The following is a 57,671-nucleotide window of genomic DNA, read 5'->3' as shown; positions in this document are numbered from 1 at the left end:
GAGAAGAGCAAACAAGAAATGAGCCTGATCAATACCAACAACAAACTCAGATAGAGCCAAGAACTAATTCACAAAGCAATGGTCGTGAAAGACTCGAGGACTTTTTATCAGTAGTTTTAGCTGACACAGAAGATGTATGGAATGCAAAATTTGAAGAAATGAATGCAACATATACAGAACCTACCATGGTACCCTTTACTGGATCCACTCGTTCAGCTTGCGGAGTTGCTCAGTCAAACATGGGTCCTTTCTACTGCCCTCTTGATGAAAGTATCTATATAGATGCAGATTTTTATAATCAATTGGTCAATCAATTTGGAGCTGAAGGAGACTTCGCTCTAGCATATGTTCTAGCTCACGAAGTTGGCCACCATGTACAAAATCAGCTTGGTATATTAGAACAAACTAATAAACTAAGACAGACTTTATCTACCAAGGAATACAACAAATACTCTGTAGCCCAAGAGCTACAAGCCGACTATTTTGGCGGGTTATTTGCTTATTATGTGCAAGAAAAAGGATACTTAGAGCCTGGTGATATAGATGAAGCAATGAATGCAGCTGCAGCAATCGGTGATGACAAAATTCAAGAAATGTCTGGTAGAAATGTAAATGTGGATACCTTTACTCACGGATCATCTGCACAAAGAAAAGAAGCTTTTGATCTAGGATATCAAAATCACGATATTGAACATTCCATGGTATTTTTTGATAGAATCCAATAAGAAAAGACCTCATACGAGGTCTTTTCTTATTTGCAATTATGACATAGTCCCCTATAAACTATTTCTTCGGACCGAATGTCATAATTAGTTAGTTCATCAGGTAAATTATGGTCGATTACTTCAAAATCACTTATACTACCACATTTTTCACAGATAAAATGTCCATGAAATCTTTTCCTAAATTCATATCTTTTACTATTCATATTAAAGTCTAATTCTTTAATTATCTTTTTATTAGAAAAAAGATTAAGCGTATTATATACTGTAGCTTGTGATATAATTGGATCGATTTCTTTTAAATCCTTATAAATTTTCTCCGCTGTAGGATGGGTGTGATTTAAAACTAAATAATCAAGTATAAGAAGTCTTTGGTGAGATAATCTGATATCATTTGCTTCTAATAACTCTTTTAATTCGTTCATTCTATTTTCTGTATTGAGACTTTTCATCTCCTCAAGTTTAGTTTCCATAGCACCCCCTATGAATATTAATATACAATATTATCCAAGTAAATCAATATAATAAGTGTATAAAATATTGAATATCTGATATATATTAATAAAAAAATAACCACCTTTTAAAAGGCGGTTAACTCTATGACTTTCGCATTTAGTTTTTCAATTAATTTTTTATTATGAGTTATTAAAACCATACCCATATTATGTTCAAGTCTAAAATGATCAAGAACTTCAAATAATTGTACTTGAGTGATAGCATCTACCATTGTGGTTATTTCATCTAATACTAAATATTTAGTATCGTTTGACATTATTCTTGCTAGACATATTCTCTGAAGTTCTCCACCTGATAATTCTTGAGGATATTTTTCTAACCAATAATCCTTTATGCCAAATTTCTCAATGATATCTCTGTTTACATCCCATCCTTCATTTAATATTCTTCCAATTTTCCAACGCCTATTGATAGCTTTTTCTGGATGTTGGAAAGCCATTTGAACAGGTAAATATCCCTTGTAATTCTTAATATCTTTTCCATCTACAATAATTTCACCTTTATCTGGTTCTAAATATCCTGCAATTATTTTTCCAAGAGTAGATTTACCAAATCCAGATGGTGCAGTAATAATTACTAGTTCTCTGGGTGATAATGACAAATTTATATTCTTTAAAATTTCTTTTTTATCATATGAAAATGAAATATCTTTAACTTCTAACATAAATCACCTTCTTTAAGTGAATTAAATCCATTTTCAGGTAAAGCTCTAAATAAAGCTTTTGAATATGGATGTTTAAGTCCCCTGCCAGCTTCACTTAATTGATCAATATTTGCTACTTCAATAATAGTTCCATCATAGAAAAAAGCTATTCTATCTGCACACTGCATGGCCATTTCTATATCATGAGTAATTACTAACGCAGATTTGCCAGATTTTTTTACTGAATCAAAATAATTTATAATAGTTTCTGTACTTTTTGTATCCATGCCAGGAGTTGGTTCGTCTGCTATAACTAAATTTGCATCGGAAAGTATAGCATCAGAAACTAAAACTCTTCTTAACATACCACCAGATAGCTCGTGAGGATACAAATCCATAATATCTTTACCTAGTCCAAAATCCTTATATACTTTTTCTATATCACTTTTTTTAGCTGTATATTTACTTTGCTTGCCTACTTTTAGTAGTGGATTTAGCGAATTGACTGTTTGTGGTATAAAAGATATTTCCTTTCCATAAAGCTCATTTAATCTTTCTTTACTAAGAAATTCATCTTTGTACAAGATTTCTCCATTTACAATTGCATTATAAGGAAGAAGTCCTAGTATAGCATGCGCTAGTAAACTTTTACCAGATCCAGATGCTCCAAAAATCGCCATAATTTCTGAATCTTTAACTTCTAAATCTAGGTCATGAACAACATGAACAATTCTCTTTTTAAAAAAGCTAGTATATTGTTCAAATGATATATTTAATTTTTTTACTGATAGTAGCATAATATCACCTGTGAATTTCATTAGGATCTAGGAAACTTTTAAGATTTTCTCCAAGACTATTTATACATAATACAAGTAGAACTAACATCAATCCTGGTAGCAATGCTAGATAAACATGACCAGTACTTATATATTTCATACTTTCTTGAAGAATAATTCCTATAGCAGGAGTGGAAAGTGATAATCCAAATCCTAAAAATGTAATTCCCGCTTCATGAAGAATGGCATGTGGAAATAAAAGCATAAGCCCTACAACTATTTGTGGTAAAAGATGTGGTAGAATATGATTTTTAAAAATATAAAAATTACTTTTTCCCATAGCTTTTGATATATGAATATAATTTTCATCCATTAGTTCTAAAATTTCTGAACGCAGTATACGTGTTAGCCCAGTCCAATGAGTAAGTGCAAGTCCTATAATAACTCCTCTTATTCCCCTACCAACAGCTACTGATATTAAAATCAAAAACATCATATGTGGTACAGATAAAAATCCATCTATTAGGAAATTTACAACAAAATCTGTTTTTTCTTTACCAACAACTAGTAATACACAAAATATTATTGAAATTAAAAAACTTGAAATTGTTCCGATAAAACCTACTTTAAGTGATGTAGAAAGACCTTTTACAGTTCGAAGGTACATATCTCTTCCTGCATGGTCAGTTCCAAAAATATGAGAAATTGAAGGTCCCATTAGTTTTTCTCTAAAATTTGAAGACATGGATGCTTCATCTATAAGTGAACCATGGATATAGACATATAAAACAAATGACGCTGTTAAAATCATAATTATAACAGTCCATATTCTTTTTTTGCTAAGTTCATCTTTATATTCTACTTCTCTTTCATTTAGTAAACTTTCTCTAATCGTTTGCGAATTAATCTTCATATAGCTTCCTCGTCCTTGGATCTAAGATCAAATACATCAGATCACACAATCTATTTCCAACGTATACAAAAATCATACTAAATAAAACTAAACCTAGTAAAAGCGGAACATCTCCTCTTAGTCCAGCTTGGACTGTAAGATTTCCAAGTCCTGGATAGTTAAAAACACTTTCTGCAAGAACTGCTCCAGAAAAAAGTTCACTGAAATATGTAAATTGTATTGTAAGTCCTGGAAGAATCATATTTTTCAAAGCGTAGCTATTTACGATTCTATTTTTCTTTATACCTCTAGAATATGCATATAATACGTATTCAGAATTCATAACATCAATAGCCTTTTGTCTGGTATGTAAAGCTATATTTGAAATGCCAACAAGGGCAAGAGTTATACCAGGAAGAAGCATATGATGAATCTTATCAGCAAAGGATATATCTTTTTCAAGCATACCTATTGGGCTACCCATAGACGCCGGAAAAAGTCTAAGTTTTATAGCAAAAATAATTATCATAAGCATTCCTACCAAAAATTGTGGTGTAGATGCCATGGTTATTGCATATAACTTTATAGACTTATCTCTTATGCTACCTTCATTTGCTCCTGCAACAATACCTAAAAATAACCCGAATATTCCTTGTATAATCCAAGCAAAGCTCATTAACATAATAGAAGCTTTAAAACCTTTACTAATAATTTCTATTACTGGTCTAGCATATATATTTGAGATTCCAAGATCTCCTTTTACTAGATGACTTAACCAAATCCAATATCTCTGTATAAATGGAAGGTCAAGTCCCCATTCTTTTATTAACTTTGCTCTTTGATCAGGTGTAAGACCCACGCCTCTGCTTCTAACAAAAGCAGAGACAGGATCAATTGGGGAGATGTCCATCAAAAGAAAAGATATAAATGTTACAAAAATTAATAAACAAATAAAATAAATTAATTGTTTTAATACTTTTTTAGCCATCTTCCCCTCCTACTTATTCAGTCCATTTCCAATTTGAAATGGTATCTAGCATTGGCCAACCACCACCGTGTGGTTGTATTTTTTGTTTTCCTATCTCTAGTCCATCTCTTACTAAGTAAACATGATTTTCATTTACTAGCCATATCCATGGACAATCTCCTTTAGCAGAAAGTCCTGTTTCTCCATCCCATTGAGCTAGTTTAAAATTTTCGTTTAATTCTTCCACTGTATTTGACGATAAACCTTTTTTAAAGTATTCATCTACTTTTGGATTTGAGTAAAAGTTTGAATTATAATATTCTACTCCTTTATAATTTGTTGAGTAACTATAGAACATTTCAAGTGGATCATATCCTCCCCAACCAAAAAGTACTGCATCTGAGTACATATGTGGAGTAACAAAATCCCAATCACCGAAACATGGATTAATTTCTATTCCAATTTTTTTAGCTTGATCTACGAAGTAAACTGCGATATCTTCACGATCTTGATAAGCATAATATAAATCAAATTGAGCTTTTACCCCGTCTTTTTCTCTTATACCATCAGTTCCTTCAACCCATCCTGCATCATCCAAGATTTGTTTAGCTTTTTCAATATCACCATCATTTTTTTCTACGGTTTCTTCGTTAAACCATGGAAGACCATCAGCTATTGAATATGCTGGAGTTCCTTCTCCATCAAGTATAGTTTCAATCATTTCATCTCTATCCATGGCTACATCAAGTGCACGTCTAATACTTATATCAGATGTTACATTATTTCCAATTGGTGAACCTGGCGCTAATGAACTATCATCAGTTACTTTTCCATCGTTTGGAACTGTCGGGAGTGAAATACCTCTATTGTCTACTGTTTCAACAGATTCTATATGGAAGCCAGGAAAATCGGTATCTTTTGCACTAATTGGAATTCTAATTATATCACAGTCCCCAGCCTGAGCAGTTGCTAAAGCTTGATCTTGATCTTTGAAGAATAAAAATGTAACTTTCTTAAACGGAACTTTATCTCCTATATAATATTCATTTGGCTCAACAATTAGTTGTTGTCCTTGTTTCCATTCAACCAATTTAAAAGGACCTGAACCAATTGGATTTTTACCATAATCAGGGCCATAAGATTTTTCTGGAACTATTGCAAGGGAACACATTGATGAAGTAAATGAGATATCTGGTTCATTTAAATTAATTTCAACGTGTTTATCATCAGTTGCAACTGCATCCACAAGTCTTGTTAAGTTAACACCAGGAGTACCTTCTTCTTTGGCAAGATTGTAAGTAAAAGCAACATCGTTTGCAGTTAAATCAGATCCATCTGAAAATTTCAAACCATCTTTTAGCTCTACCTTTATAGTCTTCTTATCATCTGATAATTCATATGATTTAGCTAAATCTGGAACAATATTTAAATCCACATCTCTTTTTAAAAGAGCTGATTGAAAGATCGATGTTCCATAGTGACCAGAACCATGGATAGGGTCCCATCCCTTATCAGGTTCACTTCCAAAACCTAAAACAAGTTCATCCTTGTTTGCTATGCTTACTGTCTCTACATTAGCCTTTGTGTCTGAAGATTTATTCTTTGTTTCTTCATTTTTTCCACAAGCTGTAAGCACTAATGTAAAAAGTAAAAAAATAGATATTTTTTTTGATAACCTTTTCATAACATCCTCCTGCATAAAATATTAACATATTAAAATTATTTTTACAATATATTTCTAATATCTTTAAATTACAAGAAAATTTATGTCAAATTATAACAATATACTATTTATTTTAATTTTTGTAATTGTCTGAGTAAATATTATTAAGTTTCTAATAATAATAAAATTTATATGTAAGTTAGATCTATTAAACTTTTTTTATTACTTAAGAAAAAATACCAAGTATTAGAATTTTTTTAGTAAAAATATGTGTAGATTGGCTTTTATTTTATTGCAATAAAAAAAGCTCTATTAAGAGCTTTTTTAATATTATTTACATTTATGCAAGTTCTACTTCTGCACCAGCTTCTTCTAATTGAGATTTTAAAGCTTCTGCATCGTCTTTTGATAGTTTTTCTGCTACTGTTGCAGGTGCACCATCAACTAATGCTTTAGCTTCTTTAAGACCTAGACCAGCTGCATCTTTAACAACTTTGATTACGTTGATTTTAGCTTGTCCAGCTGATTTAAGAACTACATCAAATTCTGATTTTTCTTCTGCTGCTGCTTCTCCACCAGCTGCTGCTGCTCCTGGAGCTGCTGCAACTACTGCTGCTTGTGCTGTTACGTCAAATTCTTCTTCGATTGCGTGTACTAGGTCAGATAGTTCTAGTACTGTAAGATTTTTAATATCTTCTAATAATTGTGTTACTTTTTCGCTTGCCATTTTAATTCTCCTTTTATTTTTATTATTCAGCGTCGCTTTCTGCGTTTTCTTCTGTATTTTCTGCTTCTACTGCTTCAGCAGTAGCTTCTGTTTCTTCTACTTCTGTTGTTGGTTCACTAACTTCTTCTGCTACTTCACCATTTTCTTCTCTTTTAACACGTACTGCATCAAGAGCAAGAGCAATTTTAGCAACTGTATTATTAAGGTCTCCAGCAAGAGTGCTGATTGGTGATAATAATACATTTGCAAGCATTGAGTAAAGAACATCTTTGCTTGGTAATGATGCAATTGAAGTCATTTGTTCGCTAGTTTGAATCAATCCATCAACTAGACCTGCTTTAATAAGAAGTTTTTCTTTTGCTTCATCGCTTTCTTTTCTGTAATCAACAGCAACTTTTGGTCCTGATACTGAATCTTCGTTTGAGAAGATTAATGCATTAGCTCCTTTAAGTTCACCTGTTAAATCACTGTATCCAAGTTCTTCAAAAGCAAATCTCATCATTGTGTTTTTGTAAACTTTATATTCTGAGTTACCTTCTCTAAATTTTGTACGTAAGTCAGTGATTTCTTGTACATCCATTCTGTCGAATCCAACAAGAGTTACAGATTTAGAATTTTCGATTTTTTCTTTAATTTCATTAACAACTTCTTGTTTAGCTGCTATAGCTTTTTCGCTCACTTTTTCACCTCCTAAAGGCTTTTTGGTAGGTATTAAAAAACCCCCACTTAAAGTAAGCATATTTAATATGCTTACATCGGTGGGGATGTAAGTTTCATTTATCCCACCTATACGCAATTATTAAACATTACTGTCTGCGTAGTCTTTGGTAGCCTGTTTATTTGACTATGATATTATATCATATATTTTTATTTTTGCAAATTATTTTTCAACTAAATCCATTACTCTTTGTGGAGAAAGTTTTACACCAGGTCCCATAGTACTTGTTACAGTAACTGATCTGATATATCTACCTTTTGAAGATGCTGGTTTTGCTTTTACTACTGCTGTAAGTAGAGCGCGGATATTTTCAGCAAGTTTTTCTTGTCCAAATGAAATTTTTCCAGTTGGAACGTGGATTAAGTTTGCTTTATCTGTTCTGTATTCTACTTTACCTGCTTTGATTTCTTCGATAGCTTGTTTTACATCCATTGTAACTGTTCCAGTTTTTGGGTTTGGCATTAAACCTTGTGGGCCAAGGATTCTACCAATTTTACCAACTGTAGCCATCATATCTGGTGTTGCTATAACAACATCAAAGTCTAACCAGTTTTCGTTTTGAATTCTTTCTGCTAATTCATCTCCACCTGCAAAATCTGCACCTGCATCTAATGCTTCTTGGATACGATCTTCTTTAACGAAAGCAAGTATTTTTTGTTCTTTACCTGTTCCGTGTGGAAGAACTATAGTACCTCTAACTTGTTGATCAGCGTGACGGCTATCAACACCAAGTTTTAGGTGAAGTTCTACTGTTTCATCAAAGTTTGCTTTAGCTGATTTTTCTACTATTTCTAATGCGTCGTTTAATTCATATTCTTGTGTTGAGTTATATGAATTTTTAGATTCTAAATATTTTTTTCCTCTTTTTGCCATTTAATTCCTCCTTGTGGTCAGTCGAGTTTCCTCTCCCACTAATCTTCTACAGTAACTCCCATAGATCTTGCTGTTCCTGCTATCATGCTAACTGCAGCTTCTAAGCTTGCTGCGTTTAGGTCTTTCATTTTTGTTTGAGCTATTTCTTCTAGTTGGCTTCTTTTGATTGTTCCAACTTTATTTTTGTTTGGCTCACCTGATCCTTTATTTAGGTTGATAGCTTTTTTGATTAATACTGGTGCTGGTGGTGTTTTTGTTATAAATGTAAAGCTTCTATCCGTAAATACTGTTAGCTCTACCGGTATAATCATTCCAGCTTGATCTGCTGTTTGTGAATTAAATGCTTGTACAAAGTCCATAATATTAATTCCGTGTGGACCTAGTGCTGTACCTACTGGTGGTGCTGGTGATGCTGCTCCTGCTGGTACTTGTAATTTAACTACTGCTTGTACTTCTTTATCTGCCATAATTTACCTCCTTGTGGTTATATCGGGGGATTACCCTCCCACTTTCTAGCAGTTTTAAAACTAAATAGTTTCGATATCTGTAAATTCTAAGTCTATTGAAGTATCACGCCCAAATATATCTACAAATGCTTTTATAGATTGTTTTTCTTGATCTACTTCTGTTACTTTTCCTACAAAATCCTTAAATGGACCTGCAATAATATTGATATCATCTCCCACAGCTACATTTATATCTAGGATTGGTTTTTTCTCTTTTACACCAAATTTTCTGACTTCAGCTGGTGTAAGTGGTACAGGTTTTCTATCTGGTCCCACAAAACCGGTTACCCCTTGGGTGTTTCTGATGATGTACCATGATTTGTTGGTTACATTCATCTTTACCATAACATAGCCTGGGAAAAGTTTTCTAGTTTTTACTTTTTTCTGATCGTTTTTTACTTCTACGTATTCTTCTGTTGGCACTGTAACATCGATTATGTCTGGGTTTTGCTCGTTATCAATCATTGATCGAATTTTATCGCAAACTCTGTTTTCATAACCTGTGTAGGTATGAACTACATACCATTTTGCTTTTTCAGAAGCTTCGCTGGTTTCTTCTACTGTATCATCTACAGCTTCGGCTTGATCTTCTAAAGGTTCGTTTCTGTCAAAAGAATCTGTCATTGGTCACCTACAAATTGATTAAGAAATTCAATAGGTTGCTAAATACAACTTTATCTAAGAACCAAATTACAAGGCCTGTAATAATACTGATTGCTAATACTAATAATGTATATTCAATAGTATTTTCTTTACTTGGCCATTGAATTTTTTTTCTTTCTCTCCCAACAGAGGCGAAAAAACCTTCTTCTTTTTTTGCCATATTTTGCTCCTATTTTGTTTCTCTATGCAATGTATGTTTTTTACAGAATGGGCAATACTTATTTAACTCAATTCTCTCTTGATGAGTTTTTTTATTTTTTGTAGTATCATAGTTTCTGTTTTTGCATTCAGTACATTCTAATTTTACTTTATCTGCCATTAAAACACCTCCTATTTAATATACGGATAATTCCTACAAGTGTTAATAATACCATCCATAAAAGACTTTGTCAACCTAATTTTGCTCTAATCTTTCAAAAAAAGTTATTCTTTTATTTACCAAAAATTTCCTTAAATCTTCTAGGTCATGATTTGAGAAACACTGGTCTTGATATCCTAATAATATTTCTTCAATATCTGGTAAAACATATACATCTTCATCAAACATTTTTCCAAGATATATATCCTCCCTATCATAGTAAACCTCAGGTGGATAGTCTTCTAGTTTTGATGTATTAAAAATTATAAAACTATCATTAGAGTAAACTTTATCTTTTACAATAAGTACGCGTTCTTTTGGATCTATTAGTCTGCCTGTTTTAAAATCACGCATCTAAGCTTAAACCCTCTTTATTAATAATATCAACTATTTCATTTGCTACTTTTGAAGCAAGATCATCACTTTCAGCTTCTACCATAACTCTTATAAGTGGCTCTGTACCACTAGCACGGACTAAAACTCTACCGCTATCAGCAAGTCTTTGGGGAATTTCTTCTACCTTTTGATTTACTTTTTCGTTATTTAAAGTAGCTTCTTTATCTTTAACCTTAACATTTACTAAAGTTTGTGGGAATATTGTTAGATCACGGGTTAGAGATTTTAAATCACATTTTTGATCAATCATTGCCTCCATAACCCTAAGTGAAGTTAATATTCCATCTCCAGTATTTGCATATTTTCTAAATATAACGTGTCCTGATTGTTCTCCACCGATTTCATAATCATTTTCTTCCATTGCTTGATGAACATATTTGTCACCTACATTTGTTTTTACATATTCAATGCCTAAATTATCTAAGGCTTTGTAAAGACCAATATTGCTCATTACTGTAGTAACAACAGTATTTGATGGAAGTTTTCCTTCATCCTTCATGTGTTTAGCGCATACATAAATTATAGAATCACCATCTACCACATTACCTTCGCTATCTACTGCTATACATCTGTCAGCATCTCCATCAAAAGCAAAGCCTATATCTAATTTATTTTCTACCACAAATTTTTGAAGGTGTTCTATATGAGTGGAGCCTGCATCAACATTTATATTAAATCCATTTGGCTTATCATTCATTACATAAGTATCAGCGCCTAGTGCATCATAAACTGGTTTTGCAATTGTAAAGCTTGCACCATTTGCACAATCAAGACCAACCTTTATACCCTCAAAGGATTTATCCACTGTTTGGATTAAAAATGCAATGTATCTATTTCTTCCACCTATAAAGTCAACTGTACGTCCAATATTTTCTCCTACTGCAAGATCTATATCGGCAATATCACTGTCAATGTATGCTTCAAGTTTTTCTAAAAACTCATCATTCATTTTTTCCCCATTTGAATTTATAAGTTTTATACCATTGTCATAGTAAGGATTGTGGCTTGCAGTAATCATAACTCCACAATCAAAATCTTCACTTCTTACTATATAAGATACAGATGGAGTTGGTGTTACGTGAAGTAAGTGGGCATTTGATCCAGAAGATGTAATACCTGCTGACAGTGCGTCTTCAAACATATATGATGATCTTCTAGTATCTTTTCCAATTACAATTTTTCCTGAATATCCATTTTTTTTATTAAAATAATCACCCAAAAATCTTCCTATTTTAAAAGCATGGTAGACATTTAGTCCCTTATTTGCTTCTCCTCTAAAACCATCGGTTCCGAAATATTTCATAAACCCTCCTCATACTTTTTAATATGTATATCTGTTTTTTATATTTTTATTATACACTTTGAGTTAACTTAAAAAAACTAATGGTTATTAAAATTTCTATTGGGTAAAATTTATTTGAGGTGATTTTATGAATTTAGAAAACTTAAACAATGAAAAACTTTATATAAACGGTGAATATATAGACAGCACTAGCGGAGAATTTATCGATGTCGAAAATCCAGCAACAGAAGAAATTTTTGCTAAAATCCCTAGTGCAAATGAAGAAGATATAAATAAAGCTGTTGATGCAGCTTACGAAGCATTTAAAACTTGGTCAAAAACTCCCCTTAGCGAAAGGGTTGATTTAGTAAAAAAATTAAATCAATGGATAGATGCACACCAAGATGATTTTGATAAGCTAATCTTGCTTGAACTCGGTATCCCAATTCATGTTGGCCATGGTTCTCAAGTTGGAAGACAAGTAGATCGTACAAATGTATTTATTGAACAAGTAGAAAATATTGATTTAGAAACTCCAATGGAAGGTGGTATCTTAGTGCGAGAACCAATCGGAGTTGTTGCATCTATTACCCCATGGAATTATCCATTGGGTCAAATAATCCAAAAAGTAATCCCAGCTCTATTATCTGGATGTACAGTTGTGCAAAAACCTGCAACTATTACCCCACTTTCTGCTTACTTACTAACAAAAGGTATTGATGAAGTTGGTTTCCCAAAAGGAGTATTTAATCTAGTTACTGGACAAGGATCAGAAGTCGGAGATATACTAAATAAACATCCAAAAGTTGCTATGATCTCTTATACTGGTTCGTTGGCCGGAGGAGCTGCATCAGCAAAAGCTGGTATGGATACTGCGACAAAAGTAGTTTTAGAACTTGGCGGAAAATCACCGGCAGTATTTGTAAAAGGGGCAAATATCAAAGAAGCTGTTGAACAAGTTTTAGGTACAGTTTATAAAAACATTGGACAAACTTGCTCTTGCCTATCTCGTGCAGTTCTCACAGAGGATATATATGATGAAGTCTTAGAAGAATTTCTAAAGCAATATGAAAACTTCCCTGTGGGAGATCCAACAGATGAAAATACAGTGGTAGGTCCATTATCTAGTAAAAAACAATTTGAAAGAGTAAAAGGTTATATTGAAAAAGGCATTGAAGAAGGAGCGGAATTAATACGTGGAGAAGTGCCTAATAAAGATGGCACAGGATACTACGTAAAACCAGCCATATTCACAAATGTAAAACCTGGTATGAAAATCCACGATGAAGAAATCTTTGGCCCTGTTTTATCTATCATAAAAGTAAAAGATGTTGAGGAAGCTATAGAAGTTGCAAACTCAGTTGACTACGGTTTATCCTCAGCAGTATTCGGTGAAAATGATAAAGCACTAGAAATCGCAAAACAAATCTATGCTGGCGAATGTTATGTAAATACATCTACAAAAGGACCAAACTTGCCATTTGGAGGCTATAAACAATCAGGTATTGGACGTGAGGGTGGATTATACGGATTACTTGAATATTATGAATTAAAATCAATATATACAAAATAAATTTTGAAGAGCCTAGGCTCTTCTTTTTTTGTGCAAAAATATACTATAATGATAATATGACAAAATTAGATTATATACCAAACACAGATATTAAAATGATACATGTAGACAAGTCTTACACTTTTGGTGTGGATTCTATAATACTCTTAGATTTTGCAAAAATGAAAAAAGGAAAGACTTTAATAGACATAGGCAGTGGATCTGGAATACTTAGTTTAGGAGCAAATGCTTATTATAATTTAAAAGAAGTTTATGCAGTTGAAATCCAAGATGAAAAATCCGAATTATTAGAAAAAAATTTAAAATTAAATGATATATCTAATATTGAAATTATAAATAAAGATTTAAATCAAGTTGATCTTGAAACAAATACTGCCGATTATATAATAACCAATCCTCCCTACTACAAGATAAGCGATAATATAAATAATAAAAGCGAAGAATTTTTAATATCACGCCAAGAAAAATACTTGACCCTACAAAACATTTTTGATTTTGCAAATAAGACTTTAAAAGACAGGGGCAAAATGTATATGATTCACAAACCCGAACGTATGGTAGATATATTTAAATCTTCGGGAAATTTAAAAACTAAGAGGATAAGATTCGTTCAATCAACTTATAATAAAAAACCACAATTTATACTTATCGAATTTGTAAAAAATGCAAATGATGGATTAAAAATAGAAGATCCTCTTATTATTTATAAAGATGGAACTTATAGCGAAGAAATGAAAAAAATCAACGGTCATTTATAAAACGTACAGTTTGTAATATATTTAACAAAATGTTAAAATATTATTGATTATAATTTTCTAAAGGAGGAGATATGAAAATTAATAAATTTAAATCTATCGTTCTGGCCCTTTCATTATCCCTAGTTTTTACAGCTTGTGATAATAATAAAACAAATGAGCCAGCAAAAGAGACCGAACAAAAAGCTGAAGTAGATCATAAAAATCAGGCTGACTCTTCAACAACAGAATCTAAAGAAAAAGAGTCTGAAAAAAAAGAAGATGATGAATCAAATAAAGATGATAACAAAAACGAATCTAATTCATCTTTAAAGGACGGTACATACAAGGCTAGTGCTAATGGCTATGACCGTGAACTAAATCTAGAAGTAACAATTGCTGATGGCAAAATTTCTGACATAGAACTTTTAGAAAATCACGAATCAGATGCTGTAATTAATAGAGCATTTCCTATCATTAAAGAAAGAATAATTGAAGCAAATAGCCCAGACGTAGATTCTGTATCTGCCGCAACATACTCAACAACAGCTATTAAACAAGCAACATTAGCGGCATTAGAAGAAGCAGGTCTAGAAAAGGACTCAATTAAAGTAAGTAATTCAACAGGCTATGAAGAAGATAGAGAATTGACCGAAGCTGAAGATAAAACTACAGATTTACTTGTAATCGGTGCTGGTCCAGCTGGTCTTGCTTCTGCTATCCAAGCAAAACAAGATGGTGTGGATAAAGTCACAGTAATTGAAAAAATGGATATCTTAAGTGGTAACGGAAAATTTGATATGAATTTCTTTGATATGGCAAATTCAGAAGCTATGAAAGCTAACAATAATGAAGTTTCCAAAGATGAATATAAAGAAAAATATAAAGAAAAATCTTGGGACAGTGAAGATAGAATTGATGCTGTAACCGAAGGTGCTTTTGAAGTAGATAGCTGGCTAAGAGATCAAGGCATAGATTTAGATTATAACTTTGGTGAAGATGGATCTATGAACCACATGGCTAAAGAAGATGAATATGCCGGAGACTATATCCAAACAAAACTTGAAGCTATAGCTAAGGACCTTGGTGTAGAAATCATCCCAGGCACAAAAGCAACTGATTTAGTAATCGAAGATGGTAAAGCAACTGGAGCTGCAGTTGAGGATAAAGAAAACACTTATAAAATTAACGCTACATCTACAGTAATAGCAACAGGTGGATTTGCAAATAATCCTGAGTTACTCGCAGAATACATCCCTGGCGCTGAAGAAATCCCAACATCTAACCAAATAGGTGCGACAGGAGATTTTGTAGAAATAGCTAAAAATCATAACATTAAACTAGGCGATATGGAAAAACCATCTGTATTCCCTAAAATCCTAGACCCAAGACGTGACCTAACAGGTGCATTTGATAGCAACTTTATTTTTGTAAATGAAAATGGAGAAAGATTTATCGACGAAACAAGTGGTGATATAGAGTATGGTCAAGAAATGATGAAAAATCGTCCAGTTTATTATATATTTGATGAAACAGCAAAAGATTCATTTTACAGATTATCTAACCAAGTAGAAAAGGGATACATTGACGAATATGATTCTGTAGAAAAACTTGCAGAAGCTATAGGATGTGAAGCAGATACTTTAAATGAAACTATTGACACATACAATAAAGCTGTAAAAGGTGAAGCGGATGATCCATTTAGAGAAGAAGCAGCAGAAGCTGAAATAAATAAAGATGGCAAACTATATTGTGTAAAAGTAACTCCTGCCCTACACATGACAAAAGGTGGAATAGTTGCAAATGGAAAAGCTCAAGTTTTAGATAATGAAGATAATATTATCGAAGGACTTTATGCAGCAGGTGAAGTAACTGATACATCAGGAGCTTACTCATCAGCAGTTATATTTGGTAGAATCTCAGGTAAATCTGCAGCAGAAAATATTAACAAATAAAATAATTATATAACACGTCTAATTTGTTTTAGGCGTGTTTTTTGATACAATAAATTAAAGGAGTTTTTATGGACTATCAAATTTATTTTATCCCAACACCAATAGGAAACCTCGAAGATATGACAATTAGAGCAATAAATACTTTAAAAGAAGTGGATATAATTGCTTGCGAAGATACTAGAGAAAGCAAAAAATTACTTGACCACTATGAGATTAATAAGCCCCTTACCTCCTATCATAAATTTAATGAAACAAGCAAATCTATAGAAATAATTGAAAATGCACGAGCTGGAAAAACTTATGGAGTAATAACTGATCAAGGTATGCCAGGCATCTCAGATCCGGGACATATTTTGATAAAAAAATGTATAGAAGAGAATATTTCCTATACAATTTTACCAGGTGCAAGTTCCATAATTACAGCCCTCGTAGGCTCTGGACTTAATAATGATAGATTTTCTTATTATGGATTTATTCCAAAGAAAAATGGAGATAAAAATAAACTATATATAGAATTAGAAAATGAATACAAGACAGCAATTCTTTTTGATACCCCCCACAATTTAGAAAATACTATCGCTGACTTTAAAAAGAAATTTGCCGATCGAAAACTTTGCATCGCACGTGAACTTACAAAAAAATTTGAAGAATTTGTATTAGAAGATATTTCAGATATAAATGTAGATGATATAATCTTAAAAGGTGAATTTGTATTAATTTTATCTGGTAAAGTTGATGGCCAAGATAAAGAACTAAAAGATTATGAAGATATAATAAAAACACAAATCAACGATGGTTTAAGAACAAAAGACATAGTAAAAAATATAAAAGAGATAAGCAATTTTTCAAAAAATGAAATTTATGAATATGTCTTATCATTAAACAAATAAATCGGGTACTTGACCCGATTTTTAATTTACTCTTTTATTACTATCACCAGTTTTAATAACTTCAACTGCATTATTTAATGCAAATTTCATTTGATTTTCCAAAGCAGTTTCGGTAAAAAATGCAACATGATTATACATATCAACTTTTGGATGATCTAGTAACTTATTAAATAATTCATCGTCATAAGATGGATTATCTTTTCCATAGATTCCTTCTTCATTTTCATAAACGTCTAAAGCTGCTCCAGCTATTTTCTCATTATCAATTGCTTCTAGTAGGGCATTTGTATCAATAAGTCCTCCTCGAGATGTGTTTACAATAAAGGAATCATCTTTCATTTTGTCAAAAGCATTTTTGTCAAATTGGTGGAAATTTTCATCTACTAAGGCTGCGTGAACAGATATGATATCTGATTTTTCTAAAAGTTCATCAAATTCTACAAACTTTATTATGTTTTTTGCGTATGTTTTAGGATGTGGTGTTGTAGCTATAACATCTACTCCAAAACCATCTAAGGCCTGTGCTACAAGATATCCTATATTTCCTAATCCATATATACCTAGAGTCTTTCCTCTTATTGTTTGTCCTAATTTATTTTCTGAAAAACGAAAATCTTTATTTTTCATATCCTTTTGGATTTCACTATCTCTTTTTAAGAGTTTTAGAATCATCATTACTGTAAATTCAGCAATGGATTCTGGTGAATAATCAGGGGTATTTGTGATGATAAGACCAGCTTCATCTGCCTTTTCTAGATTGATTTTATCGTATCCAACTGAGGTTATTGATATTTGTTTGATGCCATAGCCTGCAATTTTTTGATACATATCATCACTAATCTCACTGGATGCAGTTACAACTAACCCATCATAACCTTCAAGTTTATCTAAGTTGTCTTTATTGATAGGTTCATTAATTATATATACTTCTATATTATTTTCCTTTTCCCACTCTTTAATATATTTTTCAGAAAGTGGGTTTGGATTATATATGCATATTTTCATTTATTGCTCCTTTAAAAGTTTATATAATATCTGTACCCTAATTTTAGATAAAATAAAAAGAACCACTTAGGTTCTTTATATCATAAATTATTTTTTTCTGTTTTTTCTTTTAGCTGCGTCATTTTTTTTCTTTTTAATAACGCTTGGTTTTTCGTAGTGTTCTCTTCTTCTGTATTCAGAAAGTACACCGGATCTTGCGCATTGTCTTTTGAATCTTTTAATTGCACTATCGATTGATTCATTTTCTCCAACTCTGATTTCTGTCATCTCTATCCCCCCTCTCGTATAACACAAAAATTTTTTCAGATTCTATTGTAGTCATTTCTAGCCTGGAGGCCAGTGAAATGCTCTGCCACCTAGAACATGAAAATGCAAGTGAGGTACTGTTTGTCCCCCATCTTCGCCGATATTTGTAACAACTCTATATCCTTCTAAATTATTTTCATTAGCTAATTTTTTAATAGCTAGCATAATTTTTGCTAATAGATCGCTGTCACTTTCATCGAGCGTAGCTAAACTTGTTATGTGCTTTTTTGGTATAACAAGAAAATGGATAGGCGCTTGTGGATCTAAATCATTAAATGCAATTATATATTCATCTTCATAGATTTTATCAGTAGGAATCTCTCCTGCTGCAATCTTGCAAAATACACAATCCATACTTCACCCCCATTGCTATTTATAATACCACAATAAAAAAATGAAGTCAATAAATAATATTGATAAATGCACATCCTATACATTTATATTATCAAAAAGTAGTTTTTTAAATACGCTCCCCCACAAGTTCATCCTTAATTATATCAGTAATTTTAACATCAATAATTGAATTTGCCGGGATGTCCTCTTTAACATTTACTTTTAAATAATTTGTAGAGTATCCTCCGCTATAACCCTCCAGGTCTGATTTAGATTCTACTAAAACTGATAAAACATTTCCTATTTGTTTTTCTAAAAATTCTTTACGGTTAGTTTCTTCAATATTTTCTAAATCATGGAGTCTATCCTTTTTGCTTGTGCCATCTATTTGGTCTGCCATTTTTGCAGCACGTGTACCTTCTCTTGGTGAGAATTTAAATAAATGGGTTTTTGAAAACTTAATTTCATTTACAAAACCCATAGTTTGCTTGTGATTTCCTTCAGTTTCTCCAGGGAAACCTACTATGATATCTGTAGTTATCCCGGCATTTGGGAAAACTTGTCTAATCTCTTTTACTTTTTCTTTATATAAAGCTCTATCATATTTTCTGTTCATTGCTTTTAGAACATCATCTGATCCGGATTGCAATGATAAGTGAAAATGATCACAAGCCTTGCCTGTTGCTTTCATTCTTTCTAAAAATTCTATAGAAATATACCTTGGTTCCATAGATGAAAGTCGTATTCTTTCTATTCCATCTACTTTTGCTACAGCTTCAATAACATCTATTAGGCTAGATCCGTCCTCAAAGTCTTTACCATAGCTTGAGACATGTATACCTGTTAAAACTATTTCTTTGAAGTTATTTTTAGCTAGTCTTTTAGTTTCTTCAACAATTGATGAGATGTCACGACTTACAATATTGCCTCTTGCATAAGGAATTAAGCAATAGGAGCAATACATATTACAGCCATCTTGGATTTTTAGATAGGCTCTTGTCATTTCTGTTTGATTAGAAATTTGTAGCTCTTCAAAAGTTTTACTTTCACTTGGAGAGATGATTTTATCAATTGCACCCTTATTTTGTAAGACATCTTCGCAAAGTTCTACAACATTTTCTTTATTACGAGAACCTAGGACAATGTCCACTCCCTCAATTGATGCAACCTCCTCAGGCTTTACTTGAGAATAGCAACCCATAACAGCAACTACTGCTTCTGGATTGTCACGGCGTGCTCGAGATATCATTTGTCTACTTTTTCTATCACTCATATTTGTTACTGTACAGGTATTTATTACGTAAATATCAGCATTATCAGCTGCTTTTTCGTATCCCTTTTTCAGGAATAATTCTTCTACAGCTTCAGATTCGTATTGATTGACCTTACAGCCTAGAGTGATTATGTTAAATGTATTTGCCATTAGTCAAATAAGTCCTTTAATTTTGCAAAAAAGCCTTTTTCATGAGCCTTTACTTCTTCCCCTAAAGTATTAGCATAGGCTTCAAGGGCTTCTTTCTGTTCATTGTTTAAATTAGTTGGTGTTACAACTTGAACATAGAAGTATAGATCTCCAGTTCTTTTTGTCCTACCATCGGTAATTCCTTCTTTTTTAAGATTAAATCTTGTACCAGATTGAGTTCCTGCTGGTATTTCAAACTTTCTAGTTTGGTGTAGGGTTGGAATTTCTATTTCTCCCCCTAAGGCTGCTGTTGGGAAAGATATTGGTATATCGTAATAAATATCTAAGCCATCACGTTTAAATATTTCATGATCCTCTACATCAATAATTACATATAAGTCTCCATTTGGACCGCCATTTTCTCCAACACTACCTTTATTTGAGATGCGCATTACATTATTTTTTTCAACCCCTGAAGGGATATCAACTTTTATGCGTTCAGATTTTACAATTGTTCCTTGCCCGTGGCATACCTTACATGGATCATCTATAATTTCACCAGTTCCACCACATTTATCACAAGTTACAGTTCTGCTCATTCTACCAAAAGGTGTTTGAGCAACATCATTTACAATTCCTGCTCCGTTACATTTATCACAAGTATGGACTGAACTTTCATCACGAGCTCCAGTTCCATTACAAGTATCGCATTCTACTTCGCGTCTTACTTGAACTTCTTTGCTTACTCCAAAAGCAGCTTCTGCAAATGTAAGTTTAACTATTTGTTGAATATCAGCACCTTTTGTAGGTCTTTTTGTAGACCCTCCACCAGTACCGTAAAATAAATCGCCAAATAGATCACCGAAAAGATCTCCAAAACCCCCGGAGAATCCGCCATATCCACCAGCTCCTCCATTTTCAAAGGCAGCTGCACCGTATCTGTCGTATTGGGCTCTTTTTTCACTATCTGATAATATTTCATAGCTCAAAGTTGCTTCTTTAAACTTTTGTTCTGCTTCTTGATCCCCAGGATTTAAATCGGGGTGATATTTTTTAGCAAGTTTTCTGTATTCTCTTTTTATTTCTTGGTCGCTAGCATCACGACTAACGCCAAGTACCTCATATGGATCTTGCATTTTTCCTCCATTTACACTTAAAAAAAGCTATTTCACAATGAAATAGCTTTTATTTTATTTAGATTATTATACTTATTTTGTTTAAGTTTGCTATTATAAATCAAATTTATTCTTCATCATCATCGATAACTTCGTAGTCAGCATCTACTACATCATCATCAGCAGCATTTCCTGCTTCTGCACCTTCTGCTCCCGCAGCTTTGTACATTTGTTCACTCATTGAATAAATTTTTTCTTGAAGAGCTTCTGTTTGAGATTTGATTTCTTCTGTGTTATTTGAAGCGATCGCATCTTCTAATTTTTTGATTTCTGCTTCGATTTCATCTTTTTGAGCACCTTCAATACCAGATTCTTCTAGAGTTTTTCTTGATTGGTAAACTAAACTTTCTGCATTATTTTTTGCATCTATATCATCTTTTTTCTTTTTATCTTCTTCAGCAAATTGTTCAGCTTCTTTTACTTTTTTATCGATTTCTTCTTCTGTTAGGTTAGAAGATGATGTGATTGTAATTTTTTGTTCTTTTCCTGAACCTTGGTCTTTTGCAGTTACATTTACTATACCATTTGCATCAATGTCAAATGTTACTTCGATTTGTGGTACACCACGTCTTGCTGCAGGGATTCCTGTTAGTTGGAAACGTCCAAGTGTAGTATTATCTGCTGCCATTTCACGTTCACCTTGTACAACGTGGATATCTACTTCAGTTTGACCATCTGCTGCTGTTGTAAAGACTTGTGATTTTTTAGTTGGAATTGTAGTATTTCTTTCGATAAGTTTTGTTGCAACTCCACCTAATGTTTCGATTCCTAGTGATAATGGTGTAACGTCTAATAGTAATAAATCTTTAACTTCACCAGTTAGTACTCCACCTTGGATAGCTGCACCAAGCGCTACTGATTCATCTGGGTTGATATCTCTTTGTGGTTCTTTACCAACTAAGTTTTTAACTAAGTCTTGTACAGCAGGAATTCTTGTAGATCCACCTACTAATAGTACTTTGTCAATGTCAGAAGATTTTAGTCCTGCATCTGATAATGCATCTTCTACTGGTTTTCTTGTTTCTTCAACAAGATCTTTTGTAAGTTCATCAAATTTAGCTCTACTAATAGAAATATCTAAGTGAACTGGTTGTCCATCTACTGCTGTAATAAATGGTAGGTTTACATTAGTTGTCATTGTTGATGAAAGTTCTTTTTTAGCTTTTTCAGCTGCATCTTTTAGTCTTTGCATAGCTGTAAGATCTTTTGTAAGGTCTACGCCATTTTCTTTTCTAAATTCGCTTGCTAAATAATCTACTAATTTATTATCAAAGTCATCCCCACCTAGTTTGTTGTTACCGCGTGTTGAAAGCACTTCAAATACTCCATCACCAACTTCTAGGATTGATACGTCAAATGTACCACCACCTAGGTCGTATACCATGATTTTTGATTGGTCATCTTCTTTATCTAGACCATATGCAAGAGATGCTGCAGTTGGTTCGTTGATAATTCTATCTACTGTAAGCCCTGCAATTTTTCCTGCGTCTTTTGTTGCTTGTCTTTGAGCATCAGTAAAGTATGCAGGTACTGTAATTACTGCATTTGTTACAGTATCATTCAAATATTTTTCAGCATCTGATTTTAATTTTTGAAGAATCATTGCAGAGATTTCTTCTGGTGAATATTTTTTGCCATCAATTTCTGCTGTTTTATAGTCAGAACCCATTTCTCTTTTAATAGATGAGATTGTTCTGTCTGGGTTTGTGATTGCTTGTCTTTTAGCTGTTTCACCAACTAATCTTTCACCATCTTTTGAGAATGCAACTACTGATGGTGTTGTTCTGTTTCCTTCACTATTTGGGATGATTACTGGAGAACCACCTTCCATTACAGCTACTGCTGAGTTTGTTGTACCTAAGTCAATTCCTATAATTTTTGCCATATTAATAGCCTCCTATTTTGCTACCTTAACCATTGCAGGTCTTATAACTTTATTGTTTAATTTATAACCTTTTTGAAATGTTTCTATGATGTGATCACTTTCAACCTCATCAGAATCTTCTGCTAAAACCGCTTGGTGAACATTTGGATCAAATAATTCGCCATCAGATGGGATTTCTTCTAAACCTTCGTTTTTGAGAATATTTAGCATTTCATCGCGAGTCATTACAATTCCCTTTACAAGTCCATTTTCAGGATCTTGGTCTTTAAGGGCCCTATCAAAGTTATCTAATACCGGTAAAAGTTTTTCTACCAAGTTATTTACTGCAAATTTTTTGAAATCTGCCTTGCTAGCTTCTTCTCTTTGCTTATAATTTGTAAAATCAGCTAATAGTCTTTGATATTTGTCTTTAAACTCGTTAAAATCTTCTTCGATTTTCGTATCGTTTATTTCATCTTCATTTTCTTCATCTATAAGTTCATAATTATCATCGATAATCTCGCCATCGATTACTTCATCTTCTTCGATAATTTCTTCATCAGCAAACTGGTCTTCATTCAGCTTGTCATCATTTATTTTTTTATCATCCATCCTTAAACTCCTTTAGTTATTAAGTAGAGTAGATATCATCATGATATCGGATATTACATCAACATAATTAATTCTTGTAAGCCCGATGATGCCGATATGGCCTACAATATCATCATTTATTTTAAAAGATGATGTTATAACTGTATTTTCCTTTAGCTCATCAAGCTCATTTTCATAACCGATTGAAATATCCAATTTATCATATATGCTGTTACCCAAAAAACTATTTAATTTTTCTTTACTATCTAATAACTTAATAAAATCACGTGCCTTTGATAAATCGTCGTATTCTTTAAAATTGAAAATATTGCCTAGGCCCTCAATTTGAATCTCTTTATTGAGACTTTTAAAGGATTGACCTTTAAGTCTTTTTTCAATAATTTCAAGCAATGATTTGTAATCATTTAGCAAAGTTGTTTCAAGTAATCTTATATTATCATAAAGCTCATTGATATCCGTTCCTACCATAGTTTTTTTAAGAACGTTATTGATAAATAAAAGCTGCTCAGAGTTGATTTCATAGTTAAGATATATACTATCTTTTATAATCATTCCATTATCAAAAACTGCTAATAAAAGTAATTGCCTATCTGATAATTTTATTAGCTCCATATTTACCAAAGTTTTTATTTCGTTTTTAAGTGTCATGGATACTGCTGTAAGATTTGTTATTTCAGCAAGCATCCTAGTTGCAGTCTCAACAATGTCTTCTGCATTGTGATATCTTTTATCAAGTAAGTTTATAATCGTATTACTTTGCTTTGCCCTAGATATATCCTCCATTTCATTTTCAAGAATATAATCTACAAACATTCTGTAACCCCTATCAGAAGGAAGTCTTCCGCTTGAAGAGTGGGCTTTTTCAATTAAACCCATTTTTTCAAGAGAACTCATTTCGTTTCTGATGGTTGCGGGAGATACATTTAAGTTGTAAGTATCAGCAAGGCTTTTTGAACCTATTGGTTCACCATCTGTGATGTAAGAGTCTATGATAGAGAATAATATTTTTAGCTTTCTATCATCCAAAATTTTCTCCTTTAGCACTCTTTGGTATCGACTGCTAGCATTAATATACTATCTAAAAACACCCTGTCAAGATTATATAATTAATCTTAAAAATTCATTAGATAAATTCATTCCATTTTGGCTAAATTTGAAATTTTGATCTATAATAAAAAAGTCTTGATTATCAAATTTTTTTATTTCTTTTTTATACTTAATAAGAAAATCTTCTCCAAACTTATTTTTAAATTCTTCAAGATTAATCCCTGCTGTTTCTCTGAGCTTAAAAATTATATATTCTTTTTCTCTATCTTCCTTGGAGATGAAACTTTTATCTTCAATCGGAAGTTTACCTTGACCAATCATTTGGTCATAGTGAACAAAATTTCTTGTATTTGTATATCTAACATTTGATATATATCCTGATCCACTCATACCAAAGGCAATATAACCATTCCCCTCCCAATATTTTTTATTATGATAGGACTCATAGCCCTCTTTAGCAAAATTAGATATTTCATATCGCTTAAGTCCAATATCCGAAAGCTCATTTATGATATTATCAAAAATTTTAACCTCTGTATCATCTTCCATCAAATCTAATTTTCCTTTTTTATCAAGGGCATAAAATCTTGATCCTTCCTCTAATATAAGTGAATACCATGATATATGCTCAGGCGATATTTTTTTTACCATTTCTATATCATTCTTAACTGACTTATAATCTTGTTTTGGTAAGTTTAGCATCAAATCAAAGCTAAGATTATCAAAGCCTAGCTTTCTGATTAAATCTATGTCATTTAGTGCAATCTCAGCCGTATGATTTCTCCCAATTGCTTTTAAAACTTTATTATCAAATGATTGCACACCCAATGATATTCGATTGATTCCTAAGTCTTTGTACAAAAGTAATTTGTCTTTTGAAATAGAATTTGGGTTGCATTCGATAGTAAATTCTTTTATCTTATCTATTTTAAATCTTTGTATTGCTTTTATGATTTGTTCTATATATTTTCCATCTATATATGAAGGCGTTCCACCACCTATGTATATTGAGTCAATCTCACAACACAATCTATCTTGATATAGTTTTATCTCTTTTAGTAAATTATTTATGTAATTATCTATCCTATGTTCAACATTCATGTATGCACAAAAATCGCAATAATAGCATTTTTTTTGGCAAAAAGGAATATGGATATAGCAACCAACTTTTTGCATCTTTTCTCCTTATTACTAAATAATAAAAAAGATGGCTGATGCCATCCTTTTTAAATTATCATATTATAATTTGCTAGTGTTTCAAACACTATATCTCTTTTTTCAAGATCTTTATCAATTATGATTTGCTCATTTGCTATGCCATTTTCTCTTAATGTATACAAAGAATCTAGAACAAATATTTCACTTCCTACCACATAAAAGTAAGCATCTGATTTTTCTTTTGCAATCTCAACTAATTTATCTAAGTACTCATTTCTAGATTCTAGCCAATATTTAATAAAGCATGAACCATCCACACATTCAAAGTCCTTTTCGTATAAATGATTATCTTTCTTGTTTACATTTATACTAATTAATTCTGGTATGTTAGAATTATCTATTTCAAATTTTTTTATAAGCGGTCTCATGGTTGACATGGCAAGTCCTTGGGAAAGTAAAACTATTGGCTTATCCTCACGGCGTAATGCCATATGAGATTTTATTTTAAAAATAGTAACCTCATCTCCCACATTAAGATTTGAAAGAGCTTTTTTAAAAACTGATTTTCTAATAGGAATCTTTGTTGTAAATCTAATATTTCCCTCGTTTGTCAAAGTGTTTATACTTAGATGGTGGACTAACTTTTTGTTTATTTCACTACCTGTATCATATCCTGGTAAAGCCAAGTGGAAACTAGAACCTTCATCCCACATTAATTCGTCTGGCTTTTCTAAAGTATAGGTAAAAACATTTTTGTATTCTTCTTTTATATCTAAAATCTTTACTTGATATTTATCCATAATAACTCCTTAATGATAACTATTATCACTAGTATTACTATACTGTTTAGAAATTAATCTTCATCTGGCACTTTTAAATTTCTCTTACCAATGTTTAATGTATCACCTATATAATCAAAAAATAATTTATAATCATATATCCAATTATCAATAATTCCAGACCTATATATACCCACAATAAATATCAAAATAACTGGGAAAAATACAGCACCACTAATTCCAAATAATCTAAGACCTGCATAAAGAGAAATTACTGACAAGATTGGATGAATATTGGCCGATGATCCTATAACTTTTGGTGATATTACTTGTCGTAGTCCAGTCCAGATAAATAAAACTATTAGTAATCCTACTCCCTTATAAGTATTATTAAATACAAAAAGTTCTACAACAGACCAAGGTAACATTAATATAATAGGCCCAATCATTGGCAGCAAATCTAGAAATCCAAGTAATAAGGCAACTGGTATAAAATATTGCTGGCCTAAAATTTTAAGTGCTATAGCCATAATAACTGCACATAAAAGTGCCAATTTTAACTGCGACTTAATATAATTCCATGTAGAATTTTTAAATACACTTCTAATCAAACTAAAATTTTTCTTAGTTCTTTCTGAAAATTTTGAGTGATATTTTAAGGTAACAAGTTCCATATCTCCAAGTATTATATAAAAGGCAACTATAAATGTAATGGCAAAAAATATAATATCGTTTGATGTATTTATAAAGGCAGTAGTAAAACCAAGTGTAATATTTACAGCGTTTTTTTGTAAATTTCCTAAGAATTGATAAAGAGCATCAAGACCAGATCTAATGGCATTAGATACAAAATCTGGCAATAAATTAATTTGTGAGTTAACTGAATTTATCCATTCATTTGTGGATGATACAATCTTATCCCAATTCCCAATTATATTTCCTATCAGTCCACTTACTTGATTTACAATAAATTGAGTAAACCAAATTAGTAAAAATAAAATTACTATCAAAAGTATAGTTCCGACTATATATGAAATTATGGTATGCTTTATTGGCAATAGATCATCTATTCTTTTTATAAGTGGTGTAAGTAGCGCTACCAATGCTAAGGCCAAAATTATAGGCATCATTGCATCAAATAAAGGTGGCGCTAAAAATATTAAAAATAAAATTGATAAAATTATTATTCCAGTTCGCAAAAATATGCGTTCGTATAGATTTTTGGATTCCATATTATTCCCCTTATGCTTTTATGTTATTATATCACGCCTTGGGGTAAAAAATAAATAAACAATAAAGGAGGAATTATGATAGATCATATAAGTTTACAAGTTTCTGATATAGGAAAATCTAAAGATTTTTATGAAGAAGTTCTTGCTGAAATTGGCTTAATCAAGAAAGTTGATTATGAAGATGCGGTTGGATTTGGTAAGGAAGATTCTGATTTTGCAAATGAATTATGGCTTGTTGAAGGAAAACCAAATAACTTTCATCTAGCCTTTAGAGTTGATAGTGAAGAAGAAGTAAATAACTTTTATAATAAGGCCTTAGAGTTGGGAGCAAAAGATAATGGTGCACCGGGCATAAGAGAACATTATGCTCCAAATTATTACGCTGCATTTTTTCATGATCTAGAAGGAAATAATATTGAAGCAGTATTCTACAAATAAAAAAGCGATCTAGTTTTTTACTAGGTCGCTTTTAGTTTGATTGTTCATCATCATATTTTAATACAGCAAGGAATGCATCTTGTGGTACTTCAACACTTCCTAACTGACGCATACGTTTCTTACCTTCTTTTTGTTTTTCAAGAAGCTTTTTCTTCCTTGATATATCCCCACCGTAACATTTTGCGATAACGTCTTTCCTAAGTGCTCTAACAGTTTCACGAGCTATTACTTTACCACCAATTGCCGCTTGGATAGGTACTGCAAATTGTTGGCGTGGGATTTCATCTTTAAGTTTTTCAACTATACCACGGCCTCTAGCATAAGCACTATCTCTATGAACTATTATAGACAGTGCATCCACTACTTGGTCATTAATAAGAATTTCAAGTTTTACTAGATTACTTGGAGCATATCCTATTACCTCATAATCAAGTGAAGCATAACCGCGTGTTCTAGATTTCAAACTATCGAAGAAATTATAAATAACCTCATTTAGTGGCAGTTTATATTTTATGGAAACGCGGGTTTCATCAATATAGGTCATATCAATTAACTCACCGCGGCGATTTTGAGCTAGGCTCATTATTTGACCAATATAGTCGTTTGGGGCAATAATTTCTGCTCTAGTCATTGGTTCTTCAATATAATCAATTGTTGCAGGATCAGGGAAGTCATTTGGATTTTGAATTTCAATTTCTTCAGCTGCATCTTTTAGCTTTACCTTATAAATTACAGATGGTGCTGTGGCTATAATATTTAAATCATATTCACGTTCTAGCCTTTGAGTTATGATATCCATGTGAAGAAGGCCTAAGAATCCAGAACGAAGACCTACTCCTAGAGCTTGGGAGTTTTCTTGTTCAAATACTAAAGCTGCATCATTTACTTGAAGTTTTTCCAAAGCATCACGGAGCTTATCAAAACTTTCTCCCTCAGCTGGATATATACCAGAATAAACCATTGGTAAAACCTCTTTATAACCTGAAAGGGGAGCATCTGTGGGTTGTTGGGCATTGGTAATAGTATCACCAACTCTAGCATCTTTTACTTCTTTTATACTAGCTTCAATAAACCCTACATCTCCAGAACGTAATTCTTTTGTTTCGATGCGATTTTTCATGGTATAACCTACAGTATTTACTTCGTAAGTTTTACCTGTGTTCATCATTTTTATATGATCACCTGGTTTTACGACCCCTTGAAAAACACGCACATAACAGATTACTCCACGATAAGCATCATAGTATGAATCAAAAATAAGTGCTTTTAGTGGTTTGTTATCGTGATCTTCAGGAGCCGGGATATTAGCTACTATATCTTCTAAGACATCTTCTATATTTAATCCGGTTTTTGCTGAAACTAGTGGTATGCCTTCAGTTTCTAGACCAATTTGATTTTCAATTTCTTTTTTTACTTCATCAACTCTAGCTGATGGAAGGTCTATTTTATTTAAAACCGGTAGGATTTCTAAGTCTTGTTCAAGAGCTAAATAGGTATTTGCAAGGGTTTGTGCTTCCACACCTTGACTAGCATCTACAACTAATATTGCTCCCTCACACGCCTTAAGTGATCTTGAAACCTCATAATTAAAATCAACGTGGCCTGGTGTATCAATCAGGTTTAGGTCATAAATTTTGCCATCATTAGCCTTATAATGAATTTTTATTGATTTTAATTTAATTGTAATCCCACGTTCACGCTCTAGCTCCATGTCATCCAGCATTTGGTTTTGCATCTCCCTTTCAGACAAGTGTTCAGATTTTTCAATCAATCTATCTGCAAGAGTACTTTTACCATGATCTATGTGGGCAATTATAGAAAAATTTCTTATATTGTCTTTTCTTTGTGTCATCTAATTACTTTCTCCATATGGATTATTATCTATATTTCCCATATCACTAAATGGGTAAAATCTGAAAAATGCATGTCCAACTATTTCATCTTTTTCAACTGGACCATAGTTTCTTGAGTCATTACTTGCGCCTTCTGCTCTATTATCACCCATTACAAAATATTGGTTATCTAAAAGATACCATTCATAAGTATCACTTGTTTGTAAGGTGTAGTCAACAGAAGTATATGGTTCATTAAGCTCTTCGCCATTTAAATAAACTTTTTCATCTTTTAAAGTTACAGTATCACCAGGAACTCCAACTACTCTCTTTACATACAATTTATTATATGCATCTGGGGCTTTCAATATTACTATATCTCCTCTTTCATAATCATGGAAATGCTTACCAATTTTATTTACAAAAAGCATATCATCATGATGAAGAGTATTTAACATTGATTTTCCGTCAACTCTAGTGGCATCAAGAAATAGCCATTTAATTAAACCGGCTATAGCTAGGGCAATTACTATAGATTTTATCCATTCAATGATGCCATCTTCATCTTCTTTAACTGGTTTTTGATTAGCTTTAATAGTAGGACCTTTGCTTGCTTCAGGTTCTACTACTATCTTTTCTTTTTCATTAGTCATTTGCTTTACCTCTCATTCATTATTATATTATAATATAAAAGTTAAAAACTACCAATTATTTAAGGACTAATATAAATAAAACTTGTATGATTTAATTTTCTATGGTAAAATGTATCAGTCAAGCAAAAAAGACTAATGAAGAAAGAGGGTGAAATAATGGCAAATATTAAATCAGCTCAAAAAAGAATCGAAACAACAAAAAGAGATACTGAAAGAAATAAAGCTAAAAAATCAGAAATCAAAACATATATCAAAAAATTTGATCAAGCTTTAGAAGCTGGTAATGTTGATGAAGCTCGTGAAATCTTTAGACACGTAGATAAAAGAATGAAACAAGCTGAAGCAAAAAACATTATGCACAAAAATAAAGTAGCTAGAACATCTTCTAGATTACAAAAAGCAATGAATGAAGCACAAAATGCTTAATAAAAAAATGAGCAATAATCAGTAATGGATCCGCACATATGTCTACTGATAATTGCTCATTTTATTTTGCAGAAATTTCTCTTAGTAAAAGCAGTAATTCTAATTTCATATCAAAATCCACTGATTTTTGTCTATATTCCATATCAAATATCCTACTATGGATATTTAATAGTTCCGTTAGTGAAAAATTTCTACTGTAACCCTTTATTTTTTTTAATTCGTATGAACCTATTCCTAGATTTTTCATCATAAAAGTATCGTTGTAACCATTTAGATATAAAGATTTTACACCAATGAGATTTCTAATTTGTCTAATAATCATATGATATATCATAAATAAATCTTCATTCGCCTCAGCCATTTTTAAATAAGTATCAATTGTTTCTTTTGGATTTTTTGCACTCATTGCATCTGTTAGATTAAATATATTAATATTTAAAACTTCATCTAATTGGTCTAATACATCCTGTGATTTTACAATTTCTTCACTAGAATTTGCAATAATCTTATCTACAACATTTACTATTTCATAAAGGTCGATTTCACTGTCTTTATTGAGATATGAGAATCTATTTACTATTTCACTAACCAGTGACCTTTGGATTTTTTTGCCATTTCTCACAAATCTTTTTCCGATAAAAGATTCCAATTCTTTTTGATTTAACCTATTTATTTCAACAACTTCCCCATTTTTGACAACACTTTTATAAAACTTTCCTTTAAATGGAGGATTGTCTGAAAATATTAATAGAGTAGCAAAATCGGGAAATTCTTTAAAGTCATTAGCTAATATATTTAGACTACTTTCATACTCTTTTATTGTGTTTTTAGATAAGTCTATATTTCTCCAAATAACAAATTTTTTATCTTCCATAACAGGATATGTTTCGTAGGAAGTTTTTATAGTCTCTACATCCTTGCTACCCTTAATTTCAACAAGGTTAAAATCTGGAATATTTACTTTATTTCGTACTTCTTCCATGATTGTATCATTTAAGAACTCTTCTTTAGAATCAAATAAATAAACTCCACTAGTCTTATCATCGATTAAATTGCTCATAAATTCTTTAAAATTCATTTAAAAAAACCTCCTTTCAGGTATTTTTCAATTTTAACTTCATCATCAAAATATATTTTGACCATCCCATCTGTTTGGGTATTAAATATTTTTACTCCATCTAAATTATTAATTACCTCAGAACTTGGGTGACCATAACGATTATTACGTCCGGCAGATATTAACGCAGCCTTTGGTTTTACTTTTTCTACAAATTCTTTTGATGTAGAAGTTTTCGATCCGTGATGGGAAACTTTTAATATATCAGCTTTTTCATCTATACTATCTTCGTATTCTTTTGGCAAATCTCCCAAAGATATTATTTTTGTACCTTTTATATTTATCAACAAGCCTATGGATTCTGCATTTTCTTCCCCAAACTCACCATCAAATATACAGCTTATATATCCATTTTTTAGATTAATTACATCATCTTTTTTTATAATTTCAGGATTATATTTTACTAATGAGTTAATATTATTTTTGCTTGTAAGAATATGTTCTACATTAAAATTGTCATTTAAAATATCAATATTGCCGCTATGGTCACTATCTTCGTGGGAAATCAAAACAGCTTTTATATTCTTTACACCTATTGACTTTAGATAAGGAACTAAAATCTTTTCACCACTATCATAATCATCATATTTAGGGCCACCTACGTCAATCAGATAATAATCTCCCCTATCATTTATTAAAAATGCATCTCCTTGACCTATATCAATCATAGAAAAACTAGTTTCAGGATTTATTTTCTCAAATCCAAGACTAAGTATTACAAAAAGTAAATTTATCAGATAAAATTTCTTCATCAATTCTTTATTGGATTTTCTAATATAAATACTTACTAAAATTAAACAATAAAGATAAACTGAAATTAAAATACTTTGGTGGATAAATTCAATATTAAAAAAAGAGAAACTATTAAGCAAAAAAGTTAGATTTAATATAGAATTTATCAGATAATCTAGAATTATAAATATTGGCATTAATATAAATCTAATTAAAGGATAAAATACTATAATTACCAAAATCAAGTACATGGATATTGTAAAAATAGGTAATATCAGAAAATTTGCCAACATACTTATCAAATTTATTTTTCCATAATAAAATGCTCCAAATGGCAAGACACACGCTTGTATGGAAGCAGTAAATCCTATGCTATCAGATATTAAATTGTTCTTTAGATATTTTTTAAGCTTAGGATATATCAAATATACACCACTTGTAGCTACAAAAGATAAAACAAATCCCGCATTTAAAAGTGCAAATGGATTAGATAATAATATCAAAAATGCAGCAACCAACAAAGATTTAATCTTATCTTCAGGTTCTTGCAGCAAGAAGGCTAAAAATCCTATAAAATTAATTATCAGAACTCTGATAACCGAAAACGGAAACCCTATCATTGATCCATATAATGCACAAACCAAAAGTCCAAATAAATATGCATGTTTATAGTTAAGTTTTAATTTTTTAAAGCTATATAATATAAATCCTAGTAGCAGGTCTATATGTAAACCAGATACAGCCAAAATATGTGCTAGTCCCAGATCTTTCACATCTTCATTTTGAATTAGATTTTCTCCCAAAATTACAGATATTACAAAATCAGAAGATTTTTTGCTCAAATTACTTTCAAAAAGATTATGGATATACATATAAAAATTTTTTCTTAGTTTTAGAAAAAAGGATGAGCTTTTTGCACTTTTCCTAATATTTTGTATTTCTATATTACTTGTTATGCCTTTAGATATCAGATAATTTCTGTAATTAAAAAGATTTGGATTAGTATTTTTGTTTGGTATACTGATTTGACCATCTATTAAATATATATCTCCTATATCAAAATCATAGTCGGAGAAGACTACGGATTTTTCAGATATATCCTTGCCTTTGGCCTTTACGAAGTATCTGTAACTATCATTGACAGCCCTTTTTTCTAGTATGGTAATTTCTAAAGTTTTATCTGTATAATTACTAAGATTATATTGATTAAATTTATATAAACTTAAACTAAAACCTATGGCAAAGGCTATTGGAAAGATTAATAGTTTTTTATCTATAATAGAAATTAGCAAGCCTGCAATAATACACAAAAGTAAAATATATATAGGATTAAGCATCTCAAAACTAATAAATAATCCTATACCTGATATAAAACCTATTAAAGCGATAAAAATTTTCTTTCTCATAGCCCAACCTCGGGTATATTATATCATATGATTAACCATAAGTTTTAATTAAAGAAAGGCAAAGTATGCAGAAAATTTATTTAAAATATCCAGAAATTACAGAATTAAAAGCAAATATAGTTTCAAGACGCGTTCAAGATGATAACACACAAATAATACTTGATCGCACCATTTTTATGCCAAAATCATATGGATTTTTAAAAGATTATGGAAATATATCAGATTTAGAGATCATATCTGTTGAGGAAAAACGAGATAATATAATACATACTGTCAAGGGACGTCCTAAAAAATCAGAAGTCATATTAAAACTAAATCCAGAAAATCGCATTAAAAATTTAGCTTATAATACTGCATTTATAATTTTTAAGATAGTATTTACAAGTTTTTACCAAGCTAAAGATTTAAAATTAACTATAGATGAAGAAAGGTCAGTAATAAAAATTACAGATTTCTTTGATGTATTTGATAAATTATTAATCGAAAATCAAATTAATTTTATAATTGAAAAAGCTTTAAAAATTGAAAATCATCAAGGAATAACAAATATCCCCCCATTAGGAGAGGTAATTAACAATGAGATTTGCTATGAAAATTCTTCAAAAGTTCGTGGTTTTAAAATAGTTGACACTGAAAGCTTTGGAAATGATTTAGAGATTGAATTTATTGCTGGTAGAGATATTATATAAGAGTTTTAAATTATTGATGGCAACAAGCCATCTTTTTTATGTCAATTTCCATATATTTTACATATATATAATACAATGAGAAAACTATATGAAAAAAGGCGATTAGATTATCTAATCGCCTTTAAAATCATAATTTATTCACTATCCATTCAATACCCATTGCCCATCCCATAGAATATAAAAAAATGGAAGGCGGCTTACACAAAAGAATAATTGTAGCATATTTTTTAAAACTCATATCAGAAAGTCCTGTTAAATAGCATAAAAAATCATCAGGCGCTACTGGTAGTAATATTGCCCATGCAAAGAATTTTTCATAAGTTTTATCTTTTATTTTGTGTTTGTATTTGTCAAAAGTTTCTTGACCAAAGAAATTTAAAATTATTGATTTTCCAAAAGTTCTAGATATAAAAAATACTAGCATAGAACCAATACAAATTGATATGTAATTATAGATAAAGCCCCAAAATGGACCAAAAATTACAACCCCAAAGATGGTTGTTAATCCACCCGGTATGATTGGGACAACTATTTGTGTAATTTGTACAAATATAAAAATAATATTTGCCCAAGCTCCATAGGAAAGAATAAAATCTCTAAAACTATCTATGGAGTTGAACAGTCCTTTTTTATAGCCTATAAAACCGAGTAAAGTTAATATTAGTAGTACTATTACTGCTATTATATTGTAAATATTTTTTTTAAGAAATTCTTTCATATCGCCTTCTCAAACTGTATCATTATTATAATACAATAGTACATGATATTTTGTAAGTTGTCAAGTAGTAATTCAATTTTAATAAATTTTTTATAAAATAATTTTATATTTATTATCTCTAATTATAATACCCATCATGTTTTAATTAATAGATTAAAAAATATGGTGTATCACGTATAATGATACACCATTCAAATTAAATTACAAGTTATTTTTTTCTTTTGAACTTAATTTTATAATACCATTTTTATAAAATATATAAGCTAATAATACAGACAATAGCATTATTATTACCATGGCAAATCCTTGTTTTTTATCTAGATTCATAATAAAAATATTAACAATGAAAACTAGAAGTAAGTCTATAACGCCTATTAAGTATTTATTCTTTGCTTCAAATGATCCTGCAGAGTTATTTAACAATATTCCCACAAGCATTGATCCAAATAACGCTGGCATAATATAACTAGTTGCAGTTTTTACTACCGGTGAGGTAAGTATTGGATTTAATGGAACTAGAAGTATAAGCCCTATTAAAATAATAATCATTGTTGTCATCCCAGAAACACAAACCGCAATCATACCGATTACGTCCGCTTCCTCTGTTCCAGGATCTTGATCAACTGATGATAAGGCTGTAAGATAAGCTGGAAATTTAATATTTGTTACATTCCCCATAATAGAGTTGATATATGCGGAATTGCCGGTAATTGGTATCATAGAAAGTTGTTCAGCAAGGGCAACTGGTATATACATGGCTAAAAGTGGTCCTGCTGCTCCCATTACTGAATCAAAACTTGGCCAAATATTGTAAGCCGTGCAAATAATTGATGGAATTATAAACATTATTAGTATACAAACTATAGTTGCAATTCTACCTAATTTGTAAGTTTTATCCATATATGAAATATTTTTATTCATTATAGTACTCCTTCAAAAAATACACCCGCTACCATGCCAATAATGAGTGCAAAACTCATAATAAAATCTGATAACCAGCCTATCTTATACTTTTTAGAAATCTGTCCTAAAATAAGTGTTACTAGAATAGATGTAATTGCAACTGCTGCGTGTGTTTTAGATTTTAAAAACTCAATAGGGAAAAATACAGTAACCATACCAAAAGTTAGTACCGATAAAGCTAACTCTCTAAATGGTGATGATTTTGTACCAATTCCAGATACTTTTTTGTGGTATTTTTCTAAGAAAAAAATGTTAAAAATCATTCCACCAAGAATAGCAATAGTCATAGTAAACATTATTGTTCCTATAGCATTAACATCAGTAGAACCTTGATAAGCAGAAAGATCTGCATAACCAAGACCTTTTACAGCTAAATCCGCTGCAGTAAGCTCATATGGAAGCGATCCTACAACTGAAAGTCTAAACCATGGCCATGGTATACCTAAAAGCGGTGTCAAAGTTATAAGACCAATTATTACCGCTATAGACGGCACAATAGAAAAAACTAAAGAACTTTTTATAGTTGCCTTCACTTTTTCATCAGCAATGCCTAATTCTTTTGCTCGCTTTTTTGCTCTAACAAAAAACATTATACATATTAAAAATATAATTAATAAACCAAGGGCTACCAATATGTATAATAATTTGCTGTTTAAGATATCAAATATATTCATAAAACCTCCTTAAAATATAAATACTTTATACCCTAAAACTGCAATTATTACATTTAAAAAAACCTAACAATATATGCTAGGCTTTTATTTATTAATCTATATAGTTTTTAGTAATTTCTATTAACCTTTTTGTTTGATGTTTGATAGCTGGTTTTATTTCATTACTGATTTCATAATTTTCAGGTGATTGAGTTGCTGAAACACCATAAGGATTTCCACCTTGAGCGAATATTGAATCATCTGTATATCCAGTAGGCACTATTATTGCTCCCCAGTGCATTGCAGATGTATAAATTGCACGAATAGTATGTTCTTGGCCACCATTTGGATTTTGTGAAGATGCAAAAGCTGTTACAAATTTATTTACAAGTTTACCTTCGCTCCATACTCCTCCAAGTGAATCGAAAAAGTCTTTCATTTGACTTGAAACGTTACCAAATCTAGTTGGTGTTGAAAATATGATTGCATCTGCCCATACCAAATCTTCTGGAGTTGCAACTTCTAAATCCTCTGTTGCTTTAATTGTCTGATCCCATAGAGAGTCTGGCTCAACCTTTGATGTATCTCTAAGTTCTTTAACTTTTAATAATCTAACTTCTGCCCCATTTTTTTCTGCTTCCTCTTTGGCAATGCTTGCCATTTTATAATTACCTCCTGTTTGGGAGTAAAAAATTATAGCTAATTTTACTTTGTTCATAGATATATCCTTTCTGACTTTATTATTATAAAGCTTACTTATAATATACCCATATTTATTATTTTTATTTACAAGCTAAATTTTTTATAAAAAAAGTAGGACAATAGTCCTACTAAATTTTTAAGCAACTACGATATTTAAAATCTTACCTGGTACGTAAATCACTTTTCTTATTTCTTTATTTTCTAAATGATTTGAAATATTACTATCAGCTTTTGCAGCTGCAATTGCATCATCCTCGGTAGCATCCATAGCCATAAGCACTTTGCCACGCATCTTACCATTTATTTGAACTGGCATTTCAAATTCGTCTAATACTAATTTTTTCTCATCATAACTTGGCCAATTAGCTTCATTTAATTTTCCTTCGAAGCCAGCTAGTTCCCATAACTCCTCAGTTAAGTGAGGTGCAACTGGATTTAATAGGATGATATAAGTTTTAAAATCAGCTTTGCTTATTTTGCCAAGTGATCTCATATCATTTGAAAGTGACATAAGACTTGCTATGGCTGTATTAAATTTAAGATTTTCGTAATCTTCAGATACTTTTTTGATAGTTTGGTGAATAGCTACTTCTATATCTTTGCTATAATCATCTCCATCTTCTACCATTTCTAGCATATTGTAAACACGTTCTAGGTATTTTCTACATCCACGTACACCTTCATCTGACCAAATCGCAGTTGATCCAAAATCCCCTATAAACATTTCATAAGTTCTTAAAGTATCTGCACCGTAATCACGGATTATGTCATCTGGATTTACAACATTACCACGTGATTTGCTCATTTTCTGGTGGTCTTCACCTAAAATCATGCCATGACTAGTTCTTTTTTGATATGGTTCTTTGGTTGGTACTACTCCTAAATCATATAGGAATTTATGCCAGAATCTTGAATAAAGTAAGTGAAGGGTTGTATGTTCCATCCCCCCATTATACCAATCTACTGGACTATAATAATCTAGTGCTTCCTTGCTTGCAATAGCTTCATTATTATGTGGATCCATGTATCTTAAATAATACCAAGAGCTTCCTGCCCATTGAGGCATGGTATCTGTTTCTCTCTTTGCAGGTCCTCCACATACTGGACAAGTTGTGTTAACAAAATCATCAATTTCTGAAAGAGGTGATTCACCTGTAGCTGTTGGCTCATAGGTTTCTACTTCTGGTAAATTTATTGGAAGCTCGCTCTCATCTACTGGATTCCATCCGTGTTCTTCACAATAAATCATAGGTATTGGCTCTCCCCAATATCTTTGGCGGGAAAAGACCCAGTCACGTAATTTAAAGTTTGTTGTAGCTTCACCTAATTTATTTTCTTCTATATACTCTATTGCTTTTTGTTTTGCATCTGCTACATCAAGTCCATTTAAGAAGTCAGAATTTATAGCTCTTCCTTTGTTTATATCTGTTAAAGGTAGCTCAGCTTCCCCTTCTGTTTTATAAACTTGAACAATAGGCATATCAAATTTCTTAGCAAATTCGTAATCACGACTATCATGAGCAGGCACTGCCATTATTGCCCCTGTACCATAGGTCATTAAAACATAATCTGAAACCCAAATTGGAATTTCTTTGCCTGATAATGGGTTTGTAGCAGTAATACCATCAAGCATAACCCCAGTTTTATCTTTATTTAATTCAGCTCTTTCAAAATCAGATTTTTTACGAGCCTCTTCTTGATAAGTTAAAACATCACTGAAATTTAAAATATTTTCTTTAAATTCCTCTAACATTGGGTGTTCTGGCGAAATTACCATATATGATACACCAAATATAGTGTCTGGTCTTGTTGTATAAACTGTGAGTTTATAATCAAAGTCTTTTAAGGCAAAATCAACATTTGCTCCCTTTGATCTACCAATCCAGTTTATTTGTTGGGCTTTTATTCTATCTTCATAATCTACATCATCAAGGTCGTCAATAAGTCTATCAGCGTATTCAGTGATTTTTAGCATCCATTGATTTTTCATCTTATGAACAACTTCTGTACCACATCTTTCGCATTTGCCATCTACAACTTCTTCGTTAGCAAGACCTACTTGACAAGATGGACACCAGTTAACGCTCATTTCATTTTTATAAGCTAGACCATGTTTATATAATTGGATAAAAATCCATTGGCTCCATTTATAGTAGTCTGGGTTGGTTGTATTTATTTCTCTATCCCAGTCAAATGAAAAACCAATTGATTTTAATTGGGCTTTAAAGTTTGCTATATTATTTTCAGTTACCTTTGCTGGATGTATCTTATTTTTTATAGCGTAATTTTCTGTTGGTAAACCAAAGGCATCCCACCCCATTGGATAAAGAACATTGTATCCTTCTAGTCTTCTTTTTCTAGAAACTACATCAAGAGCTGTATAAGGTCTTGGATGACCAACGTGTAATCCTTGACCTGATGGATAAGGAAATTCAACAAGTCCGTAGAATTTTTCCTTATCATGGTCTATTTCGCTATGAAAAGTTTTATCTTCATCCCAAATTTTTTGCCATTTTTTCTCAATGGCATTGGGATTATATTCTGGAATATTAGAATAATTTTCTGTCATCATATCTCCTAGTTTTGGCTTGAAAGTGCGTTTACATATCGTGGATAAGAAATTACGTCACGGATATTTTTCATACCTGTAACATACATAACTGCTCTTTCAAATCCTAATCCAAATCCTGAATGTACTACTGTACCAAATCTTCTTAAATCTAAGTAATTTTGATAATCTTCTTCTTTAAGTCCATTTTCTTCAAAAGATTTTAGAAGTTCATCGATATTTTCTTCCCTTTGAGAGCCACCTATTAGCTCTCCTACTCCAGGTACTAGCATATCAAAAGCAGCTACTGTTTTACCATCAGTATTTCTTTTCATGTAGAAAGCCTTAATATCTTTTGGATAATCAGTTACAAATACTGGACCATTTACAATAACTTCTGATAAGTATCTTTCGTGTTCTGTTTGTAGATCCATGCCCCATTCAACTGGGAATTCGAAGTCTTGGCCACTTTCTTTTAGTTTTTCAATTGCCTCTGTATAAGTTACCCTAGCAAATTCTTTATTTCTTACTTGGTCAAGTCTTTCAAATAATTCTTCATCTATAAATCTATTGAAAAATTCCATTTCATCTTTGTTGTTTTCAAGTAGATAGTCGATTACATATTTAATCATATCTTCAGCAACATCCATTGCTTGATTATAATCTGCAAAAGCCATTTCAGGCTCTAGCATCCAGAACTCTGCAGCATGTCTTGGTGTATTTGATAATTCTGCTCTAAATGTTGGACCAAAAGTATATACATCTCCAAATGCAAGAGCATAATCTTCTGCCTCTAATTGACCAGATACTGTTAGATAAGATTTTTTACCAAAGAAGTCTTTGTTATAATCTACTTGATTTTTATCATTCATAGGAGCATCACTTGGGTCAATTGTTGTTATATTAAACATTTCTCCAGCACCTTCTGCATCTGATCCTGTTACAATTGGTGGGTTTACATATAAAAAACCACGTTCTTGGAAAAATTGGTGAAGGGCAAATGCTAGTGAGCTTCTTACTTTAAATACTGCTCTGTAAGTATTAGTTCTTGGACGAAGGTGAGGGATTGTTCTCATGTATTCTAGTGTTTGTCTTTGTTTTTGGATAGGGAATTTATCTGAAGATTCACCTAAAACTTTAACTTCATTTGCTTGAATTTCATATGGAGTTTTATTATTACCAGTGGCAACTAGTTTTCCACTTACTTCAAGGCTTGTTGATAAGAATTGATGAGAAAGCTCTTCATAGTTAGGAGCATCAGTCCCAATTACAATTTGTAAATTTTTGAAAGTACTACCATCATTTAGTTCGATAAATCCTACATTTTTTCCAAATCTAGAATTTCTAATCCAACCATTTACCACAACTTCCTTCTCTAAATATGAATCAACATCATTTAAAATTTCTCTAATCTTCATTAGTTCCATCCTTCCTTTTTTTAAGTTTTTCATTTAGTTCTTTTTCATGCCCAATATCTAAGGCTTGGTAAAATTTTTCATTCACAAAATCATCAGGCAGATAATCCTGATCTACATATCCGCCAAATGAATGTGGGTAGAGATACTTATCATGGATTAAATTTTTACTGCCAGAGTAATGGGCATCTTTTAGTTTATTTGGCACTTCTTTGTCACGATTTTCTTTTATAAATTGTATGGCTTTGTCAATAGCTAGATAAGTAGAATTGCTTTTGTCAGCTAAGCACAAATAGGTAACAGTCTGTGCCAAGATAATTCTTGCCTCTGGCATACCGACAGTATTTATGGCATCAAAAGTACTAGTAGCTAGTACCAAAGCAAATGGATCTGCATTTGAAATATCTTCTGATGCAAAAATAATCATACGACGGGCAATAAATTTTATATCCTCACCAGATTCAAGCATTTTTGCCAAATAATAAAGGGCAGCATCAGGATCTGATCCTCTCATAGATTTAATAAACGCTGAGATGGTATCATAGTGTCTGTCGCCCTTTTTATCATAGATTGCAATCTTTTTTTGAATAGAATTTTCGATTGTATCTTTGCCTATATTTATTTTACCATCTTTCTCATTTTCTGAAAATATAGCAATTTCTAAGGCATTTAAAAGAGCCCTACTATCTCCATTAGAATATTTAATCAAAATTTCCCTGGCGTCCTCATCTATATTTACATTTTTATTTTGTAAAATCGGATCTTTAGTAATTGCCATATCAATGAGCTTTTCCAGGTCATCTTTATTCAATGATTTTAATTCAAAAACATACATACGAGAAATAAGAGCCTTATTGACTTCAAAATATGGATTTTCTGTAGTAGCTCCTATAAGAATAATTGTTGAATCTTCGACAAAAGGTAATAAATAGTCTTGTTGAGATTTATTAAATCTATGTATCTCATCAATAAATAAAATAGTTTTTTTGTTTTCATATTTTAAATTATCTTTTGCAATTTCTATTTTCTTTTTTACATCTGCTATACCGCTTGTTACTGCAGACAGCTCCTCATAGGTCATGTGGGTAGTTTCAGAGATGATTTTTGCTAAGGTGGTTTTTCCTACACCAGGAGGTCCATAAAAAATCATTGAATAAATCCTATCAGCCTTTATCATACGGCTTATGATTTTTCCCTCCCCTACCAAGTGTTCTTGACCTATATAATTTTCAAGACTTTTGGGTCTTAATCTATCTGCCAAGGGTGCAGATTTTTCTAATTCTCTTTGTCTGTTTAACTCAAATAAATCCATTTTAGCCTTTCTAGTATAAAAAAAGATGCAGCTATAAGCAACTACTGCTCAATACTGGCATCTTTTTTATCTCTTAAATTTATAATTTCATTGTAAAATGAATCGACATCTTTAAATTCTCGATAAACTGAGGCAAATCTTACATATGCCACAGGATCTAAATCCTTTAGCTCATCCATGACAAGCTCACCGATATAGGTCGATGTAACTTCTTTTTTGTCTGTATGGTTAATTTTAATTTCCACATTTTTAGCCACTTGCTCAATTTGATCCAGAGACACGGGTCTTTTTTGACAGCTTTTTACAATGCCATTTATGATTTTTGATCGATCATAAGCCTCTCGAGTTTCATCCTTTTTTATAACCATGATTGTTATGTCTTCATAGCGTTCATAGGTCGAAAATCTCTTGCTACAATCTTCACAAATTCTTCTGCGTCTTATAGCTGTATCATCTTCAGTGGTTCTTGAGTCAAGCACTTTTGTGTTATTTGAATGACAATACGGGCATTTCATATTATTTTAAGAAATCTGGTAAATCTATATCGTCAAATGGATTTGAGCTTTTTCTTTTTTCTTCAGCTGGGCGAGCAGATCTTGATTGTGATTCATATTCTGATCTAGAGTTTCTAGTTGGAGCATTCATCTCTGCTGTTCTTGATGAACTAGGTCTGCCTTGATTATCAAAACCTGTTGCAATAACTGTAATTTTGATTTCTTCACCCATAGACTCATCAGATCCAACACCGAAGATAATATTTGCATCAGAATCGATATTATCACGGATAAGCTCTGCAGCTTCATTTGCTTCCATAAGACCAACTTCTGCAGCAGTAACATTAAGTAAAACTGCTTTTGCCCCCTCAATAGATGTTTCAAGAAGTGGTGAATTAACTGCGGCCTTAGCAGCATCAACAGCTCTATTTTCTCCACTAGCACGACCAATACCCATATGAGCTATACCTTGATCAGACATAATTGATTCAACGTCTGCAAAGTCAAGATTGATTACATTTGGTATAGCAATTAGTTCAGAAATACCACTTACAGCATCCATAAGTACATTATCAGCTAGTTTGAAGGCATCTACCATTGATGTTCTTTTTTCAACTATTTGAAGCAATCTATCGTTAGGGATTGTAATAAGTGTATCCACATTTTCTTTAAGTCTTTCGATACCAGCTTCTGCTTGTGATTGTCTTTTTCTACCTTCAAAAGTAAATGGTTTTGTTACTACACCAACTGTTAAGATATCCATATCTTTTGCAACACCTGCAACAACTGGAGCTGCACCTGTACCAGTACCACCACCCATTCCAGCAGTGATAAATACCATATCAGCACCTTTTAAAGCTTCTGTGATATCATTTTTTGATTCTTCTGCTGCTTTTTCTCCAACAGATGGATTTGCACCAGCACCAAGTCCTCTTGTTAATTTTTCACCAATTTGTAATCTTAAGTCCGCATTTGATTCTTGTAGTGTTTGTAAGTCTGTGTTTACAGCTACAAACTCAACTCCTGATAATCCGTTATCTCTCATTCGACTGATAGCGTTGTTTCCACCACCACCAACTCCGATAACTTTTATCTTTGCTAAAGAGTTGTCATCCATTTCCATGTTAATATTTGCCATATCTTCCCCCGTGTTCTAGTTTGATGTTTTTTTAATAATTTAGATTTTCACTATATGATTCAGGACTGACTTTGACAGTGGGATTTTCACCATTGCCCAAATCTATACTTACAAGAGTAATAGATTTTTCCCTAGCATCACTTAGAATATTATCTAAAATTTTAAGCTTATAGTCTATGTCGTTCAAATCACCGAATTTCACATCTATATCATTTATCATTATACCAATTTCAGCTTTATTTTCCAAATTTAATTGTTTTACTTCGTTAAAATACGAAAATTTCTGAATTGCTCTAATAAAATTTAAACTTGCTTCAGATCCAGTAAAATTTTCTCCAATATTTTTTCTAAGATTTGCTCCTTTTATTTCTTTTAATAAAGATTCGTCAAAATCTTTGAGACTTTCCCCAAGTAATGTACCCTTGTTAGAGATATAATATTTTTTCCCCTCACTATTTTGAAAAAATAATGGATAATCTTCTTCAACATTAATATTTAATAGATTTGGAAAAACTTTTTTTATACTAGCATTTTCTATATAGGTCATCTTGCTGATATTTGGCTCGTGTTCTTTTGCATTATATAATAAAATATTTTCACCAATTGGATTTCCTATCTGTCCAATTATTTCTGTATCAGGTGTTATGTTGTTTCCAGTAATATAAATTTCAGAAATTTTCATATAGCTATGCACATAAATACTATATACGATAGATGCTAAGGCAAGCATAATTAGAAAAAATACAAACCATTTACTAAATAATTTACTTTCTTTTTTCTTACTATGTTTTTTTGCAATATATTTTTTATTTACTGTTCTTCCATCTTTTTTAAAGTATCTGTCGTCGTTTGAATTTTGCATATTATTTCTCAATTAATTTTAAAACTAGCTTTAGTATAGCATCACTTGCTCCGTCTTGAGCTAGCTTGCCACTATTTTCTCCCATTTCTTTTAGTTTTTCTTTATCACTTATGATGCTCATAATATTATTACACAAAACTTTACCATTTAAATCTTTTTCTAAAATCATAAGCGAAGCACCATTTTTTACGTATGTTTCGGCATTGAATTGCTGGTGATTTTCAGTTGTATATGCCTTTGGAATGAGTATAGAAGGTTTTTTTACACTTGATATTTCCGCAAGACTCATTGCCCCGCTAGATGCAATCACCAAGTCACTTACTGCATAAAACAAATCAATATTGTCTATATAAGGAAATACTTTTAGATATTTATTGTCTGGCAAGTCCTTTATAAAATTATCATAGTTTCTTTTACCAGTTTGGTGAAGTAAATAAAAATCTCCATGCAAATGTCCGGCCATTTCCTTGACAGCTTTATTCATTGAAGCTGATCCATTTGATCCTCCAAATGAAAATACCACTGGCAGTGACTTATCTATACCTAGTTTTTCCAAATCATCTTTACTAAATTCATTAGAAAAGTTATTTCTAACTGGGTTTCCTGTCACTACTATTCTTTCTTTGTGTTTAAAGTGTTTAATTGCTTCAGCATAAGAAATGCATAAATAATCTACTTTTTTAGATAAGTATTTTGATGTAATGCCTGGATAAGAATTTGACTCATGAATTATGGTTGGCACTTTTAGTTTAGCAGCCTGGTAAATAATAGGTCCACAAACATATCCTCCAGTACCAATTGCAAGATTTGGTTTAAATTCTTTTATAATTTTTCTTGCAGATTTAAAACCTTTTAGGTTTGCAGAGATTGATTTGAAAAACCTTTTATTAATTTTTCTTGGCATGCCCATCCCTTCGATTGGAGCAAATTTGTAGCCGTATTTTTCTGCAATGGCTTCTTCAGGTCCGCCCTTTATCCCAACATATAAAATATTTACATTTTCGATATTTTCTTGGATTTTTTGAGCGATAGCAATGGCAGGATATATATGTCCGCCCGTTCCTCCACCTGAAATAATTACATTCATTTTATCATTCCTTTATATTTTTCAATTTTTTCTTTGAAATCTTTTCCACGTACTTCATATGATGGGTACATGTCCCAGCTAGCGCTAGCTGGTGATAGCAAGATTGTATCATTTAATTCTGCATGCTCTAGTGCTTTTTTAACTGCATCATCCATATCCTCAGCCAAAATATAGTTTACATCCAATTTTTCGCAAAGATTTTGAATTTGCGTTTTGGTTTCACCCATAATTATCATAAGCTTGCCATTATTCTTAAATTCTTTTACATAATCACTATAATCGATTTTTTTATCATAGCCACCAGCTATAATTATTATCGGATTATCAAAACTTTTTATAGCTTTTACTGCACTATCAACATTTGTCGCTTTTGAATCATTATAAATTTTTATACCTTTTACTTCATCGACATATTCTAGTCTATGTTCAATAGATACAAAAGTTTTACTAGCTTCAGTAATTTTTTTAAAGTCTAAGCCAAAGAAATAACACTCTAGCATTGCTGCCATTAGATTTTCATAATTATGGCTTCCAATAATTTTCAAATCATTTGTGTCAAGAACTTGATAGCTTTCTTTTTCATCTATATAAAAAATTTTGTTTTCCTTTAAAAATAACCCTTTTTTTACTAAGCCACCAGAAGAAAATTCATAAATTTGACCTTTAAATCTATTTTTATTTTTTTGAAGAATCTCATCATTTTTATTAATGATAATATAGTCTTTGTCACTTTGATTTTTTGCAATATTTAATTTGGAATTGATGTAATCATCAAAATCCTTGTGCCAATCCAAATGATCTTCCGTAATATTTAGAATTGATGCAATGTGTGGATGAAAATCATATGTATTTTTAAGTTGAAAAGATGAAAGCTCTTCAACAAAGACCGCATCATTGTTATACATTTGCCACAATATGCCTTCACCTATATTACCAACAGAGATAGCTTTTATACCCGATTCATTTAATATGTGAGTAATCATAGATGTAGTAGAGGTTTTACCATTTGTACCTGTCACTGCTAGAATTTTTTTATCAGGGAAAAGTCTATATGATAGTTCAATATCACTTATAATTTCATATTTTTTCGCTAAATTTTGTAAGACTTCATCACTAGGTTTTATTCCTGGAGATTTTACTACACATTCATATTCAATATCAAAGATATCAAAAAGAGAAATAGGGCTATAATCATAGCCCTTTAATTCGTCAACTTTTTCTTTATTTTTATCAAAAGTATAAACATCATATCCCATTTTTGAAAGAGTTTTTACTGTAGATATGCCGCTTACACCTAGTCCATAAACTAAAATTTTTCTCATAATACTGCCACCAATGTTACTAAACACAATAAAACTGAAACAATGCTAAATGCTGATACAATTTGAGGTTCTTTATAACCCTTTAATTCAAAATGATGGTGAATTGGAGTCATTAAGAATACTCTTTTTTTGTTGCGATGTCTATAAGATAATACTTGGATAATAACTGATAAAGTTTCCAAAACATAAACTCCACCAAAAATCACTAGATAAATTGACATTTTTTCTATAATTGCAAGAGCAACTATGGCTCCACCAATTGCCATTGATCCAGTATCTCCCATAAATACAGAGGCTGGATAGGAATTAAAGTATAAAAATCCTAGTAAACATCCAAATAGAATTACTGAAAACATCCTAGTTGTATCAGTAGTTGCTAGTAAGAATAAGCAAATAAATACTGGAAGCGATACACTTGTCGCAAGTCCATCTAGCCCATCGGTAAGATTTACTGCATTAGTAGTTCCAACTATTATAAAAACCAATATAGGAAAACCTAAAATACTTACTGGCAAGCTATAATTTGAAAATGGTATTGTTAAAGTTGTAACACTTTCTTTATCATTTATAAAAGCTAATATTGTTATAAGTATTGCAAGCCCAAATTGTAAAACTATCTTTTCTTTAGGTTTAAGCCCCTCTGATTGTTTTAGTACCAATTTTCTAAAATCATCAATAAATCCGATAGCACCATAACCTACTGTTGCTAGAAGGAGGATTGCTGTGTTCATATTAAAGGGAACAAAAATTAGAGTCATTAAAAATGAAGCTATTAAAAAGATAATGCCCCCCATTGTAGGGGTTCCAGCTTTTTGATAATGACTTTTTGGTCCTTCTTTTCTGATATTTTGACCAATCTTCATATTTTTTAAGATTGGCAAAATTGCATATCCTAAGACTATTGTTGAAATTATACTTGCAATAATTATTTTAAATATTCGATCCATATTAGTTATCTATTCTTTCTGCTCCGTTTTTCTCGTACCCCATTCCTAGTTCCTCTAAAGCATACCTTTGAATGCGGTTTAAGTCCACTGTATTTTCTAGTTTTGCTTTTAATCTATCTCTTTTTAATTCTTTGCTAATTGCATCGCTTGATAGTTCCTTGTATTCGTTACGTTTTGCAATCAGCTCATTTCTAGTTGTGAAAGTGAAAAACCCGAGTGTAAGAATTACTGCAAGAGTTAGAAAACTAATTACTAACTTGAATCTCCTGTCCTTTTTTCTTTGGACTTTGATATTCTTCTTTCTTCTTTTAGGATCTTCCTTAACCTTAAGCCTTATTCTATTGTGATTTTTATTTTGGGCAATCTTTTGCCTTTCAATTCTCTCAGCCATATTAAATCCTTTGGCAAACTCTAAGTTTAGCACTTTTTGACCTAGAGTTATCTTTTAGTTCTTTTTTTCCTGCTATGATTGGTTTTTTATTAATTATTTTTATTTTTGCCTTATGATTACATACGCAAACAGGTAATCCAGGTGGGCAAATGCAATCTTTTTCCAGTTCTTTAAATGTATTTTTAACGATACGATCTTCAAGTGAGTGAAATGTAATCACACATAGTCTACCATCTACATTTAGATGGTCGATAATCTTATCGAGTGTATTTTCTAAAACTTCTAATTCTCTATTAACTTCAATCCTTAGTGCTTGGAAAACTCTTTTTTCAGGATGAGCCTCATTTGACCTAATAGATTTATTTATCAAATCTCTTAGCTTAAAAGTAGTATCAATTCGCTGTTCATCTCTAGTTTCTACTATTTTTCTAGCTATGGTTCTTGAAAATCTTTCTTCCCCATAGTTGGAAAATATTTTTTGAAGCTCATCCAAAGAGTATTCGTTTACGATTTTTTCTGCTGTTAACTCATTGCTTGTGTCCATTCTCATATCCAAAGGTCCATCATGCATATATGAAAATCCACGTTCTGCATTATCTATCTGATACGAGCTGACACCTATATCCATCAAAGCACCATCAATTTTACTAATTCCTAAATCATCTAAGACCTTATCTATATTTTCAAAATTACTCTTTACATAAGACACATTTGAAAAGTCTGATAGATTCTCTTTTGCGGCATTTAACGCATCTTTATCCTGATCTAGGGCAATTAATCTACCATTTTCTGATAGATTTTCCAAAATTCTTTTACTGTGTCCGCCTTTTCCTAGGGTAAGATCTACATAAATTCCATCCGGTTTTATATTCAAATTTTCTATTACTTCATCAGCTAGTACTGATATATGTTTAAATTCCATATTATTCATCCATTATGTCGGATAAATTCACCTCGACTTCATTTATATATTCTTGCCATTGGTTCATATCCCATATTTCAATTGTTAAATTGTTGCCAATAATCATAGCTTCACTTTCAATATGGGCATAGTCTCTCAAATTTTTGTTTAGCAAAACCCTGCCTTGTTTATCAAGGCTTGTTTTGATAGTGGATGAGAAAAATAATCTCTTGATGGCCCTATTTTTTTTATTTTCATTAACAAGCTCATCAAGTCTCTTACTTTGTCTTTCAAACTCTTCTTTTGTATAAATTACTAAAGAGTTTTCAGGTCCCTTTGTGATAAAAAATTCTTCTGATAATCCATCACGAAATTCACTCGGCATCATTATTCTATTTTTAGAATCTAATTTATGAGTGAACTCGCCTAAAAACAATTTTTTACCACCTTTCACCACTTTAATCCACTTTATAATCATTTTATACCATAAACGATAAAAAATCAAACAAAAAAATCGGTTATTTCTAACCGATTTTGTCTATAATTTTGCTTAAATTTTACATTTACTTATTGAAATTTAATAATCTTTGGCTCTTTCTCTTTTTTGATGTTCTTAGGTCTAAAATATGGTGGGAGATTTTTCTTATTTGCATAGATAAATAAAGCTATGCCCATTACTATGAATAGTATTGAAATCAGTTGAGCAGTTCTGAGTGGTCCCCAATATAGAGAATCAGTTCTTAATCCTTCAACAAAAAATCTTAATATCCCATAACTTATCAAGTAAGATGCTGTGATTTTTCCCTTGTCAGGATTTTTTTTAATAGCATTTATTAAAAATAAGAAAATAATTAGATCCCCTAAAGATTCGTAGAGAAAAGTGGGATGCACTTTTACTCCATCAATTATTATTCCCCAAGGAAGATCTGTCGGACCGCCATGGGCCTCTTGATTTATAAAGTTTCCCCAACGACCTATACCTTGAGCGAGTGCAAGTGATGGTGTCAAAATATCTGTCATATCTAAAAATGGCACCAGGTGTTTTTTACAGTAAAAATACAATGCCAAAGACCCAAATATTATCCCACCATGGATTGCTAGTCCTCCTCCACGGATATTTAAAATTTGCATAGGATTTTGTGAATAGAAATCCCATTTAAATAATACAAACCACAACCTAGCTCCTATTATACCGATAGGAACTATTACGAATAATACATCATATATAAAATCTTCATCAAAACCACGTCTGATTAATTCTTTTTTTGCAAATTGAGTTCCTAAAAGTAATCCTGCAATTATAATTATTGCATACCAACGTATCTCTATTCCAAATATAGAAAAAGCTACCGGATCAAAGTTAAATTCCATTATTCTTCCTCACTAGGTTGATCCCAATTTGTGTATACTTCTTGAACATCATCATTATCTTCAAGGGTATCAATCAATTTCTCAAGTTTTGCGTGATGCTCACTATCAACTTCTATGTCATTTTGAGCAATGTATGATATATCAGAGCGTTCAATTTTGTAGCCAGCATTTTTTAGATTTTCTACTGCATCGTTATATGCTTCTATGCTGGTTAAAGCTTCAAAATATTCGTCTTCCTCTGATACATCATCAGCTCCTGCTTCAAGTGCATCCATCATAAATTGATCAAAATCTTTACCTTCATTGTTAACTAAAATTTCACCTTTATGATCAAACATGAACATAACTGATCCGTCTGTTCCGAGGTTTCCACCATTTTTATCAAAGGCATGACGAACGTCTGGAGCAGTTCTTTGGACATTATCTGTTAGGCAATCTACAATTACTGCAACCCCACCTGGACCATATCCCTCATATATAACTCTTGAGAAATTATCTCCTGCTCCATCTCCAGATGCTTTTTTAATTGCTCTGTCGATATTATCATTTGGCATATTATCTGATTTTGCCTTGTCTATCGCTTGCTTTAATGCTGGATTATAATCTGGATTGTCTCCACCTTGTCTTGCAGCTACTGTAATGTTTCTAGCGTGCTTGGTGAAAATTTTACCTCTTTTAGCATCTTCATTTCCTTTTTTATTTTTAATCTTACTCCACTTATTATGTCCTGACATAAATCCTCCTATTTGCTAAAAAGCATAACTGCTTTATCATTTGTTATTTTAATCTTACTACTGGTCAAATTAATTAAATCAGATTTTGTTTTTTCAAAATCTTCTTCTCTTATATATAATGATATTTTTACCTTATCAGTATATTCCTTATCTATGATTTGGAATTTTTTTTCATTTATATAATTTTCTATAATACCCAGTAGTTCATAAGAATGAATTAATTCTACTACAAAAAACGGTCTTTTGTAAATAATATTATTTTCTAAAGTTTCACTAACGCCCCTGCCGTAGGCACGAACTAAGCCACCTTTTCCAAGTAACTTTCCTCCAAAATATCTAGTTACCACTGCACATACATTTGTAAGTTCTTCCTTTTCTAAAACTGAAAGCATAGGTAGACCAGCCGATCCTTGCGGTTCGCCGTTATCATTATATCGTTTAATGACTGGTCTTTCATTAATTATAAAAGCTGTACAATTATGGGTGGCATCTTTATATTTTTCTGAGATTTTAGCTATGAAATCATTTGCTTCATCTTCGCTTTCTACATGGGAGATTGTTGTTATGAATCGTGATTTTTCTTCTTCAAATTCACTTTGAATGGTGCCTTTAATTGTTTTATAGGCTTCGGATATATTTCCCATATTTTTTCATATCCTCTTTTGAAATTTCAAAATTTATAATTGTTCCTTTTTCATCATATTCTGTATTTAAAATATCGTAATTAGTCATCATATAATCAAGTATATCACCATTTTCAAATGGAATATGCATACTTACATTTTGATAATTTTCTTTTATTAAACTAACTATTTTTTCTTTTAGGCGTTCTAAATCTTCATCATTCCTAGCAGAAATATAGATCCTTTCGTTATCGCGTTTAAATAATTTAATGGCTAACTCATTTTCTACCTTATCCATTTTATTAAATACATATAAGACTTGTTTTTTAGCCATATCAATATCAGATATTGCCGTTTCTATTGCTTGAATTTGATGTTCTATGTTATGGCTTGAATCAATGACTATTAATAGCATATCTGCAAATCTTATTTCATCCAATGTTGTTAAGAATGAATCATTAAGTTCATCTGATAAATTATCTATAAAACCAACCGTATCTGTTAAAGTAACTTTTGTATTAGAAAAATCTAGTCTTCTAGTTGATGTATCAAGTGTTGCAAATAACAAGTCATCTGAATAAACAAACTTTTCCTGACCATATAGATGCATCATTCCATTTAAAATAGTAGATTTTCCTGCATTTGTATAACCTAATAGAGAAATATTTGTAATATTTTTCCTAGATTGCCTATTAATTTTCTTTGTTTTTTCAATATCTTTTAATTGACGCTCAAGTGATTTTATATCACGGACAACTGCACGCCTATCAGTCTCAAGCATGGTTTCTCCAGGTCCTCTTGTTCCTATACCCCCTGCCTGACGGGATAGATAAGAAAACCATTTGTTAAGGCGCGGTAATTGATATTTTAGCTGGGCCAATTTGATTTTTAATCGACTTTCTTTTGTATTTGCTCTTAGGGCAAAAATATCTAATATTAAAGTTGTCCAATCTACAACATGGACTTTTAGTTCTTCTTCTAGATTATAAAGCTGACTTGCTGAAAGCTCTACATCAAGGATAACTGTTTTAACATTAAGTTTTTCTGCCAAATCTTTAATTTCAGCTACTTTCCCCTTACCAATGTAATAGCGTGGATTTACCTTTTCTACTACTTGGCTTACATAGGCTACACTATTTGCCCCTGCTGTATTGATTAATGATTCTAATTCATAAATTTTGTTTTCTTCATCATCGTCTCTTTTTAAGACATTTACTTGTATAACTTCTTGCATAAACTTCCCTTCTTTAAGTTGATTATACGTTTAATGTTAAAATTTATAAAGAATAGGCTTTATGGAACAAATGGTAAAAAAATGTTAAAATGTATAAATAACTGTTTAATTTTAAGATATAAAATTTTAGGAGGCAGAATGGTTAAAAAGATTAGCTCTATAGTGCTTAAGCTTATTTTAATCTTCTTTCTAATATTAATGTCAATAGGAGTTGTCTTTGCCGGCATGAGTGGTGGTGCAATACTTGAAGTAATGAAAACCGCTCCAGAAATTGATGCTGATATTATAAAGTATGAAATGAGCCAAAACTCTACTATAGTGGATGAAGATGGAAATGAAGTAGATTCGATAGCTACAAATGAATATAGGGAGATTGTTGATTATGACCAAATTCCAGAATATCTAAAACATGCTTTTGTTGCTGTTGAGGATGAAAGATTTTATAATCACCCTGGACTTGACCCACAATCTATTCTTGGATCTGCAGTAGAAAACTTTAAGGCAGGCGGCATAGTCCGCGGTGGTTCAACTATTACCCAGCAGCTTGCTCGTAATACCTACCTTAATAACGATCAAACTTACGAAAGAAAAATTAGAGAAATTTATCTAGCTCTAGAAATCGAGCAAAATCTAAGTAAAGATGAAATACTTGGAGCCTACTTAAATCGTGTATTTATGGGGCAAAACTCTTATGGAGTCCAGGCAGCTGCTAGAACTTATTTTGATAAAGATGTTTCAGATTTAAATCTTGCTCAATGTGCAGCCCTTGCAGGGATAGTCCAATCCCCATCAGAAAATTCATTGTACAAAGCAATTAAAACTAGTGAAGTAACTGATCAAAGAGTTTTGGGAGAATTTAGCATCGAGGGCGAGCGTTACTCAGCAGTATTTAACCAAGCTCCTTTTGACAGGGAAATGTATGTTCTAGATAAGATGTTAGAACATGGTTACATTTCAAAAAAAGAATATGACGAAGCAAAAGCATTTGATGTTGCTGGATCTATTGTACCAGCTGAGAGAAGAAATACTGAAATAGCTAGTTATTTTAACTCCCTCCTTCAAAAACAAGTTGTAAATAAGCTAATGGAAATCTATAACATGAGTGAAAATCAAGCTTGGGATAGACTTTATTATGGTGGTCTTAAGATAACCACTACAATAGACCCTGATATGCAAAAACAACTTGAAGATATATATGCAGATTTTTCTTCATATCTTATGGGTGACACTTCAGGATGGAACTCCGCTCCCCTACTTGATTTAAGGTATGATGATTATGGAAATATTGTAAATAGTGAGGGTAATTTATTATACTATAGCAAATCAAATCTATTAAATGAAAATAATGATATTAGATTACGTAATGATGAGGCTTGGTTTGATGAAAGTGGAAATATTGTATTATCTACTAACAAAGCATATTTAGATCAAACTAAACTAATATTTAGAAATTATTATTCTTTAGATGAAGAAAATAAAAACTTACGTACACATAAATCTGGATTTATATCATTCTCTTCTAATGAGGAAATTAAACTAGATGATGAAAACAACATAGTAATATCAAAAGACTATTTAGAAAAAAATCCTGATTTATTTACCTACTATGATGATGAAACTTTTTCAATAAATAAAGATTTTTACGATATAGATCTAAATGGAGTCATCCAACCACAATCATCCTCAGTTGTAATTGACCAAGAAACAGGACATATAAAAGCAATCATGGGTGGTCGTGATCAATCCGGGGTAAGATTGCTTGATCGAGCATCAGCAATACCACGTCAGCCTGGTTCATCCATAAAACCGATTGCTACTTATACTCCAGCTTTGGATAATGGATTTAACCTAGCCACTGGTGTCGATGACGTACCACTAATAATGAATAAAGATGATGAAGCTTGGCCAAAAAATGTTTATGATTACTATGAAGGTCTTGTTCCAATTAGAAGAGCAATTGAAAGATCTATAAATACAATTGCTGTACGTACTCTAAATGAAGTAGGAATACCAACAAGTTTAGAGTATCTAAAGAACTTTGGAATAATTAAAGAAGACGGTAATGATAACTTTGTAAGTGCAGATGAGAATAATCAAACAAACGATGAAAATCTAGCTGCTCTAGGTGTAGGAGCTATGACACATGGTCTTACAAATCTAGAAATGACTGCAGCCTATGCAGCACTTGCAAACAAAGGTGAATATAAAGAGCCCCTTACATTTTCAAAAATAGAGGATTCTAGCGGAAAAGTTATTTTTGATCAAGATAATGTTGTTACACACCAAGTAACTAGTGAGGAAACAGCTTATCAAATTACCTCCGCCCTCCAATCAACAGGAGAATACTATGGAAATATCTATCTAAACGGTACAGATTTTGCTACAAAAACGGGAACTACTGATGACTATGTAGACTTCTGGTGTGTAGGATATACTCCTTATTATACAGTAGGTATTTGGATGGGTGCTGATGATCAAAGCATAAGAATGAATGGTAACTCTATTGAAAGAGCTGCCAGAATGTGGAATACTGTTAACAATCAAATTCTTGATGGTTATGATATAAGAGAATTTGAACGACCAAGTAGCATTGTAGAAATGGAAGTCGATACAATGAGTGGTAAACTTCCAACAGAATTATCTTATATGGATACTCGAGGCACAGTTAAAACAGAAATATTTGGACCAAAAAATACACCAACTGAAGAAGACGATGTCCATACATTAGTTACAATAGATACTAGAAATAACTTATTGGCTTCAAATGTAACGCCTAGCTGGGCTAGAGCTCAAGTTTCATATTTAAATCCAAAAAGTAATTATGATCCTAAAGAGTTTAACAACATATATCCTAGGGACTGGGAATATAGAGCCCCAACAGAATATTCAAATCTAATATATGTACCACCTCTACCAAGTGAAATAGACACTAAAGATGAGGATGATAAAGAAGAAAACGAAGAAAAAGAAGATGATCCTGATGATCCTAAACAAAAGGAAAATGATGATACTAACTTAAATACAAATACGGAAGTAAATCCAAATCGTGAAAACAGAAGGAATCAAGGTCAGGAACAACCAGTCATACCAAATGAAGTAAACATTCCTGGTCATAATAGATAATAAAAAACAAGCTGAAAATTTGAGCTGAACCCCAAAATCCGGAATATGGATTGAGGGGTTTTTTTCATGCCAA

59 protein-coding genes (1 of these 59 running past the window's edge) are annotated in these 57,671 nt (G+C 31.6%); 9 read left to right on the top strand and 50 right to left on the bottom strand.

All coding sequences use genetic code 11. The features are described 5' to 3' along the window. On the top strand, window positions 1-725 hold the 3' portion of the coding sequence (ypfJ, locus tag JNO63_RS05115; protein WP_203127425.1) for a KPN_02809 family neutral zinc metallopeptidase. Its footprint begins 199 nt before the window's first position; only the last 725 of its 924 coding nucleotides appear in the window; its start codon lies off the left edge, out of view; the stop codon is at window positions 723-725. Window positions 726-751: 26 nt separating this feature from the next. On the opposite strand, the gene JNO63_RS05110 is transcribed toward ypfJ, so the two are convergent. From JNO63_RS05110 to glmM, 15 genes are all read right to left on the bottom strand, one after another. Then, window positions 752-1,195 carry a Fur family transcriptional regulator gene (locus JNO63_RS05110; RefSeq protein ID WP_203127424.1) on the bottom strand — a complete coding sequence of 148 codons (444 nt, stop codon included), beginning with the start codon at window positions 1,193-1,195 and terminating at the stop codon, window positions 752-754. Window positions 1,196-1,302: 107 nt separating this feature from the next. Further along, window positions 1,303-1,902, bottom strand: a complete 600-nt coding sequence (locus JNO63_RS05105) for an ABC transporter ATP-binding protein (protein ID WP_203127423.1) — start codon at window positions 1,900-1,902, stop codon at window positions 1,303-1,305. Continuing rightward, the gene (locus JNO63_RS05100; protein WP_238390480.1) at window positions 1,896-2,678 is read right to left on the bottom strand and encodes an ATP-binding cassette domain-containing protein; all 783 of its coding nucleotides are present in this window, start codon (window positions 2,676-2,678) and stop codon (window positions 1,896-1,898) included. Before JNO63_RS05100 ends, JNO63_RS05105 begins: the two co-directional genes overlap by 7 nt. Before the next feature lie 4 nt (window positions 2,679-2,682). Further along, window positions 2,683-3,570 carry an ABC transporter permease gene (locus JNO63_RS05095; RefSeq protein WP_203127421.1) on the bottom strand — a complete coding sequence of 296 codons (888 nt, stop codon included), beginning with the start codon at window positions 3,568-3,570 and terminating at the stop codon, window positions 2,683-2,685. Beyond that, entirely contained in the window at window positions 3,560-4,537 is a 978-nt protein-coding gene (locus tag JNO63_RS05090) for an ABC transporter permease (RefSeq protein WP_203127420.1), read from the bottom strand. Before JNO63_RS05090 ends, JNO63_RS05095 begins: the two co-directional genes overlap by 11 nt. Before the next feature lie 13 nt (window positions 4,538-4,550). Further along, window positions 4,551-6,200 carry an ABC transporter substrate-binding protein gene (locus JNO63_RS05085; RefSeq protein ID WP_203127419.1) on the bottom strand — a complete coding sequence of 550 codons (1,650 nt, stop codon included), beginning with the start codon at window positions 6,198-6,200 and terminating at the stop codon, window positions 4,551-4,553. A gap of 319 nt (window positions 6,201-6,519) precedes the next feature. Beyond that, window positions 6,520-6,906 (bottom strand): 50S ribosomal protein L7/L12, encoded by a 387-nt coding sequence (rplL, locus tag JNO63_RS05080; protein WP_203127418.1) that lies wholly within the window; start codon window positions 6,904-6,906, stop codon window positions 6,520-6,522. A gap of 22 nt (window positions 6,907-6,928) precedes the next feature. After that, window positions 6,929-7,585 carry a 50S ribosomal protein L10 gene (gene rplJ, locus JNO63_RS05075; protein ID WP_203127417.1) on the bottom strand — a complete coding sequence of 219 codons (657 nt, stop codon included), beginning with the start codon at window positions 7,583-7,585 and terminating at the stop codon, window positions 6,929-6,931. A 201-nt stretch (window positions 7,586-7,786) separates the two neighbouring features. Next, window positions 7,787-8,497 (bottom strand): 50S ribosomal protein L1, encoded by a 711-nt coding sequence (gene rplA / locus JNO63_RS05070; RefSeq protein WP_203127416.1) that lies wholly within the window; start codon window positions 8,495-8,497, stop codon window positions 7,787-7,789. A gap of 38 nt (window positions 8,498-8,535) precedes the next feature. Next, the gene (rplK, locus tag JNO63_RS05065; protein ID WP_203127415.1) at window positions 8,536-8,964 is read right to left on the bottom strand and encodes a 50S ribosomal protein L11; all 429 of its coding nucleotides are present in this window, start codon (window positions 8,962-8,964) and stop codon (window positions 8,536-8,538) included. Between the two features lie 60 nt (window positions 8,965-9,024). Then, window positions 9,025-9,627, bottom strand: coding sequence for a transcription termination/antitermination protein NusG (gene nusG, locus JNO63_RS05060; RefSeq protein ID WP_203127414.1), 603 nt, complete (start codon window positions 9,625-9,627; stop codon window positions 9,025-9,027). Window positions 9,628-9,634: 7 nt separating this feature from the next. Then, window positions 9,635-9,826 (bottom strand): preprotein translocase subunit SecE, encoded by a 192-nt coding sequence (secE, locus tag JNO63_RS05055; protein WP_203127413.1) that lies wholly within the window; start codon window positions 9,824-9,826, stop codon window positions 9,635-9,637. A 9-nt stretch (window positions 9,827-9,835) separates the two neighbouring features. Further along, entirely contained in the window at window positions 9,836-9,985 is a 150-nt protein-coding gene (rpmG, locus tag JNO63_RS05050; RefSeq protein ID WP_203127412.1) for a 50S ribosomal protein L33, read from the bottom strand. A gap of 75 nt (window positions 9,986-10,060) precedes the next feature. Beyond that, window positions 10,061-10,378: an aspartate 1-decarboxylase (aspartate alpha-decarboxylase) gene (locus tag JNO63_RS05045; protein WP_203127411.1), complete on the bottom strand. Its 318-nt coding sequence runs from the start codon at window positions 10,376-10,378 to the stop codon at window positions 10,061-10,063. Further along, window positions 10,371-11,723 (bottom strand): phosphoglucosamine mutase, encoded by a 1,353-nt coding sequence (glmM, locus tag JNO63_RS05040; protein WP_203127410.1) that lies wholly within the window; start codon window positions 11,721-11,723, stop codon window positions 10,371-10,373. Before glmM ends, JNO63_RS05045 begins: the two co-directional genes overlap by 8 nt. A 127-nt stretch (window positions 11,724-11,850) precedes the next feature. Here glmM and JNO63_RS05035 point away from each other — a divergent pair, with 127 nt between their 5' ends. From JNO63_RS05035 to rsmI, 4 genes are all read left to right on the top strand, one after another. Further along, window positions 11,851-13,275, top strand: coding sequence for an aldehyde dehydrogenase family protein (locus tag JNO63_RS05035; protein WP_203127409.1), 1,425 nt, complete (start codon window positions 11,851-11,853; stop codon window positions 13,273-13,275). A gap of 56 nt (window positions 13,276-13,331) precedes the next feature. Next, the gene (locus JNO63_RS05030) at window positions 13,332-14,033 is read left to right on the top strand and encodes a tRNA1(Val) (adenine(37)-N6)-methyltransferase (protein ID WP_203127408.1); all 702 of its coding nucleotides are present in this window, start codon (window positions 13,332-13,334) and stop codon (window positions 14,031-14,033) included. 71 nt (window positions 14,034-14,104) lie between these two features. Beyond that, window positions 14,105-15,964, top strand: coding sequence for an FAD-binding protein (locus JNO63_RS05025; protein WP_203127407.1), 1,860 nt, complete (start codon window positions 14,105-14,107; stop codon window positions 15,962-15,964). A 68-nt stretch (window positions 15,965-16,032) separates the two neighbouring features. After that, a complete protein-coding gene (gene rsmI, locus JNO63_RS05020; RefSeq protein ID WP_203127406.1) occupies window positions 16,033-16,854 on the top strand; it encodes a 16S rRNA (cytidine(1402)-2'-O)-methyltransferase in 822 nt (273 codons plus the stop codon). Window positions 16,855-16,875: 21 nt separating this feature from the next. Here the strand turns inward: rsmI and JNO63_RS05015 are convergent, their stop codons facing one another. The 11 genes from JNO63_RS05015 to JNO63_RS04965 all read right to left on the bottom strand — a co-directional run bounded on the left by JNO63_RS05015 (window position 16,876) and on the right by JNO63_RS04965 (window position 27,767). Then, entirely contained in the window at window positions 16,876-17,859 is a 984-nt protein-coding gene (locus JNO63_RS05015; RefSeq protein WP_203127405.1) for an NAD(P)-dependent oxidoreductase, read from the bottom strand. A gap of 87 nt (window positions 17,860-17,946) precedes the next feature. After that, window positions 17,947-18,126, bottom strand: a complete 180-nt coding sequence (gene rpsU / locus JNO63_RS05010) for a 30S ribosomal protein S21 (RefSeq protein ID WP_203127404.1) — start codon at window positions 18,124-18,126, stop codon at window positions 17,947-17,949. 57 nt (window positions 18,127-18,183) lie between these two features. Beyond that, the gene (locus JNO63_RS05005; RefSeq protein WP_203127403.1) at window positions 18,184-18,519 is read right to left on the bottom strand and encodes a histidine triad nucleotide-binding protein; all 336 of its coding nucleotides are present in this window, start codon (window positions 18,517-18,519) and stop codon (window positions 18,184-18,186) included. A 106-nt stretch (window positions 18,520-18,625) separates the two neighbouring features. After that, window positions 18,626-19,921 (bottom strand): tRNA (N(6)-L-threonylcarbamoyladenosine(37)-C(2))-methylthiotransferase MtaB, encoded by a 1,296-nt coding sequence (gene mtaB / locus JNO63_RS05000; RefSeq protein ID WP_203127402.1) that lies wholly within the window; start codon window positions 19,919-19,921, stop codon window positions 18,626-18,628. After that, window positions 19,921-21,036 (bottom strand): molecular chaperone DnaJ, encoded by a 1,116-nt coding sequence (dnaJ, locus tag JNO63_RS04995; protein WP_203127401.1) that lies wholly within the window; start codon window positions 21,034-21,036, stop codon window positions 19,921-19,923. The genes mtaB and dnaJ overlap by 1 nt, the downstream gene beginning before the upstream one ends. Before the next feature lie 106 nt (window positions 21,037-21,142). Further along, a complete protein-coding gene (gene dnaK / locus JNO63_RS04990) occupies window positions 21,143-22,960 on the bottom strand; it encodes a molecular chaperone DnaK (RefSeq protein WP_203127400.1) in 1,818 nt (605 codons plus the stop codon). 12 nt (window positions 22,961-22,972) lie between these two features. Then, the gene (grpE, locus tag JNO63_RS04985; protein WP_203127399.1) at window positions 22,973-23,551 is read right to left on the bottom strand and encodes a nucleotide exchange factor GrpE; all 579 of its coding nucleotides are present in this window, start codon (window positions 23,549-23,551) and stop codon (window positions 22,973-22,975) included. A gap of 12 nt (window positions 23,552-23,563) precedes the next feature. Next, window positions 23,564-24,577: a heat-inducible transcriptional repressor HrcA gene (hrcA, locus tag JNO63_RS04980; RefSeq protein ID WP_203127398.1), complete on the bottom strand. Its 1,014-nt coding sequence runs from the start codon at window positions 24,575-24,577 to the stop codon at window positions 23,564-23,566. 72 nt (window positions 24,578-24,649) lie between these two features. After that, window positions 24,650-25,774, bottom strand: coding sequence for a radical SAM family heme chaperone HemW (hemW, locus tag JNO63_RS04975; RefSeq protein WP_203127397.1), 1,125 nt, complete (start codon window positions 25,772-25,774; stop codon window positions 24,650-24,652). A 50-nt stretch (window positions 25,775-25,824) separates the two neighbouring features. Beyond that, window positions 25,825-26,556, bottom strand: a complete 732-nt coding sequence (locus JNO63_RS04970) for a hypothetical protein (RefSeq protein ID WP_203127396.1) — start codon at window positions 26,554-26,556, stop codon at window positions 25,825-25,827. A 53-nt stretch (window positions 26,557-26,609) separates the two neighbouring features. Further along, window positions 26,610-27,767: an AI-2E family transporter gene (locus JNO63_RS04965; protein ID WP_203127395.1), complete on the bottom strand. Its 1,158-nt coding sequence runs from the start codon at window positions 27,765-27,767 to the stop codon at window positions 26,610-26,612. A 75-nt stretch (window positions 27,768-27,842) separates the two neighbouring features. Between JNO63_RS04965 and JNO63_RS04960 the strand changes: the two genes are divergently transcribed. Continuing rightward, entirely contained in the window at window positions 27,843-28,205 is a 363-nt protein-coding gene (locus JNO63_RS04960) for a VOC family protein (RefSeq protein WP_203127394.1), read from the top strand. Window positions 28,206-28,236: 31 nt separating this feature from the next. On the opposite strand, the gene lepA is transcribed toward JNO63_RS04960, so the two are convergent. Beyond that, entirely contained in the window at window positions 28,237-30,057 is a 1,821-nt protein-coding gene (gene lepA, locus JNO63_RS04955; RefSeq protein WP_203127393.1) for a translation elongation factor 4, read from the bottom strand. Beyond that, window positions 30,058-30,690, bottom strand: coding sequence for a signal peptidase I (gene lepB / locus JNO63_RS04950; protein WP_203127392.1), 633 nt, complete (start codon window positions 30,688-30,690; stop codon window positions 30,058-30,060). 156 nt (window positions 30,691-30,846) lie between these two features. Between lepB and rpsT the strand changes: the two genes are divergently transcribed. Next, on the top strand, window positions 30,847-31,116 hold the full coding sequence (gene rpsT, locus JNO63_RS04945) for a 30S ribosomal protein S20 (RefSeq protein WP_203127391.1): 270 nt from the start codon (window positions 30,847-30,849) through the stop codon (window positions 31,114-31,116). A gap of 61 nt (window positions 31,117-31,177) precedes the next feature. Here the strand turns inward: rpsT and holA are convergent, their stop codons facing one another. Both holA and JNO63_RS04935 read right to left on the bottom strand, forming a co-directional pair. Then, entirely contained in the window at window positions 31,178-32,194 is a 1,017-nt protein-coding gene (gene holA, locus JNO63_RS04940; protein WP_203127390.1) for a DNA polymerase III subunit delta, read from the bottom strand. Further along, entirely contained in the window at window positions 32,191-34,371 is a 2,181-nt protein-coding gene (locus JNO63_RS04935; protein WP_203127389.1) for a DNA internalization-related competence protein ComEC/Rec2, read from the bottom strand. Before JNO63_RS04935 ends, holA begins: the two co-directional genes overlap by 4 nt. A 65-nt stretch (window positions 34,372-34,436) precedes the next feature. On the opposite strand from JNO63_RS04935, the gene JNO63_RS04930 reads away from it, so the two are divergent. Then, window positions 34,437-35,060, top strand: a complete 624-nt coding sequence (locus tag JNO63_RS04930) for a hypothetical protein (protein WP_203127388.1) — start codon at window positions 34,437-34,439, stop codon at window positions 35,058-35,060. A 127-nt stretch (window positions 35,061-35,187) separates the two neighbouring features. Here the strand turns inward: JNO63_RS04930 and JNO63_RS04925 are convergent, their stop codons facing one another. The 20 genes from JNO63_RS04925 to hflX all read right to left on the bottom strand — a co-directional run bounded on the left by JNO63_RS04925 (window position 35,188) and on the right by hflX (window position 54,475). Continuing rightward, window positions 35,188-35,778, bottom strand: coding sequence for a TVP38/TMEM64 family protein (locus JNO63_RS04925; protein WP_203127387.1), 591 nt, complete (start codon window positions 35,776-35,778; stop codon window positions 35,188-35,190). Window positions 35,779-35,979: 201 nt separating this feature from the next. Beyond that, the gene (locus JNO63_RS04920) at window positions 35,980-36,699 is read right to left on the bottom strand and encodes a hypothetical protein (RefSeq protein ID WP_203127386.1); all 720 of its coding nucleotides are present in this window, start codon (window positions 36,697-36,699) and stop codon (window positions 35,980-35,982) included. Then, on the bottom strand, window positions 36,699-37,415 hold the full coding sequence (locus JNO63_RS04915; RefSeq protein WP_203127385.1) for a DUF5058 family protein: 717 nt from the start codon (window positions 37,413-37,415) through the stop codon (window positions 36,699-36,701). The genes JNO63_RS04920 and JNO63_RS04915 overlap by 1 nt, the downstream gene beginning before the upstream one ends. Window positions 37,416-37,506: 91 nt before the next feature. Next, window positions 37,507-38,112, bottom strand: a complete 606-nt coding sequence (wrbA, locus tag JNO63_RS04910; protein ID WP_203127384.1) for an NAD(P)H:quinone oxidoreductase — start codon at window positions 38,110-38,112, stop codon at window positions 37,507-37,509. A gap of 120 nt (window positions 38,113-38,232) precedes the next feature. Beyond that, the gene (gene leuS, locus JNO63_RS04905; protein ID WP_295884026.1) at window positions 38,233-40,644 is read right to left on the bottom strand and encodes a leucine--tRNA ligase; all 2,412 of its coding nucleotides are present in this window, start codon (window positions 40,642-40,644) and stop codon (window positions 38,233-38,235) included. Window positions 40,645-40,673: 29 nt separating this feature from the next. Then, window positions 40,674-42,062: an asparagine--tRNA ligase gene (gene asnS, locus JNO63_RS04900; protein ID WP_274379862.1), complete on the bottom strand. Its 1,389-nt coding sequence runs from the start codon at window positions 42,060-42,062 to the stop codon at window positions 40,674-40,676. Next, on the bottom strand, window positions 42,052-43,371 hold the full coding sequence (locus JNO63_RS04895) for a replication-associated recombination protein A (protein WP_203127382.1): 1,320 nt from the start codon (window positions 43,369-43,371) through the stop codon (window positions 42,052-42,054). Before JNO63_RS04895 ends, asnS begins: the two co-directional genes overlap by 11 nt. A gap of 41 nt (window positions 43,372-43,412) precedes the next feature. Next, on the bottom strand, window positions 43,413-43,886 hold the full coding sequence (nrdR, locus tag JNO63_RS04890; protein WP_203127381.1) for a transcriptional regulator NrdR: 474 nt from the start codon (window positions 43,884-43,886) through the stop codon (window positions 43,413-43,415). A 1-nt stretch (window position 43,887) separates the two neighbouring features. Further along, window positions 43,888-45,003: a cell division protein FtsZ gene (gene ftsZ / locus JNO63_RS04885; RefSeq protein ID WP_203127380.1), complete on the bottom strand. Its 1,116-nt coding sequence runs from the start codon at window positions 45,001-45,003 to the stop codon at window positions 43,888-43,890. A 31-nt stretch (window positions 45,004-45,034) separates the two neighbouring features. Beyond that, on the bottom strand, window positions 45,035-45,865 hold the full coding sequence (locus JNO63_RS04880) for a cell division protein FtsQ/DivIB (RefSeq protein WP_203127379.1): 831 nt from the start codon (window positions 45,863-45,865) through the stop codon (window positions 45,035-45,037). 1 nt (window position 45,866) lies between these two features. Next, a complete protein-coding gene (gene murG / locus JNO63_RS04875; protein WP_203127378.1) occupies window positions 45,867-46,952 on the bottom strand; it encodes an undecaprenyldiphospho-muramoylpentapeptide beta-N-acetylglucosaminyltransferase in 1,086 nt (361 codons plus the stop codon). Further along, window positions 46,949-48,274: a UDP-N-acetylmuramoyl-L-alanine--D-glutamate ligase gene (murD, locus tag JNO63_RS04870; RefSeq protein ID WP_203127377.1), complete on the bottom strand. Its 1,326-nt coding sequence runs from the start codon at window positions 48,272-48,274 to the stop codon at window positions 46,949-46,951. Before murD ends, murG begins: the two co-directional genes overlap by 4 nt. Then, a complete protein-coding gene (gene mraY / locus JNO63_RS04865) occupies window positions 48,271-49,221 on the bottom strand; it encodes a phospho-N-acetylmuramoyl-pentapeptide-transferase (protein WP_203127376.1) in 951 nt (316 codons plus the stop codon). The genes murD and mraY overlap by 4 nt, the downstream gene beginning before the upstream one ends. Window position 49,222: 1 nt before the next feature. After that, window positions 49,223-49,612 carry a hypothetical protein gene (locus JNO63_RS04860; RefSeq protein WP_203127375.1) on the bottom strand — a complete coding sequence of 130 codons (390 nt, stop codon included), beginning with the start codon at window positions 49,610-49,612 and terminating at the stop codon, window positions 49,223-49,225. 1 nt (window position 49,613) lies between these two features. After that, window positions 49,614-50,534, bottom strand: a complete 921-nt coding sequence (gene rsmH / locus JNO63_RS04855) for a 16S rRNA (cytosine(1402)-N(4))-methyltransferase RsmH (RefSeq protein ID WP_203127374.1) — start codon at window positions 50,532-50,534, stop codon at window positions 49,614-49,616. Window position 50,535: 1 nt separating this feature from the next. After that, window positions 50,536-50,949: a division/cell wall cluster transcriptional repressor MraZ gene (gene mraZ, locus JNO63_RS04850; protein WP_203127373.1), complete on the bottom strand. Its 414-nt coding sequence runs from the start codon at window positions 50,947-50,949 to the stop codon at window positions 50,536-50,538. Window positions 50,950-51,080: 131 nt separating this feature from the next. Next, a complete protein-coding gene (lgt, locus tag JNO63_RS04845; RefSeq protein WP_203127372.1) occupies window positions 51,081-51,884 on the bottom strand; it encodes a prolipoprotein diacylglyceryl transferase in 804 nt (267 codons plus the stop codon). Next, a complete protein-coding gene (locus JNO63_RS04840) occupies window positions 51,884-52,618 on the bottom strand; it encodes a YebC/PmpR family DNA-binding transcriptional regulator (protein ID WP_203127371.1) in 735 nt (244 codons plus the stop codon). The genes lgt and JNO63_RS04840 overlap by 1 nt, the downstream gene beginning before the upstream one ends. An 8-nt stretch (window positions 52,619-52,626) precedes the next feature. Beyond that, window positions 52,627-53,262 carry a YigZ family protein gene (locus JNO63_RS04835; protein WP_203127370.1) on the bottom strand — a complete coding sequence of 212 codons (636 nt, stop codon included), beginning with the start codon at window positions 53,260-53,262 and terminating at the stop codon, window positions 52,627-52,629. Beyond that, on the bottom strand, window positions 53,237-54,475 hold the full coding sequence (gene hflX / locus JNO63_RS04830) for a GTPase HflX (protein WP_203127369.1): 1,239 nt from the start codon (window positions 54,473-54,475) through the stop codon (window positions 53,237-53,239). Before hflX ends, JNO63_RS04835 begins: the two co-directional genes overlap by 26 nt. A 138-nt stretch (window positions 54,476-54,613) precedes the next feature. Between hflX and JNO63_RS04825 the strand changes: the two genes are divergently transcribed. After that, window positions 54,614-57,598 (top strand): transglycosylase domain-containing protein, encoded by a 2,985-nt coding sequence (locus tag JNO63_RS04825; RefSeq protein WP_203127368.1) that lies wholly within the window; start codon window positions 54,614-54,616, stop codon window positions 57,596-57,598. Window positions 57,599-57,671 lie beyond the last annotated feature (73 nt).

This window comes from Anaerococcus sp. mt242 (assembly GCF_016798225.1).
In the GTDB taxonomy this organism is placed as follows: Bacteria; Bacillota; Clostridia; order Tissierellales; family Peptoniphilaceae; genus Anaerococcus.
Note: the sequence above shows the minus strand (reverse complement) of the source record. Positions and strands in the feature narration are given on the sequence as shown.

Excerpts from the sequence above, each read along its gene's own strand:
- JNO63_RS05110 (WP_203127424.1), bottom strand. The coding sequence starts at position 1,195 with ATGGAAACTAAACTTGAGGAGATGAAAAGTCTCAATACAGAAAATAGA.
- JNO63_RS05105 (WP_203127423.1), bottom strand. The coding sequence starts at position 1,902 with ATGTTAGAAGTTAAAGATATTTCATTTTCATATGATAAAAAAGAAATT.
- JNO63_RS05100 (WP_238390480.1), bottom strand. The coding sequence starts at position 2,678 with ATGCTACTATCAGTAAAAAAATTAAATATATCATTTGAACAATATACT.
- JNO63_RS05095 (WP_203127421.1), bottom strand. The coding sequence starts at position 3,570 with ATGAAGATTAATTCGCAAACGATTAGAGAAAGTTTACTAAATGAAAGA.
- JNO63_RS05090 (WP_203127420.1), bottom strand. The coding sequence starts at position 4,537 with ATGGCTAAAAAAGTATTAAAACAATTAATTTATTTTATTTGTTTATTA.
- JNO63_RS05085 (WP_203127419.1), bottom strand. The coding sequence starts at position 6,200 with ATGAAAAGGTTATCAAAAAAAATATCTATTTTTTTACTTTTTACATTA.
- rplL (WP_203127418.1), bottom strand. The coding sequence starts at position 6,906 with ATGGCAAGCGAAAAAGTAACACAATTATTAGAAGATATTAAAAATCTT.
- rplA (WP_203127416.1), bottom strand. The coding sequence starts at position 8,497 with ATGGCAAAAAGAGGAAAAAAATATTTAGAATCTAAAAATTCATATAAC.
- rplK (WP_203127415.1), bottom strand. The coding sequence starts at position 8,964 with ATGGCAGATAAAGAAGTACAAGCAGTAGTTAAATTACAAGTACCAGCA.
- nusG (WP_203127414.1), bottom strand. The coding sequence starts at position 9,627 with ATGACAGATTCTTTTGACAGAAACGAACCTTTAGAAGATCAAGCCGAA.
- secE (WP_203127413.1), bottom strand. The coding sequence starts at position 9,826 with ATGGCAAAAAAAGAAGAAGGTTTTTTCGCCTCTGTTGGGAGAGAAAGA.
- rpmG (WP_203127412.1), bottom strand. The coding sequence starts at position 9,985 with ATGGCAGATAAAGTAAAATTAGAATGTACTGAATGCAAAAACAGAAAC.
- JNO63_RS05045 (WP_203127411.1), bottom strand. The coding sequence starts at position 10,378 with ATGCGTGATTTTAAAACAGGCAGACTAATAGATCCAAAAGAACGCGTA.
- glmM (WP_203127410.1), bottom strand. The coding sequence starts at position 11,723 with ATGAAATATTTCGGAACCGATGGTTTTAGAGGAGAAGCAAATAAGGGA.
- JNO63_RS05035 (WP_203127409.1), top strand. The coding sequence starts at position 11,851 with ATGAATTTAGAAAACTTAAACAATGAAAAACTTTATATAAACGGTGAA.
- JNO63_RS05030 (WP_203127408.1), top strand. The coding sequence starts at position 13,332 with ATGACAAAATTAGATTATATACCAAACACAGATATTAAAATGATACAT.
- JNO63_RS05025 (WP_203127407.1), top strand. The coding sequence starts at position 14,105 with ATGAAAATTAATAAATTTAAATCTATCGTTCTGGCCCTTTCATTATCC.
- rsmI (WP_203127406.1), top strand. The coding sequence starts at position 16,033 with ATGGACTATCAAATTTATTTTATCCCAACACCAATAGGAAACCTCGAA.
- JNO63_RS05015 (WP_203127405.1), bottom strand. The coding sequence starts at position 17,859 with ATGAAAATATGCATATATAATCCAAACCCACTTTCTGAAAAATATATT.
- rpsU (WP_203127404.1), bottom strand. The coding sequence starts at position 18,126 with ATGACAGAAATCAGAGTTGGAGAAAATGAATCAATCGATAGTGCAATT.
- JNO63_RS05005 (WP_203127403.1), bottom strand. The coding sequence starts at position 18,519 with ATGGATTGTGTATTTTGCAAGATTGCAGCAGGAGAGATTCCTACTGAT.
- mtaB (WP_203127402.1), bottom strand. The coding sequence starts at position 19,921 with ATGGCAAATACATTTAACATAATCACTCTAGGCTGTAAGGTCAATCAA.
- dnaJ (WP_203127401.1), bottom strand. The coding sequence starts at position 21,036 with ATGCAAGATCCATATGAGGTACTTGGCGTTAGTCGTGATGCTAGCGAC.
- dnaK (WP_203127400.1), bottom strand. The coding sequence starts at position 22,960 with ATGGCAAAAATTATAGGAATTGACTTAGGTACAACAAACTCAGCAGTA.
- grpE (WP_203127399.1), bottom strand. The coding sequence starts at position 23,551 with ATGGATGATAAAAAAATAAATGATGACAAGCTGAATGAAGACCAGTTT.
- hemW (WP_203127397.1), bottom strand. The coding sequence starts at position 25,774 with ATGCAAAAAGTTGGTTGCTATATCCATATTCCTTTTTGCCAAAAAAAA.
- JNO63_RS04970 (WP_203127396.1), bottom strand. The coding sequence starts at position 26,556 with ATGGATAAATATCAAGTAAAGATTTTAGATATAAAAGAAGAATACAAA.
- JNO63_RS04965 (WP_203127395.1), bottom strand. The coding sequence starts at position 27,767 with ATGGAATCCAAAAATCTATACGAACGCATATTTTTGCGAACTGGAATA.
- JNO63_RS04960 (WP_203127394.1), top strand. The coding sequence starts at position 27,843 with ATGATAGATCATATAAGTTTACAAGTTTCTGATATAGGAAAATCTAAA.
- lepA (WP_203127393.1), bottom strand. The coding sequence starts at position 30,057 with ATGACACAAAGAAAAGACAATATAAGAAATTTTTCTATAATTGCCCAC.
- lepB (WP_203127392.1), bottom strand. The coding sequence starts at position 30,690 with ATGACTAATGAAAAAGAAAAGATAGTAGTAGAACCTGAAGCAAGCAAA.
- rpsT (WP_203127391.1), top strand. The coding sequence starts at position 30,847 with ATGGCAAATATTAAATCAGCTCAAAAAAGAATCGAAACAACAAAAAGA.
- holA (WP_203127390.1), bottom strand. The coding sequence starts at position 32,194 with ATGAATTTTAAAGAATTTATGAGCAATTTAATCGATGATAAGACTAGT.
- JNO63_RS04935 (WP_203127389.1), bottom strand. The coding sequence starts at position 34,371 with ATGAGAAAGAAAATTTTTATCGCTTTAATAGGTTTTATATCAGGTATA.
- JNO63_RS04930 (WP_203127388.1), top strand. The coding sequence starts at position 34,437 with ATGCAGAAAATTTATTTAAAATATCCAGAAATTACAGAATTAAAAGCA.
- JNO63_RS04925 (WP_203127387.1), bottom strand. The coding sequence starts at position 35,778 with ATGAAAGAATTTCTTAAAAAAAATATTTACAATATAATAGCAGTAATA.
- JNO63_RS04920 (WP_203127386.1), bottom strand. The coding sequence starts at position 36,699 with ATGAATAAAAATATTTCATATATGGATAAAACTTACAAATTAGGTAGA.
- JNO63_RS04915 (WP_203127385.1), bottom strand. The coding sequence starts at position 37,415 with ATGAATATATTTGATATCTTAAACAGCAAATTATTATACATATTGGTA.
- wrbA (WP_203127384.1), bottom strand. The coding sequence starts at position 38,112 with ATGAACAAAGTAAAATTAGCTATAATTTTTTACTCCCAAACAGGAGGT.
- asnS (WP_274379862.1), bottom strand. The coding sequence starts at position 42,062 with ATGAAGATTAGAGAAATTTTAAATGATGTTGATTCATATTTAGAGAAG.
- JNO63_RS04895 (WP_203127382.1), bottom strand. The coding sequence starts at position 43,371 with ATGGATTTATTTGAGTTAAACAGACAAAGAGAATTAGAAAAATCTGCA.
- nrdR (WP_203127381.1), bottom strand. The coding sequence starts at position 43,886 with ATGAAATGCCCGTATTGTCATTCAAATAACACAAAAGTGCTTGACTCA.
- ftsZ (WP_203127380.1), bottom strand. The coding sequence starts at position 45,003 with ATGGCAAATATTAACATGGAAATGGATGACAACTCTTTAGCAAAGATA.
- JNO63_RS04880 (WP_203127379.1), bottom strand. The coding sequence starts at position 45,865 with ATGCAAAATTCAAACGACGACAGATACTTTAAAAAAGATGGAAGAACA.
- murG (WP_203127378.1), bottom strand. The coding sequence starts at position 46,952 with ATGAATGTAATTATTTCAGGTGGAGGAACGGGCGGACATATATATCCT.
- murD (WP_203127377.1), bottom strand. The coding sequence starts at position 48,274 with ATGAGAAAAATTTTAGTTTATGGACTAGGTGTAAGCGGCATATCTACA.
- mraY (WP_203127376.1), bottom strand. The coding sequence starts at position 49,221 with ATGGATCGAATATTTAAAATAATTATTGCAAGTATAATTTCAACAATA.
- JNO63_RS04860 (WP_203127375.1), bottom strand. The coding sequence starts at position 49,612 with ATGGCTGAGAGAATTGAAAGGCAAAAGATTGCCCAAAATAAAAATCAC.
- rsmH (WP_203127374.1), bottom strand. The coding sequence starts at position 50,534 with ATGGAATTTAAACATATATCAGTACTAGCTGATGAAGTAATAGAAAAT.
- lgt (WP_203127372.1), bottom strand. The coding sequence starts at position 51,884 with ATGGAATTTAACTTTGATCCGGTAGCTTTTTCTATATTTGGAATAGAG.
- JNO63_RS04840 (WP_203127371.1), bottom strand. The coding sequence starts at position 52,618 with ATGTCAGGACATAATAAGTGGAGTAAGATTAAAAATAAAAAAGGAAAT.
- JNO63_RS04835 (WP_203127370.1), bottom strand. The coding sequence starts at position 53,262 with ATGGGAAATATATCCGAAGCCTATAAAACAATTAAAGGCACCATTCAA.
- hflX (WP_203127369.1), bottom strand. The coding sequence starts at position 54,475 with ATGCAAGAAGTTATACAAGTAAATGTCTTAAAAAGAGACGATGATGAA.
- JNO63_RS04825 (WP_203127368.1), top strand. The coding sequence starts at position 54,614 with ATGGTTAAAAAGATTAGCTCTATAGTGCTTAAGCTTATTTTAATCTTC.